This is a genomic window from Sporosarcina beigongshangi, from assembly GCF_033485195.1.
Taxonomy (GTDB): Bacteria; Bacillota; Bacilli; order Bacillales_A; family Planococcaceae; genus Sporosarcina; species Sporosarcina beigongshangi.
In genome coordinates, this window is record NZ_JAWLIR010000037.1 from 1 (window position 1) to 57,671 (window position 57,671).

Annotated in this window: 50 protein-coding genes (1 of these 50 running past the window's edge); 37 read left to right on the plus strand and 13 right to left on the minus strand. The window is 40.0% G+C overall.

Annotated elements, in window-relative coordinates; translation table 11 throughout:
* The 4 genes from R2B77_RS14700 to R2B77_RS14715 all read left to right on the plus strand — a co-directional run.
* Positions 1–732 (plus strand): DEAD/DEAH box helicase (locus R2B77_RS14700; protein WP_322555741.1); only part of this gene is annotated, 732 nt, incomplete at its 5' end.
* Positions 733–1,079: 347 nt separating this feature from the next.
* Positions 1,080–1,892 carry a squalene/phytoene synthase family protein gene (locus R2B77_RS14705; protein WP_203248932.1) on the plus strand — a complete coding sequence of 271 codons (813 nt, stop codon included), beginning with the start codon at positions 1,080–1,082 and terminating at the stop codon, positions 1,890–1,892.
* Between the two features lie 106 nt (positions 1,893–1,998).
* Positions 1,999–3,027, plus strand: coding sequence for a type 2 isopentenyl-diphosphate Delta-isomerase (fni, locus tag R2B77_RS14710; RefSeq protein ID WP_203248931.1), 1,029 nt, complete (start codon positions 1,999–2,001; stop codon positions 3,025–3,027).
* 597 nt (positions 3,028–3,624) lie between these two features.
* Positions 3,625–4,833: an RtcB family protein gene (locus R2B77_RS14715; protein ID WP_203248930.1), complete on the plus strand. Its 1,209-nt coding sequence runs from the start codon at positions 3,625–3,627 to the stop codon at positions 4,831–4,833.
* 84 nt (positions 4,834–4,917) lie between these two features.
* Here R2B77_RS14715 and R2B77_RS14720 read toward each other — a convergent pair whose 3' ends face one another.
* From R2B77_RS14720 to R2B77_RS14735, 4 genes are all read right to left on the minus strand, one after another.
* A complete protein-coding gene (locus R2B77_RS14720; protein WP_203248929.1) occupies positions 4,918–5,625 on the minus strand; it encodes an FAD-dependent oxidoreductase in 708 nt (235 codons plus the stop codon).
* A 110-nt stretch (positions 5,626–5,735) separates the two neighbouring features.
* Entirely contained in the window at positions 5,736–6,146 is a 411-nt protein-coding gene (locus R2B77_RS14725) for an SRPBCC family protein (protein ID WP_203248928.1), read from the minus strand.
* Positions 6,147–6,149: 3 nt separating this feature from the next.
* Entirely contained in the window at positions 6,150–6,473 is a 324-nt protein-coding gene (locus tag R2B77_RS14730; protein ID WP_203248927.1) for an ArsR/SmtB family transcription factor, read from the minus strand.
* 151 nt (positions 6,474–6,624) lie between these two features.
* The gene (locus R2B77_RS14735) at positions 6,625–7,515 is read right to left on the minus strand and encodes a TIGR01777 family oxidoreductase (protein ID WP_203248926.1); all 891 of its coding nucleotides are present in this window, start codon (positions 7,513–7,515) and stop codon (positions 6,625–6,627) included.
* 318 nt (positions 7,516–7,833) lie between these two features.
* Here R2B77_RS14735 and R2B77_RS14740 point away from each other — a divergent pair, with 318 nt between their 5' ends.
* The 4 genes from R2B77_RS14740 to R2B77_RS14755 all read left to right on the plus strand — a co-directional run bounded on the left by R2B77_RS14740 (position 7,834) and on the right by R2B77_RS14755 (position 11,794).
* Entirely contained in the window at positions 7,834–9,153 is a 1,320-nt protein-coding gene (locus R2B77_RS14740) for an ABC transporter substrate-binding protein (protein WP_203248925.1), read from the plus strand.
* Between the two features lie 115 nt (positions 9,154–9,268).
* The gene (locus R2B77_RS14745) at positions 9,269–10,147 is read left to right on the plus strand and encodes a carbohydrate ABC transporter permease (protein WP_203248924.1); all 879 of its coding nucleotides are present in this window, start codon (positions 9,269–9,271) and stop codon (positions 10,145–10,147) included.
* Positions 10,144–10,968 carry a carbohydrate ABC transporter permease gene (locus R2B77_RS14750; RefSeq protein ID WP_203248923.1) on the plus strand — a complete coding sequence of 275 codons (825 nt, stop codon included), beginning with the start codon at positions 10,144–10,146 and terminating at the stop codon, positions 10,966–10,968. Before R2B77_RS14745 ends, R2B77_RS14750 begins: the two co-directional genes overlap by 4 nt.
* Before the next feature lie 193 nt (positions 10,969–11,161).
* Entirely contained in the window at positions 11,162–11,794 is a 633-nt protein-coding gene (locus tag R2B77_RS14755) for an alpha/beta hydrolase (protein ID WP_203248922.1), read from the plus strand.
* A 110-nt stretch (positions 11,795–11,904) separates the two neighbouring features.
* On the opposite strand, the gene R2B77_RS14760 is transcribed toward R2B77_RS14755, so the two are convergent.
* Entirely contained in the window at positions 11,905–12,276 is a 372-nt protein-coding gene (locus R2B77_RS14760) for a VOC family protein (RefSeq protein WP_203248921.1), read from the minus strand.
* 578 nt (positions 12,277–12,854) lie between these two features.
* Here R2B77_RS14760 and R2B77_RS14765 point away from each other — a divergent pair.
* The 4 genes from R2B77_RS14765 to R2B77_RS14780 all read left to right on the plus strand — a co-directional run bounded on the left by R2B77_RS14765 (position 12,855) and on the right by R2B77_RS14780 (position 21,106).
* Positions 12,855–13,469, plus strand: coding sequence for an NUDIX hydrolase (locus tag R2B77_RS14765; protein WP_203248920.1), 615 nt, complete (start codon positions 12,855–12,857; stop codon positions 13,467–13,469).
* A 15-nt stretch (positions 13,470–13,484) separates the two neighbouring features.
* Positions 13,485–14,438 carry a mannose-6-phosphate isomerase, class I gene (manA, locus tag R2B77_RS14770; protein WP_203248919.1) on the plus strand — a complete coding sequence of 318 codons (954 nt, stop codon included), beginning with the start codon at positions 13,485–13,487 and terminating at the stop codon, positions 14,436–14,438.
* Positions 14,439–14,565: 127 nt separating this feature from the next.
* Positions 14,566–16,239, plus strand: coding sequence for a ribonuclease J (locus R2B77_RS14775; protein ID WP_212391862.1), 1,674 nt, complete (start codon positions 14,566–14,568; stop codon positions 16,237–16,239).
* Positions 16,240–16,576: 337 nt separating this feature from the next.
* Positions 16,577–21,106 (plus strand): endonuclease, encoded by a 4,530-nt coding sequence (locus tag R2B77_RS14780; protein ID WP_203248918.1) that lies wholly within the window; start codon positions 16,577–16,579, stop codon positions 21,104–21,106.
* Positions 21,107–22,211: 1,105 nt separating this feature from the next.
* Here the strand turns inward: R2B77_RS14780 and R2B77_RS14785 are convergent.
* Positions 22,212–23,432 carry an MFS transporter gene (locus tag R2B77_RS14785; RefSeq protein ID WP_203248917.1) on the minus strand — a complete coding sequence of 407 codons (1,221 nt, stop codon included), beginning with the start codon at positions 23,430–23,432 and terminating at the stop codon, positions 22,212–22,214.
* Positions 23,433–23,669: 237 nt separating this feature from the next.
* Between R2B77_RS14785 and R2B77_RS14790 the strand changes: the two genes are divergently transcribed.
* The 6 genes from R2B77_RS14790 (at position 23,670) to R2B77_RS14815 (ending at position 26,892) form a co-directional block, all read left to right on the plus strand.
* A complete protein-coding gene (locus R2B77_RS14790; RefSeq protein ID WP_203248916.1) occupies positions 23,670–24,761 on the plus strand; it encodes a metallophosphoesterase in 1,092 nt (363 codons plus the stop codon).
* A 261-nt stretch (positions 24,762–25,022) separates the two neighbouring features.
* On the plus strand, positions 25,023–25,346 hold the full coding sequence (locus R2B77_RS14795) for a nucleotidyltransferase family protein (protein WP_203248915.1): 324 nt from the start codon (positions 25,023–25,025) through the stop codon (positions 25,344–25,346).
* Entirely contained in the window at positions 25,322–25,714 is a 393-nt protein-coding gene (locus R2B77_RS14800; RefSeq protein WP_203248914.1) for an HI0074 family nucleotidyltransferase substrate-binding subunit, read from the plus strand. Before R2B77_RS14795 ends, R2B77_RS14800 begins: the two co-directional genes overlap by 25 nt.
* 72 nt (positions 25,715–25,786) lie before the next feature.
* Positions 25,787–26,482 (plus strand): pseudouridine synthase, encoded by a 696-nt coding sequence (locus R2B77_RS14805; RefSeq protein WP_203248913.1) that lies wholly within the window; start codon positions 25,787–25,789, stop codon positions 26,480–26,482.
* Positions 26,483–26,557: 75 nt separating this feature from the next.
* Positions 26,558–26,692, plus strand: a complete 135-nt coding sequence (gene sspL / locus R2B77_RS14810) for a small, acid-soluble spore protein L (RefSeq protein WP_203248912.1) — start codon at positions 26,558–26,560, stop codon at positions 26,690–26,692.
* Between the two features lie 62 nt (positions 26,693–26,754).
* Positions 26,755–26,892, plus strand: coding sequence for a YfhE family protein (locus R2B77_RS14815; RefSeq protein WP_203248911.1), 138 nt, complete (start codon positions 26,755–26,757; stop codon positions 26,890–26,892).
* A gap of 54 nt (positions 26,893–26,946) precedes the next feature.
* On the opposite strand, the gene R2B77_RS14820 is transcribed toward R2B77_RS14815, so the two are convergent.
* Positions 26,947–27,348 (minus strand): DUF4395 domain-containing protein, encoded by a 402-nt coding sequence (locus R2B77_RS14820; RefSeq protein WP_203248910.1) that lies wholly within the window; start codon positions 27,346–27,348, stop codon positions 26,947–26,949.
* A gap of 505 nt (positions 27,349–27,853) precedes the next feature.
* Positions 27,854–28,501: a hypothetical protein gene (locus tag R2B77_RS14825; RefSeq protein ID WP_203248909.1), complete on the minus strand. Its 648-nt coding sequence runs from the start codon at positions 28,499–28,501 to the stop codon at positions 27,854–27,856.
* Positions 28,502–28,702: 201 nt separating this feature from the next.
* On the opposite strand from R2B77_RS14825, the gene R2B77_RS14830 reads away from it, so the two are divergent.
* The gene (locus R2B77_RS14830) at positions 28,703–32,554 is read left to right on the plus strand and encodes a DEAD/DEAH box helicase (RefSeq protein WP_203248908.1); all 3,852 of its coding nucleotides are present in this window, start codon (positions 28,703–28,705) and stop codon (positions 32,552–32,554) included.
* A 37-nt stretch (positions 32,555–32,591) separates the two neighbouring features.
* Here R2B77_RS14830 and R2B77_RS14835 read toward each other — a convergent pair whose 3' ends face one another.
* Together R2B77_RS14835 and R2B77_RS14840 are read right to left on the minus strand one after the other, a co-directional pair.
* A complete protein-coding gene (locus R2B77_RS14835) occupies positions 32,592–33,281 on the minus strand; it encodes a YesL family protein (RefSeq protein ID WP_203248907.1) in 690 nt (229 codons plus the stop codon).
* A gap of 30 nt (positions 33,282–33,311) precedes the next feature.
* Entirely contained in the window at positions 33,312–34,196 is an 885-nt protein-coding gene (locus tag R2B77_RS14840) for an ROK family protein (RefSeq protein ID WP_203248906.1), read from the minus strand.
* A 286-nt stretch (positions 34,197–34,482) separates the two neighbouring features.
* On the opposite strand from R2B77_RS14840, the gene R2B77_RS14845 reads away from it, so the two are divergent.
* From R2B77_RS14845 to R2B77_RS14905, 13 genes are all read left to right on the plus strand, one after another.
* Entirely contained in the window at positions 34,483–35,790 is a 1,308-nt protein-coding gene (locus tag R2B77_RS14845) for an ABC transporter substrate-binding protein (RefSeq protein WP_203248905.1), read from the plus strand.
* Positions 35,791–35,900: 110 nt separating this feature from the next.
* A complete protein-coding gene (locus tag R2B77_RS14850; protein ID WP_203248904.1) occupies positions 35,901–36,761 on the plus strand; it encodes a carbohydrate ABC transporter permease in 861 nt (286 codons plus the stop codon).
* Positions 36,761–37,579: a carbohydrate ABC transporter permease gene (locus tag R2B77_RS14855; RefSeq protein ID WP_203248903.1), complete on the plus strand. Its 819-nt coding sequence runs from the start codon at positions 36,761–36,763 to the stop codon at positions 37,577–37,579. Before R2B77_RS14850 ends, R2B77_RS14855 begins: the two co-directional genes overlap by 1 nt.
* Before the next feature lie 21 nt (positions 37,580–37,600).
* Positions 37,601–38,620 (plus strand): LacI family DNA-binding transcriptional regulator, encoded by a 1,020-nt coding sequence (locus R2B77_RS14860; protein ID WP_203248902.1) that lies wholly within the window; start codon positions 37,601–37,603, stop codon positions 38,618–38,620.
* Between the two features lie 78 nt (positions 38,621–38,698).
* Positions 38,699–39,424: a ThuA domain-containing protein gene (locus tag R2B77_RS14865; protein ID WP_203248901.1), complete on the plus strand. Its 726-nt coding sequence runs from the start codon at positions 38,699–38,701 to the stop codon at positions 39,422–39,424.
* A 20-nt stretch (positions 39,425–39,444) separates the two neighbouring features.
* On the plus strand, positions 39,445–40,470 hold the full coding sequence (locus tag R2B77_RS14870) for a Gfo/Idh/MocA family protein (RefSeq protein WP_203248900.1): 1,026 nt from the start codon (positions 39,445–39,447) through the stop codon (positions 40,468–40,470).
* Between the two features lie 18 nt (positions 40,471–40,488).
* Positions 40,489–41,457, plus strand: coding sequence for a sugar phosphate isomerase/epimerase family protein (locus R2B77_RS14875; RefSeq protein WP_203248899.1), 969 nt, complete (start codon positions 40,489–40,491; stop codon positions 41,455–41,457).
* Positions 41,458–41,550: 93 nt separating this feature from the next.
* On the plus strand, positions 41,551–42,591 hold the full coding sequence (locus R2B77_RS14880; protein ID WP_203248898.1) for a Gfo/Idh/MocA family protein: 1,041 nt from the start codon (positions 41,551–41,553) through the stop codon (positions 42,589–42,591).
* Positions 42,592–43,062: 471 nt separating this feature from the next.
* Positions 43,063–44,052, plus strand: coding sequence for a LacI family DNA-binding transcriptional regulator (locus R2B77_RS14885; RefSeq protein ID WP_203248897.1), 990 nt, complete (start codon positions 43,063–43,065; stop codon positions 44,050–44,052).
* A 123-nt stretch (positions 44,053–44,175) separates the two neighbouring features.
* Entirely contained in the window at positions 44,176–45,129 is a 954-nt protein-coding gene (locus R2B77_RS14890) for a substrate-binding domain-containing protein (protein ID WP_203248896.1), read from the plus strand.
* A gap of 149 nt (positions 45,130–45,278) precedes the next feature.
* Entirely contained in the window at positions 45,279–46,793 is a 1,515-nt protein-coding gene (locus tag R2B77_RS14895) for a sugar ABC transporter ATP-binding protein (protein WP_203248895.1), read from the plus strand.
* Positions 46,786–47,766: an ABC transporter permease gene (locus R2B77_RS14900; RefSeq protein ID WP_203248894.1), complete on the plus strand. Its 981-nt coding sequence runs from the start codon at positions 46,786–46,788 to the stop codon at positions 47,764–47,766. The genes R2B77_RS14895 and R2B77_RS14900 overlap by 8 nt, the downstream gene beginning before the upstream one ends.
* A gap of 16 nt (positions 47,767–47,782) precedes the next feature.
* Positions 47,783–48,820, plus strand: a complete 1,038-nt coding sequence (locus tag R2B77_RS14905) for a Gfo/Idh/MocA family protein (RefSeq protein WP_203248893.1) — start codon at positions 47,783–47,785, stop codon at positions 48,818–48,820.
* A gap of 79 nt (positions 48,821–48,899) precedes the next feature.
* Here the strand turns inward: R2B77_RS14905 and R2B77_RS14910 are convergent, their stop codons facing one another.
* Positions 48,900–49,841 carry a Gfo/Idh/MocA family protein gene (locus R2B77_RS14910; RefSeq protein WP_203248892.1) on the minus strand — a complete coding sequence of 314 codons (942 nt, stop codon included), beginning with the start codon at positions 49,839–49,841 and terminating at the stop codon, positions 48,900–48,902.
* A 137-nt stretch (positions 49,842–49,978) separates the two neighbouring features.
* On the opposite strand from R2B77_RS14910, the gene R2B77_RS14915 reads away from it, so the two are divergent.
* The 5 genes from R2B77_RS14915 (at position 49,979) to R2B77_RS14935 (ending at position 55,942) form a co-directional block, all read left to right on the plus strand.
* Entirely contained in the window at positions 49,979–50,365 is a 387-nt protein-coding gene (locus tag R2B77_RS14915; protein ID WP_203248891.1) for a PTS sugar transporter subunit IIB, read from the plus strand.
* A gap of 25 nt (positions 50,366–50,390) precedes the next feature.
* On the plus strand, positions 50,391–51,677 hold the full coding sequence (celB, locus tag R2B77_RS14920) for a PTS cellobiose transporter subunit IIC (RefSeq protein WP_203248890.1): 1,287 nt from the start codon (positions 50,391–50,393) through the stop codon (positions 51,675–51,677).
* Positions 51,678–52,156: 479 nt separating this feature from the next.
* Positions 52,157–52,462: a PTS lactose/cellobiose transporter subunit IIA gene (locus R2B77_RS14925; protein ID WP_203248889.1), complete on the plus strand. Its 306-nt coding sequence runs from the start codon at positions 52,157–52,159 to the stop codon at positions 52,460–52,462.
* 13 nt (positions 52,463–52,475) lie between these two features.
* Positions 52,476–53,864, plus strand: coding sequence for a glycoside hydrolase family 1 protein (locus R2B77_RS14930; RefSeq protein WP_203248888.1), 1,389 nt, complete (start codon positions 52,476–52,478; stop codon positions 53,862–53,864).
* Between the two features lie 134 nt (positions 53,865–53,998).
* Positions 53,999–55,942, plus strand: a complete 1,944-nt coding sequence (locus R2B77_RS14935; RefSeq protein WP_203248887.1) for a BglG family transcription antiterminator — start codon at positions 53,999–54,001, stop codon at positions 55,940–55,942.
* Positions 55,943–55,990: 48 nt separating this feature from the next.
* Here the strand turns inward: R2B77_RS14935 and R2B77_RS14940 are convergent, their stop codons facing one another.
* Positions 55,991–57,031 (minus strand): aldose epimerase family protein, encoded by a 1,041-nt coding sequence (locus R2B77_RS14940; protein WP_203248886.1) that lies wholly within the window; start codon positions 57,029–57,031, stop codon positions 55,991–55,993.
* Positions 57,031–57,671: the 3' portion of a UDP-glucose--hexose-1-phosphate uridylyltransferase gene (gene galT, locus R2B77_RS14945; protein ID WP_203248885.1), read on the minus strand. The gene runs 850 nt beyond the window's last position; only the last 641 of its 1,491 coding nucleotides appear in the window; the start codon falls outside the window, past its right edge; its stop codon occupies positions 57,031–57,033. Before galT ends, R2B77_RS14940 begins: the two co-directional genes overlap by 1 nt.

Genomic DNA, 57,671 nt, shown 5'->3' on the forward strand with positions numbered 1-57,671 from the left:
GGCTTTTTGGGGGCTAATCATGTATTGGGATTAACAGCTACACCGAAACGAAAAGATGGGTTACACCCAATTATTACGATGCAATGTGGTCCAATTCGTTCAACAATCGATGCTAAATCGCAGGCGAAAATACGTCCGTTTGGTCATCGGTTAATCAAGAGAGAAACGGATTTTGTGACGAAGAAAACAGAGTTCCATGAAATTTATGAGGAAATGGCATTGGATGTAAAGAGGAATAGCCAAATTTTTGATGATGTTCTAAATGCATTGGAAGACGGACGTTCTCCGATTATTTTAACTGAGCGTCTGGAGCACTTGGAATTATTGAAACAGCTGTTTCATGGATTCGCCAAAAATATCATTGTGCTAGCTGGAAACATGACGAAAAAAGAGCGAAAAAAAGAGTTTGAACGGCTAAATTTGATTCCAGATAGTGAAGAGAGGCTCATCATTGCTACTGGAAAATACATTGGTGAAGGGTTTGACGATGCCCGACTAGATACATTATTTTTAACTATGCCAATTTCATGGAAGGGAACTTTGCAACAATATGTCGGTCGTTTGCACCGAAACCACGATCAAAAGCAGGAAGTCCAGGTGTATGATTATGTAGACGATAACGTACCTGTTTTGAAGGGGATGTATAGCAAGCGCGTATCAGGTTATAAATTGATGGGATATGTGACCACAGATGGGTTGGAGACTGTATCAGAGCAAATGAATCTGTTTTAAACTTGTCTAAAGGTGATAGGACCTAGCACAACCCTCTAATATGCCCTAGCCTTACACGATACTGCTGAAGAAGTACGACTATCCACCCGATTTGCAGAAGTTCGCAGTGTAGATAAGGTGGCGAAGCCGGCGGAATTGACGGCTGGTGGTATGGAAACATTTGAATAGCTTAAGGCCCTAGTGTTCAGAAATGGATGCTGGGGTTTTTATAATTGGCTAAGTACTAGAACACATTTGCTAAGGACGATTAATTATATTAGTCCCGAGCATCTTTTTCCGTGTATTTTTTTGAAAATTGAGTTACGATAATAAGCATAGCAGTTTTAAACAGGAGGTACAGAAGTAGAATGAGTAGATTTCCAAAAGATGCAATGCGTATGCTAAAAGAGACGAGTCGTACATTTTATATTCCGATTACTTTTTTGCAGAAGGAGTTACAGTATTCGGTTGCATCTGCATATTTAGTATTTCGAGCAATTGATGAAATTGAGGATCTTGAAGAGTTGGACAATGATGTGAAATACACGATTTTAATGCAAGTAAGCGAATTATTTAAACAGCCCTTTGATAATGAAGCGTATGTAAGAGTCCTTGGACAGGTTAAAGATCTAATGCCTGAAGTTACACTTCGTCTAGAAGAATGGCTGCAAGCTTGTCCGAAAGCTTCCTTACCAATTGTGATGAATGCAGCTAGTGAAATGTCATTTGGCATGGCTAAATGGGCAAAAGCAAACTGGGAAATCCATACACGTGAAGATTTGGATGACTATACATATTACGTTGCGGGACTTGTTGGGGTTATGCTTTCGGACCTTTGGGAGCATTATGGTGAAGCGAAAACCGACCGTGAACTTGCCATCGGCTATGGTCGTGGGCTTCAGGCGGTAAACATTTTGCGCAATGAAAAGGAAGATTTGGACGAGCGTGGTGTGAGCTTCGTGCCTGATGGATGGAGTCGTGCAGAGCTGTTCGAATATGCTGATGAAAACTTGGCAAAAGCAGATGAATATATGAAGTCACTCAATAAGAAAAGCATTCTATTATTCTGTCGTTTACCGCTTGCCCTTGCTCATAAAACGTTAAAAGCGTTGAAAGAAGGGCGCGAAAAAATGACACGTGCAGAGGTAGAACAAACGGTGGAAGAAGTACGACTCCATTAATTTTCGCCATGTGGAGCTAATGGGCTTTTTTATGTTGCAATCTGCCGTCTACAACATAGAGCAGAAAAATCTGTAAGAATTTTGATGATAAAGGCAGGTATAAGCATTGACCAATTCAATTGAGCAAAGAAAATCTGAACATATTCAAATTACGTTGAATGAAAAAGTAACAGGGGAGTCGATTTCTACAGGTTTGGAGTCGTTTACGTTCGTCCACAATGCGCTCCCGGAAATTGCTTTTGATGAAATCTCTATTGAAACAACATTCCTCGGTTTTGAAAGCAAAACGCCGTACCTCATCAGTTCGATGACGGGTGGGACGGCCCTTGCCGAGACCATTAACAGGAACCTGGCTTTAGCTGCAGAAGAAAGGGGCTGGGCGCTGGCGCTCGGGTCCACTCGGGCGCTGCTTGACAGCGATGGACATGCTGACTCTTTCTTGATGAGGAAATACGCACCGAGTGTTCCAATCATTGCAAACCTTGGTGCCGTTCAGTTCAATTACGGATACGGTATTGAAGAATGCAGGAAAATTATCGAGAAAACCGAGGCGGATATGCTTGTTCTTCATTTGAACAGCATTCAAGAAGTGATTCAGGAAAACGGAGATACGAATTTTAAAGGGTTACTCAAGAAAATTGAGCAATTGTGTAGCACGTTGAAGGTTCCGGTCGGAGTCAAGGAAGTCGGCTGGGGTATCGATGGCGAGACAGCTGAGAAGTTAACTGAGGCAGGTGTTGCGTTTATCGACGTCGCTGGAGCGGGAGGTACTTCTTGGAGCCAGGTAGAAAAGTTCCGCGCCAAAGACCCGATTCGGCGTATTGCCGCCGAAGCATTTAGCGATTGGGGAATTCCAACGGCAGAATCAATTAGATTGGTCCGTGGAAAGATTGGAAACCGTCCTCTGATAGCGAGCGGTGGGATGGGGACTGGGCTAGATGGTGCTAAAGCGATTGCGTTAGGTGCCGACCTGGTTGGGTTCGGACGATCTATTTTGAAAGAAGCGACCCAAAGTCCGGAAGATGTCCTTGAAGTGATGAAAATTAGGGAGATGGAGCTCCGAATGTCGATGTTCGGAATCGGTGCGCAGACGATTCAGGAATTGAAGGCTACCCCGCGTTTGAAGGAGCGCTAATCACGGTTTTTGAAAGGGGTAGCTTATGGCACCCTACTCTAGTGATAGTCGAATGAAATCAATGCATCTCATCTGACTATCAAGCTCCTCACTACATGCATGAAGCTACGCATAAAATTACCGACACTTACCCTCTATTTACAAACAACGAGCAGACAAATCTAACTACATTTGTCTGCTCTTGTTATCAATCGAACTATTTTTTAATTCAGAAACTTTTCACCTCCAATCCCTAATAGATATTGTACCATTCGAGAATGTTAAACTTTAAAAGGTTAGTTTGCTCCTTTTTATTTACAATAAGAGAAGTACTAGAAGCAGCTGATATTCAGCAAGTATTTCCTCTAGGTCAAATCATTTCTTATTCAAACTATGGTGCAAGTCTCGCCGCTTACATTGTTGAAGGAGTGAGTAGTAAAGAACCCATGTACGAGTGACATGAGCTATACGTTTCTTTGCTATTATATTCCTTGCAAAAGAATAAACATATTTTGTCAAAGGTAACAGGTGTATATAGTCTAAAACTGTTATATACTTGAATAATAGAAAATTTAAGCCAAAGATGCTGAGTGCTCAAATGATTGGAGGAATGAAGTCATGCAAACAGTGGTGTTTGGAGATCACGAGGAAAATACACTTCGGCAGTTTCAAAATTGTTTGGAAAGTGGAAATGTCATAGGTGGCGTGCTATGTGCTGATGGACATTACGGGTATAGTCAGCCAGTAGGCGGAGTCATTGTATACGATGGACAAATATCTCCATCGGGCGTCGGTTATGACATTGCTTGTGGAAATAAAGCTGTCAGAACGAATATTAAGTACGAAGAGATTAAAAATATTCTTCCAAGTGTGATGGATGAAATTGCAGGTAAGATCTCTTTTGGTATTGGTCGAAAGAATAAGAAACGGATAGATCATGAGTTGTTTGATGATCCGGACTGGAATGTTTTTAGTCAGATTGGTAAGCAGGAGCATGATATTCTAAAAAAGCTGGCAATCGATCAGTTAGGGACTGTTGGCTCCGGTAATCACTACGTCGACCTTCTTGTCGAAGAACAGACAGGTGATCTATGGATTGCCAACCATTTCGGCAGCAGGGGATTTGGCCACAAGACAGCGAGCGGCTTTTTAAATGTAGCTAATAATCGTGGATTTTCAGACCGTGCCCCTGGTGAATCGATGGAACAGGCGCCGACATTAATTGATTTGGATAGTGAGCTAGGCGATATGTATTATCGAGCGATGACATTGGCCGGAAAATATGCTTATGCAGGAAGGGATTATGTCATCGAACAAGTTCTTCATACGCTACGTGCTAAAGCACTGTTTGAAGTGCATAATCACCATAACTATGCATGGAAAGAGATGCACCAAGGGAAAGAAACGGTCGTTGTTCGGAAGGGAGCAACGCCATCTGCACCAGGACAGTTAGGTTTTATCGGCGGGAGTATGGGGGATATTTCGGTAATCGTGCAAGGGAAAGATTGTCAAGACAATGAACAGGCATTTTACAGTACAGTTCATGGTGCAGGCCGGATCATGAGTCGTACGCAGGCAGCCGGGAAGATGAATTGGAAAAAGCGTACTCGCTCTGGCGGGGCAATATCCCAGCAGCAGATGGATGATGCAGTGAAAGAATTTGGTGTCATACTGCGTGGGGGAGGGACGGACGAAAGTCCATTTGTGTACCGAAAACTACAAACTGTGCTGGATGCACATAAAGAAACGATTGATATTTTACACGTCCTGAAGCCAGTGGGTGTTTGTATGGCTGGTGCAAATGAGCTTGATCCTTACAAAGACTAAAAAAAGCCTAATCCCTCTGTAGTTTGAACGAGGACTTAGGCTTATGATTTCCGACAATCATGCCAGATTGCGGAATTTTTTTTGTTAATACCCAAAAAAGGCATCCTTTTTGATATTTTTTTTGGGAATATTATTATTTTGTAGGTGAGTAGAAACTGCATCCACCATTGACTTCGGTCCCGCAATATAATAGTTACCACTATTTTTGTATGAGCTTGAAAATTTGGCTATCTCCTGATGTAATTCATCCTTTGATTCAAGATAAGTTATATCTATTGAAGTACTGTCGGCCATTCCTTCAAGTTCATCTTTAAATGTAAATAAGTTATGGCTATCTAAATAAAGCAAATGGATTTTATTATCTCGTTCATTCTGTTCTGCCTCTAATTGTTTTATGATCGACCGAAATGGTGTAATCCCAATTCCGCCTGCAATCAGAAGTGAAGGGCTGTCGTCTTTAAGAAAAAAGCCGCCTACTGGCCCACTCATTTTCACGTGCATCCCTTGTTTTAATTCCAACATAGCTTTTTTAAAATCACTTGGTTGTTCATGAATACGCATGGTTAGTCTAATCATGTTCTCGGTGGGAGCAGATGCTATTGTGAATGGTCGTATAGGGTTTTTAATTTTCTTATGGGTAATCGTAAACAAACCATGTTGACCTGCTTTCCAGGTTAAGTCCTTCTCTTTTTCAAATAGAAAAGAATAGACATCTTCAGACTCTTTATTGCTTTCTAAAAATACCAATTCTCTCTTTTTGAATATGGCTAATGCATCTTGAATAAAGCTCATGATCCTATTCTCCTTCTATCGAAAAACAGATTACTAATTGGCAATAAAGACATTTAGTTATCTGTTTAACGTTGCCTAATTTACACTTTTAACCTCATTCGTAGATGAAGTTATTGTTCTAGCATTTCTTTAAGCTGCTTACCAAAATTCATCCAACTATATTTGGCTCCCTCAATAGCTCCTTTAGCTGCTTTCGTTTCCTCACTGAAGCCAGTTTGTTCAAAATACAAATGTGTAGCACCATCTGCACCTGTTTTCAATGTCCATGTAATCGTAGTGGTTTCCCCAGCACTTGCCCAAGTGTAAGATAATAGATGAGGCTCCTCTATTTCGAGTACTTCACCATTAACGATTCCATCCCACCATTCATTTGGCTCAGAACGGAATTGGAATTTTTCTCCGACTACTGGTTTAAAGTCATTTGTCCATATCCATTTTGCTAGCATATCTGAATCCGTTAATGCCTTCCACACTTGCTCAACTGAACTTTTAAATTGAAAATCTAATGTTACGTCTGCCATTGTCTATTCCTCCGATAATAATTTTTTTAAATGTGACACTTTTTCCATCCAAAAATTCTCGTAAAAGGATACCCAGTCTTTAATTTCTTGCAAGGGAGCCGCATTTATTCGATACCTTGTTTCCCTTCCAACCTTTCGGACGCTAACCAGACCAGCTTCTTTAAGGATAGCCAAGTGTTTAGAAACTGCAGTACGCCCCATTTCAAATTGGGGAGTTAATTCATATAAAGGTAATTCCCCTGCATCTGCCAACAAACGTAGCAATTTACGTCTTGTTGGGTCGGCGATGGCTGCATACACATCACGCTCTTGTTTTGTCTCGCTCATAACCTCCCTCCTCGCAAATAAGACACCATTTAGTGTCTTTATAATACGTCACTAAATGGTGTCCTGTCAATGTATATACTTCGAATAACCGACATAAGTTTATTCACTTGTCATCATTGTGAAGAGTAGAGCGCAATAATACTCTCTGCTCCTAGCTTTTTACTATATCTCGAAGCGCTTCCTCGATTGTGCTAAACGTAAACTTAAAACCGTGCTTTTCTAATCTTTCCGGAACAACCCAACGACTTTTTAAAATCAATTCTGTTTCGGTTCGCATGAAGACCGCGCCCATTTCAAGCATCCATTTTGGTGAGGGGAGGCCAATTCTGCGATCCATCGATTTTCGTAGCTGTGCCATGAATTCCCGATTCGAAATAGGCTGAGGAGCGGAGCAATTGAATACTCCATTCAACTGTTTATTTTCTTGAAGGAAAAGAATGATGCGAAATACATCTTCTACATGAATCCAGCTGAACATTTGCTTTCCTGATCCTTGTACACCACCAAGCCCGAATCGCACAAGGTTGCGGTAAGGCTCCATCACTCCGCCGTCCTCGCCGAGTACGATGGCCATTCTTAAGGCGACTGTCCTTGTCTGAGGCAGGTCGAAAGTAAATAAGGCTTCCTCCCATGCTTTCGCCACATCAACTGAGAAGCCTGTCCCAATCTCTCCACTCACTTCTGACATGGGACGATCTTCTGCATGCCGGTAAATCGTAGCTGTACTCGAATTAATCCATAAAGAGGGTGGATTTTTGCAGGCTACTAATGCCTGCCCAAGGATGTGAGTCGTCTCTGTTCTGGAATCAAGTATTTCTTTCTTATTTTTCTCGTTGTAGCGACAGTTGACGGACTTGCCGGCAAGATTGATGAGCATTTCTGCACCTTCCAAAGCATCTACAATACTTGTTCGATCCGTCCAAGAAAGATGCCGTGGCTGCCTTGAAATGATAATGGCCTCGTAGCCTAAATCCGTAAACTTCTCCTCAAAATACTGTCCGATAAAGCCCGTTCCACCAGCAATGACTATCTTCTTTTTCATATCATTCACTCGCTTTTCATAGGTTCTTACTTATAGGACGACAGTTAGCCTACTTATGATGCAGAGAATTCTATAATCTTTTAAAAATTGGAATAGCCTCGTTTGTTTTGAGTAACGTGCAAGTTTGAGTGACTGCTACCGTTCGTAGCAAGTGGACCGAAAAGGTGTGAGGAATTCTAATTGATGAATGATACACATAGTATCTAAAAAGGAATGTTGGACAGACGTCCTCTCGGAAACCAATCTTTAAAAAGTGGTCAAGCTAGAAAGGGGGTCTTAAGAAAAGGTCTACCTATAAAAATAGTGAGGAGGATTATGATGAAGAAAAAATGGAGTTGTTTTCAAAAGCTCGGTTTCTCGTTAGTGACATTGATAGGGCTAAGCACAGTTCTTGCGGCTTGTAGTGGTGACCAAAAAGAAGACGAAGTGACTGCTGGAGAAAAGTCACCTGAGAATGCGCCTCAAACGATTAGATTGGTTGCAGCCAATCATCCATGGACTGAGGCCATTATGCCACTACTACCTGATTTTGAAAAGGAAACGGGCATTACGGTGAAAGTAGACAGTTATTTCGAAGATCAGCTTTCCCAAAAGACTTCTGTTGAGTTTGCGGCAAACGCAAAGAGTATAGACGTCGTCCTGTTCCGACCGCTGCAAGACGGGAAGCAGTTTGAGAAAAACGGGTATTTTGCCTCTTTGAATGACTATGTTGCTCAAGAGGGGAATTCCACGGATGATTTTGTTCCGTCTGCTCTTGGCAGTGTGAAAAATGGGGATAATCTATATGGGCTTCCAGTTATAACTGAATCGACGGTTTTATATTACCGTAAAGACATCCTAGAAAAGGCAGGTCTTCAACCACCAAAGACGTTGGATGAATTGAAAGAACAGGCGGAAAAATTGAGTGATCCTCAAAACGGATTATATGGATTTGTCGCACGCGGGAAACGTTCTCCGGCGGTCACGCAGTTCTCAAGCTTCCTTTACAGCCATGGCGCTGATTTCATGAAGGATGGACAAGCGACTTTGAATACACCTGAAGCAATCCAAGCCTTTGAATATTACGGTGGGCTGTTAAAAGATTATGGTCCTCCAGGAACATTAAATATGAGCTGGCCAGAAGCGATGGCTGTCTTTACGCAAGGAAAAGCTGTTTTCTATACAGATGCATCTGCTCTTTATACGAATGCAACGGATCCTTCGAAGTCAGGAGTAGCCGATCAAGTTGGTTTTGCCCCATTCCCAGCCGGTCCCGCGGGAAATAAAGTGGCAGCCCCACCAGCTTGGGCTATCGCCATTGGTGCCAACTCTGAAAAGAAGGATGCGGCATGGCAGTTTGTGAATTGGGTTACAAGTAAAGACGTCGTGATGAATCTTCAAGCCGATGGAATCACAGGAGCTTTGACATCGGTTTGGGAAATGCCGGAAGGTGTTGCCCATTTTCCGGAAGACCTGACGGAAGCGATAGTTGAAAACAACAAGCACGGGGTGCCGTATGATCGTCCTGCCATCATTAATGTAGGAGAAGCACGCGATGCGATTGGTGATGTCATCAATGCAGCGATTGAAGGTAAAGATGTGAAAGCTGCTGCAGAGAAGTCCAATGCGACGTTCCAAGCCATTTTAGACAAAGAATAATTGCAACGTGGAAGATGATTTTCGATTGGCAAAGGATCTTTCCTTTCTTGCCAATTGAAAGTCATCCTCCTCTTTTTATCTACCACATAGACTTTCGAAGAAAGGGGGAAGTTGAATGTTGTACTGGATTGACAAGAACGTGAAATGGATCTACCCTTTGCCAGCGATTTTATTTGTTGGCTTGATGATGATTTTTCCGATAGGTTACACGTTTTGGCTAAGCTTCCATGAATGGAGCATGTCGAATATTACGCCTCCTTTATGGGTCGCACTCGGAAACTATACGTCACTTTTTAAAGACGAGCTGTTTCGTGAGTCGCTTTGGATTACGTTTTATTTTACCGTTGTTGCTGTCGGGGTGCAGACGGTGCTCGGGATTCTCCTAGCTCTATTGATGAACAAACATATTATCGGTAAAGGACTTGTCAAGACGCTTTTTCTACTCCCGATGATTGCCACCCCAGTGGCTGTTGGCTTAGTTTGGGTCTTGATTTATGAACCCAATGTTGGCGTTGCGAACATCTTTTTGCAGGCGCTCGGTTTGCCGGCACAGGAATGGCTTGCATCCCCTGACCTTGTGATTCCGTCCTTAATCTTGATTGATGTATGGGAATGGACGCCGATGATTGCCCTCATTGTCCTTGCAGGTCTAGTTTCCTTGCCTAAAGACCCTTATGAAGCGGCCATTGTGGATGGGGCCAGCAGCTTTCAGGTTTTTTGGAACATCACGCTACCACTTTTGAAGCCCGCCATTTACTCAGCTGTACTGCTTCGTTTAATTGATGCATTGAAAACCTTTGATATTATCTATGCGACGACGCAAGGAGGGCCAGGTACTTCATCCCAAACGCTGAATATTTACGGGTATGTGTTAGGGTTTCAATATTTCCAAATTGGGAAGGCATCCGCTTTATTGATGGTATTTTTTGCGATTGTTCTCTCTCTTAGTATTTTGGTGATCTCCTTACGTAAAAAGGCAGGTGCTTCATTATGAATAAACGGAAGAAAATCACGATGAAATTGATTTCCACGAATATAGCAATTTACGTCATTCTAATCCTCTTCATCTTGCCTTTTCTTTGGATGATTTTGGCTTCTTTTAAAACCCAACAACAGATTTTGGATACATCCAATCTCTTCGGTTTTACGCCAAACTTTGATAACTATATAAGCGTATTTACCAAATACGCGTTCATGGATTTCATCGTTAACTCGTTTCTGATAGCGGTGGCATCTACCTTTTTAGGTCTGTTACTTGGATTACCGGCCGCCTATGCCATTGCAAAATATAAACAAAATGGACTGGGTTTGTTGATTTTGATTGCTCGAATTGTTCCAGGAATTTCGTTCTTGATTCCTTGGTTTATCATTTTTTCAAGACTAGAACTCATCGATACATATACAGCGCTGACGCTTAGTCATACGCTCGTAACGATGCCATTCATTATTTGGGTAATGATCCCTTTCTTCGAAAGTATGCCAGGGGAACTGGAAGAATCAGCGAGAATCGATGGTTGTACGACTACGGGCGCCTTTCTTCGCGTGATTTTACCCATTTCTGGTCCTGGAATGATTACGTCCTCCATTCTGGCTTTTATTTTTTCGTGGAATAATTTTATGTTCTCGCTAATTCTTGCGGGAGAAAAAACCAAAACGCTACCCATTGCGGTATTTAACTTCCTTTCCTATTCCGAAATCAACTGGGGAGGTTTAATGGCTGCATCTGTCATCATCACATTACCTGTACTCGTCATTGCACTAATCATGCAGCGCTTCATTATCGCAGGTTTGACCGGTGGAGCAGTCAAAGGCTAACTCATGTAGCTGACGCTTCGCTTTTAATACTAAAACATTTGCAGATTCAATTTTAAAATTCTTGTTCATAGTAATACTTGCAGAAAGTAACTATACATTTCAATACTCCTATCTAATTGGAGTGTTAGTAGAGCCAGATATCTTCATTTCATGATAAAATGGACATACTTTAATGGGAGAGGATGTGTTTCTGGTGAAATCACCATTTACATTCACACATACAGCACCAACGGCGGGGTCTGGAAAACAACCAGCTATTTTCTTATTACATGGCATGGGGAGTAACGAAGAGGATTTGCCACAGCTTGTCCAAGATTTTAAAGATAGCCACCATATATTTAGTTTGCGTGGTCCTATTGTATCGAAACCGGGTTATTCTTATTTTACGATTGAAGAGGTAGGTAAACCAATTCGACCTGTATTTGATGAAGTGCTTACGTATATCCAATCCTTTATTCATGAGGCGATTGAGGAATTTGAGCTTGATGAGAAACGTGTTTACTTGCTTGGATTTAGTCAGGGAGCAATACTTGCGCAGTCTTTAGCGTTAACGATGGACAATATGATTCGTGGCGTTGTAGCGCTTAGTGGCTATATACCAGACTTTGTGAAGATCGATTATGCGAAGCAGCCAGTCGATCACTTGAACATCTTTATTTCGCACGGGGAGTATGATTATATTATTCCGCCGCATTGGGGAAGAGAAAGTAAGGAATACTTCGAATCGCTAGATGCGAATGTGACCTTTAAGTCGTACAATGACGGCCACGGTGTCACGCCAGAGAATCATCAAGATCTTATAGCATTTTTACGTCAGTTTGAATGAATCCTAAATAAAAGTAGGCTACCTGACACCATATTTTATGGGTGTTCGGTGGCCTAATTTTATTTTCAGGTAGGGGATCCATTGAAATGCTATGAAAAGAACGATACTTTTTATATATGTTGGTCTACAAGAATGGGATTACCATCTGGATCTTCAATTGTAAAACTCGCAGGCCCTTCGCCTGACTCATCCGCTTCAGTTAACATTTTCACACCTTTTTCCTTAAGATGTTTTTGTAGTTCTCGAATGTCGGTAAACGAATCGAGGTTTTTAGCATTTTCATCCCATCCTGGATTAAAGGTCAGAATGTTCTTATCAAACATGCCTTGGAATAGTCCAATTATGGAACTCTCATTCTTCATAATAAGCCAGTTCTGGTTAATATCGCCTCCGAAAATTTGGAATCCTAGGTCTTCATAAAATAATTTTGATTTGTGAATATCTTTTACACTAAGACTTATCGAAAACGCCCCTAGTTTCATACTTCCACCTCCCAACAATTTAAAAATAGTACTAAAATATAGTATAAATGGCTGTCTTGCAATACACAACGTCCGCGAAATTGGTAGGTATTATAAATCCTTAAAGCGATTTTATGTTTACATCTAAAAATAAGCATTGGCTCGAATCAATTTCATAATAGAACTATTTAACATAAAATCCGAACAATGTTGATTTCCGCTTCAGGTGGACACTTTCCGCGGGCACGGCTTCAGCCAATCGAACAGCGTCGGGTTCGATTTGCCGTATTTCTGCGTTCTTTGCGGAAATTAAGGCATCCTACTCTCAACGCTTCGCTTTTGTTCGCAAAAGCCGTTCTACGTAACGGCTTTCGCAGGAGTCGCCACCTTTCGCTTCAATCAACGATAGTAGCCCGTTACATTGATGAACAATGAATTGACAAATAATTTAAATTGTTCGACTCTTTATATGAAATAAGTAATTATGAAATTGATTCACTCGAGTGGTGATAGAAATAGTAATAATAATAATCCTTTCTTCATCTATCAGTTAAGTGATAGGATAATAGGAGTACAACCGTTAAAGTGAGGGGATTTCTGTGTTCCTAGATAAACTGAAGCAGTTAAAAGAAAATCAATTTCATTTTATTGGGGAGGAAACAGCCTTTCGTTCGGCTGTGATCATCCCATTAGTGCAAGTAGATGGAGAATGGCATGTCCTTTTCGAAGTTCGTTCATTCACGATGCGAAGACAGCCAGGGGATATTAGTTTTCCGGGCGGTCGAATCGACGTCGCAGACCCAACACCATTGGCGGCGGCATTGCGAGAAACGCATGAAGAGTTAGGTGTCGATCCAAAAACGGTTACAGTCATTAGACAATTAAGTCCGTATATTGCTTCGCCTGCATTTGTTGTGTACCCATTTGTAGCAACCATTGACTACAGTGAGATTATTCATTCTTACAACACTGAAGAAGTGGAAGAGGTATTTACTGTACCGATTCAATGGCTTTTGAATTATGAACCGTATATGCATGTCGTTGCTGTTCAAGCAACGCCCGCATCGAACTTTCCTTTCGATAAAATCGCAAATGGTGCCCAGTATCAATGGAGAAGCATTGGCATGGAAGAGTGGTTTTTTGACTATGAGCAGTATACCATCTGGGGGTTAACCGCTAGGATCTTAAAGCATTTTATTGACATTATAAAATAAATGGAGGAATTCAAGATGTATCAAGAACCCATTTTTTTAAAACCAGTATTTCAAGAACGTATTTGGGGTGGAGATAAACTGCAAACATTGTTTGGCTATGCCATTCCAAATGAATTAACGGGTGAGGCGTGGGTGATTTCAGCTCATAAAAATGGTCCATCTATGATCCTCAATGGTCCGTTACAGGGGCAAAACTTAGCGCAGGCATGGCAAGAACACCCATCATTATTTGGTAAAGAAATGACGGATGGTGACTTTCCCTTATTAGTGAAAATATTGGATGCAAATGATAATTTGTCTGTACAAGTTCACCCGAACGATGCGTATGCTAGAAAAGTAGAAAATGAACCGTATGGCAAGACGGAATGCTGGTATGTGTTAGATTGTGAGCCAGACAGTGAAATTATTTTTGGCCATCGTGCCGACACGCAAGAAGATTTTAAGAGTCGCGTAGATGCAGGGGAGTGGACTGATTTACTCAAAAGCGTTCCCGTGAAAAAAGGAGATTTCTTTTATGTTCCAAGTGGAACGATTCATGCGATTGGTAAGGGGATTGTTATTCTAGAAATCCAACAAAGCTCAGATATTACCTACCGCGTCTATGATTATGACCGGAAGGATGCTGAGGGACACGTGCGTGGGCTACATATTCAGCCTGCGATTGAAGTGACCAATTATCCACATATTTCTCAAGCACCCGAAAAAATTGAAGAGAGCATGGATGATTTAGTCATTACACGGCTAGTAAAAGAACAGTATTTTACTGTCTACGATTGGAAGTTGAAGGGTAAGGTAGTGACCCCATTGCAAGCGGATTATTTGTTAGTGAGTATCGTGAATGGTACGGGAGAAATCACTATTGACGGCCGTTCATTCCCACTAAAAAAAGGGGATAACTTTATTTTACCTGCGATGATTAAGAGCTATGAGCTTGAAGGAGATTTAGAAATAGTTGTAGCACATGAATAACAAACGATATTTGAAAAGGAATTAACACATATACGGAATGTGTTAATTCCTTTTCAAATTCAATTTCATAAAAAAATCCTTTACGGGCATACTTTGAGTATTATTTCAAAGTAGGGGGATTTTATAGTTGACTAAAACTGACAATACATTATCCGTTTTTGCATTAGGTGGTATTAATGAAATCGGCAAGAATATGTATGTTTTACAGTATGAGGACGATATTGTGGTGATCGACTGTGGATCTAAGTTTCCTGACGAAAGTCTGTTGGGAATCGATTTGATTATCCAGGATATTTCGTATTTACTACAAAATAAAGATAAAATTCGAGGATTAATCGTTACGCATGGACATGAGGATCATATTGGAGGTATTCCATACTTATTAAAACAAATAAATATACCGGTTTATGCGACGCGATTAACTTTAGGTTTAATTCAGCTTCGTCTAAAGGAGCATGGTCTTCTAAGGACAACCGAGCTAGTCCTAATAACTGCTGATTCTGATTTGGATTTTGGAATGGTGGGAGTAACATTTTTCAAAACAAATCATAGTATTCCTGATTGTCTAGGCATTGTATTTCATACACCTGAGGGAGTAGTTGTCCATACTGGTGATTTTAAATTCGATTTAACACCAGTGAATAATGATTATCCGGATATTCATAAAATGGCTGAAATCGGTCATAAGGGAGTATTACTGTTATTATCGGAGAGCACCAATGCGGAGCGTCCGGGTTTTAATCCGTCTGAACGCCTTGTTGGTGGACATATTGAAGAAGCCTTCCGACAAGCGAGTCGCAAAATATTCATTTCCACTTTCGCTTCGAACGTCCATCGTGTCCAGCAAATCGTAGATGCTGCACAAAAAACAAATCGTAAGTTGGCCTTACTTGGTCGCAGTATGGTGAATGTCGTCGTGGTTGCATCGGAACTCGGCTATTTGAAGATTCCAGAAGGGATGTTAATCGAGAAGAATGAAATTAAGGGGATGGACCCGGAGAAGGTTGCGATACTTTGCACGGGAAGTCAAGGAGAGCCAATGGCTGCTCTATCTCGATTGTCGAGTTCAAATTTTCGGGAGGTAGAAGTCCATCCTGAAGATACAGTCATATTCGCCTCCTCACCAATTCCAGGGAATGAAAAAAGTGTGGCACGCATCATCGATAATTTATTTTCCCTCGGAGCCAAAGTGATTTATGGATCAGGAGCAGTTACAGGTATGCATGTTTCAGGGCATGCCTGTCAGGAAGAACTGAAGCTTATGTTAACCCTCATGAAACCGAAATATTTCATTCCCATTCACGGTGAATTTAGAATGCTGTATCAGCATCGTCTATTAGCCGAATCTGTTGGTGTGCAAAGTGAAAATATTTTCATTATAAATAATGGGGATGTCGTTGATATTACGAGTCAAGCGGCTCGTCAAACAAGGAAAATCCAATCGGGGAATATTTTCGTAGACGGCATGGGTATTGGAGATGTTGGAAATATCATATTACGTGATCGAAAACTGCTATCTGAAGAGGGAATGCTAGTGATTGTCATTACGTTGAATAAAACGGATGGCCAGCTCATTTCTGATCCAGATGCAATAACTCGTGGTTTCGTGTACGGCAGTGATTCGGAAGCCTTGTTGCGTGAGGTTAATGAATTAGTTAGTACAACCATTAACAAGTTGCAAGGTGCCAGTAAAAACCAAAGAATTAATCTTAAACAGCATATAAAAAAGTCAGTTGAAACACTTCTGTATACGCGAACAAAAAGAAGACCGATGATTCTTCCGCTCATTATTGAAATATAAGAGCCTCTTTATATTTTTATCTACCTGTGCAAATTTAATAAAGGAAGAGCAAAATCAGTCATGTGCGCAGATGGCTGATTTTTTGTTTATGATGAATAATCACATCTGCTTTCTGACCTCCTGCAACTAATGACATCCTTCCCTTGCTTAACAAACATGCCAAAAGATTTACAAAATACTTACGAAATATTACAAAAAGTCTCATAGTCTTCATCTATTTGCAGTGATACGATTAATAGAGGATCCTGTTTTATAAAATCTATTGCTAGAAGGGGAGCGATTTTCTCTACTACTGCTGAACTAAAGCTATTTAAAATCAGGAAGGAGAATTCATCCAATGCGTAAAGTAAAATGGAAAAAGCCTTTCAACACCTTTTTGTCGATTAGTTTAGTAGCGAGTTTACTTGTACCATCTTTCCCAGCTGAGTCTAAGGCAGCGACAACCTCCCCGGGCTTACTGATTTCTGAATATGTGGAGGGAAGTAGCTTTAACAAAGCGCTTGAGCTGTATAATGCTTCGGGGGCAACACTAGATTTAAGCGGATATTCGTTGGAGCTCTATGCGAATGGGGCAACGACGGCTACATCTACATTAGCGTTATCGGGTACGTTGGCTAGTGAAGATACGTATGTTTTATACCACAGAGATGCAATCGCTGAACTGAAAAGTAAGGGGCAATTGGAAAACGCCAATGTCATTAATTTCAATGGCGATGATGCGATTGTTCTGAAGAAGTCAGGTGAAGTGGTTGATTCCTTTGGACAAGTCGGGGTGAGAAGTAACTGGGGGACAGATGTTACTTTAGTTCGGAAAGGCTCTGTTACCACGGGCGATTCGAATCCGAATAATGCTTTCAATCGCGATGCTGAGTGGATTGTTTATCCGAAAGATACGTTTGATTATTTAGGGTTTCACGATATGGAAGGTTCGCCTGTAGAGCCCGAGGTACCCGAAGAGCCGATGGATGTAATTTCAATCGCAGATGCGCGTTCGTTGAATCTAGGGGAAACCGTTACAATTAAAGGACTAGTCGCCGCGACCTTGAAAAATACGATTTCTGTGCAAGATGCTACTGGTGGTATTGCGGTGCGTCCTACTAGTTTGAATGCAACAATCGGCGATGAAGTGACGCTAACAGGTACGTTAGCCAATTATCGCGGATTGCTTCAATTGGATAGTGCTACGATTGTGGAGAAAGCCGAAAACGTAGGCACACCATCTGCTAAAGTGATAACGGGTGCTGGCGTAGCGGAGGAAAACGAATCCCAACTCGTCGTTGCACAAAGGATTGAATTGACTGACGTGCAAGCGGGCGCAGGCTGGGCAAATTACACAGCGACTGACGGCACAACAGAATTTATCGTCCGTGATGAAAACAATGAACTTGGATTAGCTGTCGGTACCACATACGAATCGATTGTAGGCATTGTGCAGCAATTTGATGAGGATTATCAACTCATTCCACGCTCATCGCAAGATATTGTAGTGGACAGTTCAATTGTACAGCCTGTTTCCGCGAATCCAGCAGGCGGAACGTTTGTAGGTAGCACGACAGTCACTTTGTCGACAACTACTGCGAACGCGGAAATTTTCTACACATTGGATGGAACTGATCCAATTGAAAACGGTATACCTTACAAAGCGTCGATTCAAATCATAGCAGATACAACACTTAAAGCAGTTGTGAAAACGAATGACGGACAAGTAAGTGATGTGAAAACTTTTGCTTATTTAATAACTGAAAGTCTTCAAATTCATGATATCCAAGGGGAAGGGCATGCCTCCCCATTTGACAATCAAACAATTGAAGGAATCGAAGGGGTCGTCACGTATTCATTTACGCTAAGCGGCTCGACGTATTATCATATCCAAACGCCTGATGCTTTGATCGATGACAATCCGAATACCTCGGAAGGGATTATCCTTTACAGTGGGCGAAATGCTTGGCCGATTCAAGTGGGGGATTTAGTTTCCGTCACGGGGAAAGTGAGCGAATATGCCATTGACGGCTTTGCGGACCGTCAACAGACAGACATGAAGGTGACGCAAATCAATGTCCGTGATGATCAAGGCGGAAAGGTTACCGTCCTTCAGAGAGGCGTGACATTACCTGAACCAATCCTCATCGATGAAAATAATGTGCCAACTGAACATATTGATAGTGATAAATTAAGTGAATTTAATCCGGAAGTCGATGCCATTGATTTTTGGGAGAGCTTAGAAGGTATGCGCGTCAAAGTGGGGAATGTGAAGGCTGTATCTCCACAAGAGCATGGTGATTTGATTACAGTACTTGAATCTGCGAGGACGAACACATTGCATGGTGGTCTATTGCTAGAACAAGATAACCAAAATGCGAATCGTGTGCAGTTCCGTTTAGAGCCGAACGCTCCAGCTCGAGATTTCGAGGTGGCAACAGGTGATACATTCAAGGGTCCGATTACAGGAGTAGTCGGTTATTCATTCCAGAACTATAAAATCTATGTGTCATTAGATGAAATGCAGAGGGCACATGTAAAAGGCAATGCAACACCCGAGAAAACAACGATTGTTAAAAAGGATGATAAGTTGACGATTGCTTCGTACAACTTGGAAAACTTCTCAAACAATACAAAGTCTTCGTCAGCTGACAAAGCACGTAAGTTAGCGAGAGCGTTTGCCCAAGATATGCAAAGTCCCGATATTGTAGGTGTGACGGAAGTCCAAGACAATAATGGTGAAGATGCTGGCGATTCCAAGGCAAATGAAAGCTATGATCGTTTGATTGCTGAAATTGTAAAAGCAGGCGGTGTGCACTATGAGTATGTAAATATCGACCCTGTGAACAATCAAGACGGCGGAGCGCCGAATGCGAATATCCGTGTCGGATTCCTGTATAATCCGCAACGCGTGACGTTAACGGAAGGGATCCCGCAAGGAGATGCAACAACGGCTGTTGGTTATGAAAATGGAAAGCTATCACATAATCCAGGACGTATCGATCCAAACAATTCGGCATTTAATAGTAGCCGTAAACCATTGGCAGCACAATTCGATTTCCAAGGCGAAAGTGTGATTGTTATTGCGAACCATTGGAATTCGAAATCAGGCGATACGCCATTATTCGGTTCGACACAACCACCTGTATATGGTAGTGAGGTCCAGCGTCATAAAATCGCGGCAATCGTCTATGATTTTATTGCAGATGTGAAAATGAAAAATCCAGAAGCGAATGTCGTCTCTGTAGGTGACTTCAACGACTTCCAGTTTTCCGACAGCTTGAAGATTCACGAGGGCGATCTCATGACGAATATGATCAACCACGTGGAAACTGCAGATCGTTACACATATTTGTACCAAGGGAATTCACAAGTGTTAGATCACATATTAGTGTCCAATCACTTAGTCGATCAAGCGGAAATCGACATTCTTCATATCAATGCGGACTTTACAGACATGGCTGGTCGTGCAAGCGACCATGATCCGGTCCTTGTCCAAATCGGATTTGAAGCACCTGTCGTTTGGGAACCGATCCCAGTGAAAAAAGTGTATGATTTAGTTAATTATCAAAAGAAGAAGTTGAACATTGCTGAACCGACTGTTGCTGTGAAGATGGATGCGAATTCTCACTTGACGGAAGGCGTTCTGTTGAAAGGCGATTATGCGGAACTAAGCGGTGAAGGCTTCAAGACGAATAAAGTAATCCTTCAGCCGAAGAAAAAAGGGTTAATCGTTGATATGAAAGGCACCGTCATGGGCGATGTCATTGTTGATGGTCCGCATGAGCTTCAAATTCGAGGCGCTGAAAATATTCAAAAAATCGAATTTATCAATGGTGCCAAATCGGATGCAATCGAGTTTTACAGTTCAAATGGGAAACGAATCGGTGTTCCTACGGTAAAGGAAAACAAAGCACCTGTCGTAACAAAAGCAATCTCGAATAAAACAGTGAAGGAAGGGGAGACCGTCTCAGTCCATTTGGCTGAGCACTTCTCTGATCCGGATGGAGATCAGCTGACGTACACCGCGACAAAGGGCACGATTCATCCAACTACCGGCGTTCTGACACTTACGCTTGAAGAAGGAAGCCACATTGTCGGTGTCACGGCAACCGACGGTAAAAAAACGGTCACAACAAGCTTCACTGTCAATGTAACAGCAGCAGAAATTCCTGCTGACGGCTATTACAAAAATGCAATCGGCAAAGAAGGGCAGCAGTTGAAAGCCGCTCTTCATGAAATTATTTCAGATCACAAGCAACTTTCCTATGCTGAAGTATGGGATGCGTTGAAGAAAACCGATGAAGATCCGAACAATCCAGACAATGTCATTTTGTTTTATTCCGGAGACTCGCGCTCTAAATCCCGTAATGGCGGCAACGTAGGCGACTGGAACCGCGAACACACGTGGGCAAAATCGCATGGTGACTTCGGCACAAGTAAAGGACCAGGCACCGATATCCATCACCTACGTCCGACAGATGTCCAAGTGAATAGCGCCAGAGGAAACTTGGATTTTGATAACGGAGGCAGTGCTGTCAAAGGATGTGACGGATGCTTCAAAACAGCGAACTCTTGGGAGCCGCCCGATCGAGTGAAAGGCGATGTCGCCAGAATCCTGTTTTACATGGCAATACGCTATGAGCAAGGCGACAGTGTAGATCTTGAATTAAATGAAAAGCTCAACAACGGTTCTGCACCCTATCACGGAAAGCTCTCCGTTCTTTTAGAATGGCATATGCAGGATCCCGTTGATGAATTCGAACGAAATCGAAATAATGCCATCCAGGAATGGCAAGGAAACCGTAATCCGTTCATTGACCACCCGGAATGGGTAGAACTAATTTGGGGATCGGTTGGAGCGAATGATTTGAGGATTGCATCTTAAACATTGGATTAGGCATCTATTGCCCTTCAAAATAAGAACTATGCTTAGATGGGATGACTAAATAAATATAGTGAAGGATGCCAGCGTCTATAACAATTCGAAAAGCAAAGAGACGCTGGTATACTTCATTCTCGTATCGAATATGTTTCAAACTTCATCCATAAACTAGAGGTAAAAGCTAATAGAAAGGATGAAGCATTGAAGCGAGTATTATTATACGGTGTAGCCATCTTAGTTGGACTCATTCTCGGTATACTAGTAACCTATTTCATGAGTTGAATAAATGCATGTCTGTTGATTAACTATTTACTTGCATAAATCACAGGTAAATAAAGGCTTAAAAATCACTTTTTTCACTAAATCGCTTCCGGTTCGCTCTCGGTTAACTATTCACGACATCATTACCAAGGAGGTTAATGTATCTAGAAATGACGAAGTCATTTCTAGATACATTATTTTCGGTCATCCTGTTGTGAATAGTTGCCTGTCGCGTACCTACACTGTTTAAGGGGAAAATGCAATTGTTTAGGAAGAAAAGAATAGATGACTTTCTATAGAGTCTGTAAGTGCCCGAAGATAAAATTTCGGGCACTCTTGCACGTTGTACAAGGTATTCTCACTTTACTTTTAGCAAGTTTTATCAGAAATTGACACTACCTAAAATAACAGTGGAAAAGACCATGGTAAAAGCTTTAGCCGCCAAAATTGTATCTTTGGCGGCCCTCTCCAGTTAAGAAACCCTCTGTTCCCTCGTCCTCAAAAGCATTAGCACTTTGTGTATCTGCGTTTTTGTAGAGTGACGGATGAACGACCACCATACGATTACCGAAGAAATGTATAGGGGTGCGACGTAGTCGCATCCCTATACATAAAATATCACGGCTATTGTATAGAAGTCGTTCAATCCAGAGCGAGACAAAAAGAAAAATTTACACAGAGTACCTAGTTTTTGATTAAGTTATTTTTTGGTTAATCAACAGATGTGGAATAAATGGTAAGTAAAAAGAGCAAAGTCGTAATTGACCTTGCTCTTTTTTTCATTTCATCATGAGTTTATTCAGTTAAGAAAATGGTCATCATTGTATATCGTACAGCCGGCTTAATCCTATAATTTAATCGACACTTTAGAATCCCTCGCGTATCGAATATATACAATAAAAAATAGGACGGCACTGAGGAAACGTAATCCGGAATTAATGGTCATCGCTATTTCAACACCCCACATTTCTAGCAACCAAATCCCAATTTGTGGTGCAATAAAAGCCATTACTGCAAGTAAGACATTATAGGTTGTAATGCAATACGTCCGTGTGGCTTCTGGCGATTGTTCGAGTAGTAAATTGAATAATATGAGCACAGTGCCTGATAAGAAAAAGCCTGAAGTCGTTTGGACAAGTGTTAAATAATACAAGTTTGTAGACAATATCGTCAAGAAGGGTGTCGTTGCCATACCAATAGCTGCCCACACGAAAACTTGGATATTGGATCTTTGTTCCGCCCATTTCTTCCATAGTGGGAAAGTCAAAATTTGCATGAGCATACTCCCTACGGAAAACATGCTGATCCAAAAAATCGTTGCGCCAACAATGCGGACATGGTAAATATTAAAAATACCCCATGCCATTTGCCACGTGAAATTGAAGAAAAGAGCAGCGATTAAAAAGGATACATAGCGAGAATGCTGAAAAATAGACCAATCCATCGCTTTCTTTTTTGCAATCGGCTCATCTACTTTCAATGGCGCTTCCTCATGCTTCATCAATAAAAAGACTTCTAGTAATCCGAAACAAAATGCAATGGCAAATAAAATTTGATAGGCAATGACATTGTCGGATGCATCCTTCATCAAAATCCCGATCAACAGCGTTGAAATAAGACCAACGATTGTGAGCATTCTATTGCGATCACTAAAAAAAGCGCCTCGCCTGGAGTCACTAACTAAGCCACCAATCAGCGTTTGCCAGCCGACATTTGCGACGGTATTGGGCATACTCATCAGGGCAATCACAACAAGAAAAGCCCAGGCTTGAAGCGATGCAGAAGGTAAATAAACAAGCGTAATAATTAATAAAAACATCAAACGCGCGAGCAATACCGACATTGCAACGAGCTTTTTTTGCGCGTGCGCTTTGTTCAATAAAATAGCAGCCGGAATTGTCATAAGCAATGCCATCAGTGGGGGAAGGGAGCTGATAAGCCCAACCTGGTAATTTGTTGCGCCTAAAATGGTAATGGCAAAAATCGGGAAGAAGTTATTCGAAAAGTTTAATGCAATGGTTGACGCCATTCCGTGATAAATACTGATTCTCTCATTATAAGTCCGCATATGATCTCCACACTCTTCATAATTTTATCTTATGTATTGAATTATAGTCTTGAATGGATAGAAAACAAGTACTTAGAGACACGAAATTTTTTGCGAGATACACATAGTTGCGAGTGTCTCGGATTACTGGATACTCTGTATATTCAATTTTGTTAGACTTATTATGTATTAATGGGATAAAATGAAAGTGCTAATAGTTAACCTAGAAATTTGCAATACTACCCAGGGGATGATCTTTTGATTGAAGTAAAATACTTAGATTTAGATAAAACAAAACGTTCGATTGTGATTTCAGATATTCATGCAAATTTACAGCTTTTTAAGAGATTACTAGACAAATTACAATATACACCTGAAGACTATCTATTCATTAATGGAGATTTGTGCGAAAAAGGATCTACGAGTTTAGAAGTAATTGACTATGTGCGTAGCATGTCCGAAAAATCGACTAATGTCTTTATTACAAAAGGAAATTGTGATGTTGTATTTAGGCATGTATACAGTGGAGATGAAGGAATTATTTCATATATGAACAGACGAAAGGATTCTGTTTTAAATGAGATGCTTTCGCGATATGCCAAATCTCTTGATGATTTCCCTGACTTAGAAGCGTTAGCACTTTTCTACAGACAACATTTTTCAGAGGTACTGGATTGGCTTGAGGCACTCCCGATTGCATTTGAAACTGATGATTTTATTATCATTCATGCAGGAATTGAAAATAGGAAAGACTGGAAGTTAACGGATGAACAATTTGCTTTATCTGTGCCAGCATTTTATGAAAAAGGGCATCAGGAAAATAAAGCAGTCATTGTAGGACATTGGCCAGTCGTTAATTATAGAGCTAAACAAATTAGTTCACATAATCCGTTAATTGATCTAGAAAAAAATGTGATTGCATTAGATGGGGGAAACCAAATAAAAGTAGAGGGTCAGCTTAATGCTTTAATTATTGAAAATGACACCTATTCATTTACATATGTTGACGAGTTAACGCATGAAATGATAGTGCAAAATGATCATGTGGATTCAACGAAAAGAGTTGGAACCGTTACCTATCCGAACTACCAAATGACAATCATAAAACAAGAAGAGTTCTTTACACTTTGCGAAAATAGTCAACTTGGTATTCAACAATGGATCAAAAACGAATATCTAGTTATTGAAGATAAGCAACCACACTGCAAGGATGACCTAAGTACAACCTTTTTATCGGTAAAAAAAGGGGAGAATGTGTTTATCGTCGATGACACATGCGAAGGCTATACGCTTATTAAGAGAGCTAACGGAGAGATAGGATGGATTCCAACACGTTGTTTGGGCTCTTGAATTGGAAATCATTTTATTCGAAATGAAAGGCGATGATGATCTTTTGTTAACATTGCGGCGGAAGAAGAAAAGGAAGAACGATAATGAACCCTATTCAATAGTAGATTTCTTTTTTGATATTGTATTTTGGATACCCGAATTATTATTTTTGCCATTTCGCTTATTGTTTTATGGTGCAAGGGGAATCGTACGTTGGATTGACGATTTTTGATGTTCCAATGAGGAACTATGCTATGATAAATGAAAAGGGAGAGGAAAAGAATGGCTACACATCTGGAGTTACGAGGACAAATTTTGAACGAATTGAAAAATATTATCAATCAAACTTTGTTCAATGAAGATGTGAAAGTATACTTGTTTGGTTCATGGGCTAGAAATGAAGAAAAGCAAAGCTCAGACATCGATATAGCTGTGGAATCTTATTATCAGCTTTCCCCTTCTAAGTGGTTGGAGTTACATGATTGGATTGAAGAATCCATTATTCCATACAATGTAGATATTGTTAATCTTGAAGACGCAAGTTCGGCTTTAATTCAAAATGTGAAAAGTGAGGGAGTCGTTTGGAAAGACTACAAGAACGAATAGTATCTGCCAAAAAAGTATTAGCTTCCTTTCAGAAACTTGTTATGATTGAACAACCGAACGATGTAGAACGAGATGCGCTAATTCAACGATTTGAATTCACATTTGAGGCATCTTGGAAAGCCGCCAAACAATATTTGTATGATATGGAGGGCATTGATATTGGCTCACCAAAAGGTGTCATTCGAAGCTGTCGGGAAATAACGCTATTTGATGATGAAGAAACGATTCTTGCATTACAAATGGTGAACGATAGAAACCTAACTGTACATACATATAATGAGGAAGTAGCGATTAAAATCCACATGAATATCAAAACGTATTTTCCATTATTATCGAATTGGATTTTACGAATAGAGAAAAGAATATAGTAAATCAAGCCACTACACCAAATGTAAAGGTATAGTGGTTTTATCATTTATGCAATAAATGGAGGAAAAGTTATGCGATTGAATCAATTTATTAGTGCATCGGGATTTTGTTCAAGGCGCAAGGTGGATAAGCTAATTAAAGAGGGAAAAGTAACGGTGAACGGCAACCAAATTTCACTTGGACATGTGATGAGTGAAGGAGATCGCGTTGAGGTGGATGGGCAGCTTATTAAAGCGAAAGTAAATGATGTTTATCTTATGCTCAATAAGCCACCTGGTGTAACTTGTACGGCGGCGAGTGGAATTGAAGGGAATATTATTGACTTTGTTAATTACCCAGAACGTATTTTTCCAGTCGGACGACTTGATAAGCAATCGGAAGGGTTAATTTTACTGACGAATGACGGCAGTATTGTCAATGAGCTGTTAAAGGAAGAAAATGAGCATGAAAAAGATTATATTGTGACGGTCGATAAAAAAATAACAGCTGAATTTATAGAGGATATGGCGAGTGGCGTTGACATTTACAATCCTAGAAAAAAGGGGAATGTTAAAACGAAGCCTTGCCGAGTTGTTCAACTAGATGATTATTGTTTTAAAATTACGTTATCGCAAGGACTAAATCGACAAATTCGTCGTATGTGTCGACGTTTTCAATATACGGTCACGCAGTTGCAGCGTGTGAGAATTAAAGATCTTTCACTTGGTACGTTAGCGCTTGGTGAGTGGCGGCCATTGACGCAAGAAGAAATAGCTAAGTTGAAATAAAAAATAGAAGAGTGTCTTTACTCGATTTGGACATACTACAATGTGAATTGAAATGTCTACATGGAGGTGAAACACATGACGAAAAATAATAATGCTAATAAAGGCAAGAAAGCGATTAGTGTAACACCGCAAGGATATACAGATACGGAATTTGTGGAGTCACCAAAAAGTAAATTAGAAAATGCAGCTAAAAAGAAAAATACTAAATAGGTTTTATCTGCAAAGCGATTGTAGGGCTGAATAGCAAAAAATGCTGAGAGGAGCGTGTATGTATGAGCGAGAAAAAACCTCCACATGTGCAATTAACTACTAAGAATAATGGATTGTCTTCAACGCAAGAAGTACTTTACCAAGAAGAATATAAAAAAGCAGATAAGGTCGCAAAAAACGAAAAGAACAGCACAAAATAGTGAAAAGAACCAAGTCCGAAACGTAGTGAATGGTTTCGGAGCTTGGTTCTTTTCTTATGCTCGGTGACTGCGCCACATCATATAGCGGTAACGAATTGTGCAGCCGATACAATAGCCCATTAAAGCGATGCCGGAAGCTGCGATAACCATGAAGCCAAAAATGAAGGCTATCGTTGGAAGGTTGAATGAAAAGAATAGTAACGATAAACCAATACAAATTGTGGCGATCCATTGGTTGAAAATTTGCTGTGCTTTATCTTCTTGGTGGTACGTATTTGCGGGGTTGCGCAAAAATCGTTTCCCCAGTAATATGATTGGATTTTGTTTTGTTACTAATGTGTAAACGCCTATTAAAAATGGTAGGAGTAGGATGCTTGGATGTATGAAGAGACCTAACAATACAGTCGTTAGGATAAAAGCCTGATTTAATTGGACAAGTGGCTTAGGAATCGTCAAATAAATTCTCCTTTCTCTTTAATATTTATTATACATAGTTGTTTACTAAGAATAAAGAAAAACTTTTTGATTTATTCCGAGTACATGAAAATATATTACTAAATGAATCAATTTCATAACTACTTATTTTGATAAAAAAAGACGAATGATTATATAATTTCTTTTTTAAAAGTTCGCCAATTTGACACTCTACTCTCGTTGATTGAAGCGCAAGTCGGCGACTCCTGCGAAAGCCGTTACGAAGAACGGCTTTTGCGAACAAAAGCGAAGCGTTGAGAGCAGGAGAGCAGATGCCTTAATTTCCGCAAAGAACGCAGAAATACGGCAAATCGAACCCTACGCTGTTCGATTGGCTCAAGCCATGCCCGCGGAAAGCGTCCGACTGAAGCGGAAATCAACCTTGTTCGTATTTTAGGATTGTTAGCAGCTCTATTTTGAAATGGACTCAAATAGTTACCGAATAAAATAAAAACCAGCCTAGTTGAAAAAGGCTGGTTTTTTATCCTCATTTGATTTCAGGAAACGTGATGACTAACGCTCCGTCTATATTGACAACTTCGATAAGCTCGTCATTAAAAAGGTAGGGTGTATCATTGCTATCCTGTGGCGTTATTTTTTCGTATATATTTCTTACAGATAATACGGGAAACGTCACGGGAATGTAGCGACCATTGCTCAGCGTTTTCATATTGCCCATTAAAAATATTTCCTTGCTAGAAGCTGCAAAACTTAAATGTCCGACTTCCTTCTTCAGCGACCCAGATAGCAATGCTACACTTTGCAATAAAGAGATCATACATAAAATGAAATCGTTAATAATTTCATTTGATAGTTTATCAAAACCATAGCTACTGAATAGCGCGTTAAAGCCATTTCGGATTTCTTTAAATGAAAACAGCTCCTCAATCTTTTTCCTGTTCTTTGACTTTTCTAAGTGAGTAATAATTTGCTTGCATTCCTCAAGATAGTCCTTGACGTAGCCTGTGTTATTTTCTCGTTGGAGTAGAAAATCACTTAGCTCTTCCATCACTTTATTGTCATGCACATCGTTTTTAACGGTCATTAAAAAACTAAACAGATCTTTTTCGTCAAAAGTTCTATCTGTAAACTTATTATAATAGTATGTCATTTGCTGCTGTTGTTTTTTATCCAAAATGTCCGCTCCTAGTTGAGTAGTTAATAATCCATTTGTAATCATACCATGCAAGGAATCCAAAATCACGGGACATTCCTCTCGAAATACACTATAATGAGAACATCAGCTTGTATAGACGAAACGATAATAATGCAGAGTCAGTCATCTCATATGTAAAGGGAGGCTGACTTCTGTTCGTTATAGAAAGAAGGCATTCCTGTGACTCGACAATTAACTAAACAACAAGTGTTGCGCTGCGGCCTCGGCATAACAGAGAACGCGCGTAAAGGAATGGCGCAAATTGTAACAGGGGAACATGCTTTTTTTGCGTTACAGGATGCTTTTGACATCTATATTGAAAAACGCCCAAATAATAAACAAGGCAATATGTCCTTTTCATTTTTCTTTGATAACGAAACGAATGAAGTGCTAGCGAAGCGCCTGCAGGGCAAGGTTGTTGTCATGGAATGTGTCTATCAGCATGATGGTTTTTTGGCTACTGGTTTTCATGTGAGAGGTCGGAAAGAGGTCGTCCGCACCAATCGTCGTTTGCCTACCCGGTTGAAGTTCCAACTTGGCCGTAATACGGGGGCTACGATGCCTGTCGACTTGTATACGAGTCTTCGGGAACTACCGATTGCAGAAGAACGCTCTGATTATGTGAAGAAAAGAATTTCTAGCTGGGAAGGCTATTTGCGCATACAAGAACGCAATGCAGATGTTGCAGATGTGACATCGGTTTTTTCGCGTGCCAGTTTTAGTGAGGATTTCAGTAAGCTTCGTCTACTATGCAATGACTTAAACGGCCCCGATTGGCAGGCCATTAAAGGCTTCAGCGCTAAGATGGCAGGGACTTCACAGGATATCGGAAGTGTGCTGAATGCCAATCGTTCAAAAAGTCTAGTCGAGATTGAACTGAATCGTCACTATAGAGAGTTGGCACGGCAACATAAGTGGCAGCCACAATCATTTAAGGAAGTAACATTTAGTAACTTTTTGGAATTAAGTCAAGTGAGACGACTGCGCAAAGGCTTTAAGGATTTGCAGGATGGACTGGCTGCCAACGCCAATTTGGAAAAGGTTTTATTTGAAGAGCGACCAACTGTCCGTATCGCAAAGCAACAGCAGCAGCTTGAATTTCATAATGAATTAAATAAATTTCAAAGGGAAGCTGTCACTGGGGCTATGACCTCGCATGATTTATATGTGATTCAGGGGCCTCCTGGAACAGGGAAAACAACCGTGATTTCTGAAATTTGTCATCAAAATGTCAAGGCTGGGCTCCGCACATTGGTCGCCTCACAAGCGAATTTAGCCGTCGATAATGCACTTGGTCGCTTATTGTCGCACCAAGACATTCGGATTTTACGCTATGGTAGAACTGAAAGTATAGAAGAAGAAGGCAAGAAGTTCATCGAAGAAAACGTGGCACTTAATTGGAAAAACCAGACCTTGGCTGCGGTCAATGAACAACTGCGTGCGCATAGCGAAAGGGAAGCGCAGCTGATAGAGGATATCGAACATGGCGAGGTCGAACAAGCGGAATTGCAAAAGCAATTAGTTGCGCTATCGGAAAAGATACGGGTGAAGCAGGTAGCTGAAGTTGAACAGCTTACACTTACTGATCAGATTAACGAGCAGGCAACAAGGACGGATGTTATTACAACAGAGCGTGAAGGCTTGTTACAACGTCAATCCACATTGCAAACCTTAAGTGACGAGGTAGCGACTGAAATCGGGCGGCTGGAGCTACATTTGCAATCACAACGCAGTGGGATGCAATCTACTGAACAAATCGACAAGTTACAACAACGACTAGTGAAGCTACGTGGTGACATCGACTATCGGCAAACGGTGCAAAAAATTGATGAAACCGAGCAGTCACTTGCGGTGGCTCAACAAGAGCTTGCGGTGAAGCGCCAAAAAATAGACGATCTCCAGCATTTGGTCAATGAACTCGAAGGGGTCATGGAGCTAGATCTGTTAGAAAAACGGTTAGCTGAGGCAGGGGGGAGCTTGCCATCCGGAACCAAGCCAAAAATAACTGATTTAAATCGATTGCTTGGCGATATCGCTGCGAGTCAATCGATTGATGGCTATGCAGAATGGACGGAACTGGCAGCAAGGCTAGCTACTGCCATTCAGATGCTGGAAGAATTATTGAGAGAACATGGATTTTTGAAGCATTCAGGTGAGAAAACAGTTCGTCGTTCGTACACAACAGTAGCAGAAATCAATGGGTTGGTTGATAATATCGCGCGCTTCCTTGTCGCATCGACGACAAAGCAGAGCCTAGCAATTAAAAGCTATTCAGCTGAAAAGTATGAAAACCTTGAAAAAATTGCGATTGCTCTACATATGTTGCGTCACCAAAAAAGCTTCACCGCAATGCAATTGGCAGGCTTTGAAAAGCAAAATGGGCTACTTAGTCAATCGAAAACGTTATTTACTGCTATTCGTCAGGAAGTAATTTATTCTTTGCAGCAAACGGTTGAAACAACTGAACAAAATTCAGTGGTCATACGACAGCAATGTGACACTCTTCAACTAGAGCTAACGAATCTGCGGCAAACGAGCTTGAAACTGTTGGAGCAGCTTGGTACTGTCGATGAAACAACCATGTTGAGTGACATGACTGCACAATTGGCTGACATAGAACAAGTATATGCTGCTTACCAACAAACGAAGGCATCATTAGAAACCATCGAATCTGAGCTAAAGCAGCAACTGACTGTGGCGCGGTTAACTACCGAAGAACAGGCAAGCAATGCTTCGGCGTTACAAGCATTAGCAGAAGAGCAACTCAGCTTAGGTGAAAAAATAGTGGCATTGCAACAGCGACTGGCCGTGTTAGCAGACATCTTGATGGAGCAGCCAGAGGTTGAGCAGCGCCAAGTCGTTGCTATCCTAGAAGCATTACAGGAAGAATTAAAGGATTTGACAAAAGAACAACGCCGTCTGCCAATTACGCAAACGCTGCAACGACAATGGCTATCCTTGCTGACAGAAGCAAATGACTATGATTTAGATGAAATCCGAAAACTGTATGTCAAACACGCCAATGTCATTGGTACAACCTGCGTGGCATCAGCTAGACGTGACTTCATGGAAGAATACCCAACCTTCGATGTCGTCATTATTGACGAAGTGTCAAAAGCAACACCTCCTGAATTGTTATTGCCGATGTTAAAAGGCAAAAAGATTATTTTAGTGGGGGACCATCATCAGCTTCCGCCACTTGTTGGTCAAGAAACGCTTGAGGAATTTCTCGAGGAAATCGATGTTCAGGAAGATAAGAAGGAATTTGAAAAATTGCTGAATGAATCGTTATTCGAGCGTCTTTTTAGAACATTGCCGAAGCAAAATAAGACGATGCTTGGCATCCAGTATCGCATGCATGAGAGCATTATGCAGACGATTACACCTTTTTATGAAGAAGGGGATTACCGTTTGCAATGTGGACTGACAGATTCTGATACGGTACGTGATCATATGATTGATTCTCCTTATATTAAACGGAAAGACCATCTTCTTTGGTTTGATATGCCCAATAAACCGGCGTATTTTGAGGAGAAGGTGAAGGGCGGAACAAGTCGGTTTAACGAGGCGGAGTTGACGATGGTCAAAAATCTGCTCGTCGATTTGGAACAAGCTACCGCTAAAGTTAAAAATGAAGGCAAGATGAAGCCAGAAGACAAAAAAAGTGTCGGCGTCATTAGTTTTTACGGGGAACAGGTGAAGCGTATTGATCGCTTAATCCAGCAGGAGTTAGTGCCACAGCATTTGCATTGCCGAACAGGATCCGTAGATAAGTTTCAAGGAATGGAAATGGATATCATTATTTTAAGCTTCGTACGAAATCATGGAGAAAAGGGCGGCGACATCGGGTTTGCACGTGATTACAGAAGACTAAATGTGGCGTTATCGCGAGCGCGTGAACTGCTCATTATTATTGGAAGCTCTGAAATGTTTACCGTGCGAACGAAGCACCCAGGTTCGCGGGAGATGTATGGACGTTTGTTAGAGGATATTCAGAAGAACAATGGCTTTAAACCGTATAAAGAAATATAAAGAGCGCTGGCATCTACAAAATTGTAGATGCTAGCGCTTATTCTGATTTTGTATGTGTTAAGAAATTCCGATAAAATGCGGAAAATGATAGAAAAGCAATGAGTGAGCCGGTGGCAAAAGGGAGTAAAAATGTAAGCACATTAAAGCTGATATAAAGTATGATGCCACTACTTAAAGCGACTGCAAAAAATAATAGTGGGCTTCCGAGAGTTAGTAAAAATGTGTTTTTTAATGCAGGTAGCCATTTCATGTGATAATGAACAGTTACAGAGAAAAGATTGACTGAGAAAACGAACAGTAGCATGCCTAACACAATAAAAACAATCACCATCATTTTATTTTTATTAAAGAAATAATAGAGATCGCCTGCCCAAACGAGCCAAATCATTGTGAGGAACAATCCGTTTCCTACACTTCTTTTATAGTTTTCTTTGTAAAAACGTAAAAAAGGTCGGAAAAGCTTTCCGCTATCCTCTGTTTTCATAATCCAACTCCTAACTACAGCAAACATAGCGGTAGTTGCAGGGAAGAATAGCACAGGCATCAATAGTGCTATCGGAATAAGAAAGAACAATACTTCTTCTAGCTTTTCAACGAAGATTAGATTTAATAATAAAAAGGCGATGGGTAAGTTGAATAGTATCCAGAATAGATTGGTAAGAGAAAACTTCATAATCCATTCACTGATAGCAAACAAACCACCCATTAACCCTGAATGATTGGTCATAGCTGCGCCTCCTCTATGCTGCAAATGTACTTATTTATACAAATGCAACGATGCTGCTCCAAGTAATCCTGCCTTATTTCCAAGGCTGGCACTAATAATTTGGACGCCAGAAAAACTACTAATTGCTAATTGTTGCACTTTTGCAGAAACAGCTGCCACTAGTTTTTCCTGTTCCATCACTCCACCACCAATAATAATTGCTGGTGGATTAAAGATGTGAATTAGCGATACAAGTCCATTGGCTACTTCAAGCACCCAATCGTTTAGCACTTTCTCTAGCTGCTGATCGCCTTGTTCAAGTCCTTCAAAAATCATTCGACCGTTGCTGTATTTACTATCCAGCTCCGAGGCTTTCCTTACTAAAGCTGTTGTGGAGCCATACATTTCGTAGCAGCCAATACATCCGCAATTGCATTTCTCGCCACCAGGATGGAGCATCAAATGTCCAAATTCACCGGCAATACCGTTCATCCCTTTGTAAACGGTCGAATCAATGACGATTGCTCCTCCAATGCCTGTTCCGTAGGTTAAACATAGAAAGTCTTTAAAGGCTTGACCTGCCCCAAAATAATTTTCCCCTAAAGCTGCTGCATTGACGTCATTTTCTACTTTTACGGGAACACCAAAGCGTCCTTCAAAAATAGCTTTCATATTCATGCCTGTATATCCAGGGAAGTTTTCATTCGCATAAATGATTGTCCCTTCGTCACTGTTGACTTGACTGGCTGTGCTAATCCCAATGGCATCAAAGCCTGTGTAGGTCTCTGCAATTGTCTGCATTAGATTCTCGACTAAGTATTGTCCGCCTTTTATAGCGCCAGATTCAATTTCCTTAAATGCAGAAGCCTGTCCTGCTTTGTCTACTAGACACATTTTAATATTTGTACCACCAATATCAATCGCTAATACGTTCATAGCTATCACCTTATTCTTCATTATTTTAACAAGTTAGCAAATTAACTGTAGCATAAGATTTTCATTCTATCTAGACCCATTTGGATATATAAATGGATTTGTAGAGAAGGTGAAATAGGGGTGGATAAAATATTTGTATTGCATAATTCTAAATTTCATGTTAGTCTGAAAATGCAATTCAATGCAACCGGTTTCACAAATTATATATAGTATGAAAGTGCTATATGAAAATCACTTCTTGTGAAATCATGCAACCGTATTCATTTTAGGGAAAAGGGGAGATTGTATGAAGAACAAAAAGTATTCGATCAGCTTGTTGTCTGTAATATTCCTTTCTATCTTCGCGTTAGTTGGCTGTACACCAGCGGAAGATGGAGAAACAGAAAAAACGGAAGCTACTGGTGATCAGGTAACAATAGACATTTTCCAATTTAAAGTAGAAATTAAAGATCAATTTGAAAGTTTAGTTAAAGTCTATGAAAAAGAAAATCCCAATGTAAAAATTAATGTTAAAACCGTTGGTGGTGGAAATGATTACGGTGCAAGTTTAAAAACATCATTTTCTTCTGGTGAAGAGCCAGACATTTTTAACGTAGGTGGACCATCAGCTGTTGAAGAATACAAAGAGTACTTAGCAGATGTCTCTGACACGGCAGCGGTTGCTGCATCTTTAGATGGAACATTAACTGCTGTACAAGATGGTGATAAAGTTCTTGGATTACCATTTAACCAGGAAGGTTACGGTTTAATTTTCAATAAATCGATTTTAGACAAAGCTGGCATTAACCCAGATGAAATTATTACATTTGCTGATTTGCAAGAAGCGGTTGAATTACTAGATAGTAAAAAAGCAGACCTAGGCATTGATGCAGTATTCGCATTACCAGCGAAAGAACTATGGGTTCTAGGTGATCACATATCGAATATGTTTATTGCACCGGAATTTAATAACGATATTTCAGAAGCTTATAAAGCGGAAACGATTGCATTTGAAAAAGGTGATGAGCTGAAAAGATACCTTGATTTGCAAAACAAATATTCTGTTCAGCCAATTTTAAGCCTAGACTACTCTCAACAAGTTGAACAATTATTTTCATTAGAAAGAGTAGCAATGATCCAACAAGGAAACTGGGTCTATAACTCAGTTTACGATATGGATTCAGAGCTAGCGGAAAATGGTATCGGTATTCTTCCGGTTCCAGTTGAGGGCTTTGAAGGTAAGATTCCGGCAGGTGTACCGATGTTCTGGGCTGTAAATGGCAAGAGTGATCCAGCAAAAGTACAGGCAAGTAAAGATTTCTTGGATTGGATGTATACATCTGAAACAGGAAAGACTGCTGTACTTGAAGATTTCAAATTTATTCCAGCTTATAAAGGCTACGATGCAACTAAAATTTCCGATCCACTTTCACAAAAAATCTATGAGTATGCTGAAGCAGGAAACACAATTGAAGGATGGGTCTATCAAGCAAGCCCAACTGGATGGAATCAGGAAACACTTGGCGCAAATATTCAAAAGTATTTAAGTGGTGGGATGGATTGGGACGAAGTCATGACTCAATCAAGAACGAAATGGGAAGAAGAACGGAAATAAAATTAAGATACTAGGCTGTCTTAGTGTATATAATAAAAGATAGCACAATGCAGCTAACAGAAACTATGAAAAGTTTTTGTTAGCTGTACTACATATTGGGGGTGCCAGCTATGCGTAACCGAGATTTATCATTTTGGTTATTTTTGATGCCAGTCATTTTAAGTTTAGGTATTGTCATCATTGTGCCGTTTGTTTATGGTTTTATTTATTCCTTTACGAACTGGAACGGGATGGCGGCAACTGAATTTCTAGGCTTTAAAAACTACATCACCTTATTGAAAGATGCTGAATTTAGAGCATCCATTTGGTTTACGACGAAATTTGCCGTAACTTCCGTCATACTTCTTAATTTTTTAGGCTTAGGTCTCGCTTTACTTGTTACTCGAAAAATGAAAACAAGTAGTTTGATGCGAACGGTTTTCTTCATGCCGAATTTAATTGGCGGTCTTATTTTAGGGTTTATTTGGCAGTTTGTATTCATCAGCGTTTTTGGAAGTTTAGGAGATTTACTTGGTATTGAAGCGCTAACAGGATGGTTATCTACGACTGCAACTGGCTTTTGGGGCCTTGTCATTTTGACATCTTGGCAAATGGCAGGGTACATTATGATTATCTACATTGCTTATCTGGAGAACATTCCAAAGGATTTATTAGAAGCTGCCGAAATTGACGGCGCATCTAGTTTTCAGCGCTTTCGAAATATCACCTTTCCGCTTGTCGCACCAGCATTTACAGTAAGTATGTTTTTAACATTGTCCAATTCGTTTCAAATTTACGACCAAAACTTGTCGTTGACAAATGGTGGGCCCTATAATTCTACGCAAATGGTTGCGATGAGTATTGTTAAAACGGCTTTTACTGAAAATAAAATGGCTTATGCTCAAACACAAGCGGTTATTTTCTTCATTATTATAGCGGCTGTTGCAATTACACAAGTTTATTATAATAAAAAGCGGGAGGTAGACTTGTAATGAAGCGAAGTAAACGTAATTTGTATCTCATCGAGCTTTTAGGTCTGGTGCTTGCTTTATTATGGTTATCTCCTTTTTACTTAATGATAGTCAATGCATTCAAAACGAAAAGAGAAATCTTTACGGATGTACTTGGATTACCAAAAGAATACACGATGGATAACTTTGTGAAGGCTTTTGCCGACTTAGATTTTATGAGGTCACTTTTCAACTCGCTACTTATTACTGTTCTAGGTGTCAGTGTCATTATTATCTTTTCCTCAATGGCAGGCTATGCACTGGCGCGTAATAAGAGTAGATTGAGTGGCATTATCTTTTTAGTATTTGTTGCCGCAATGCTCATTCCATTCCAATCAGTGATGATTCCACTCGTTTCACTTTTTGGTAAGGTGGATATGCTGAATCGTACAGGTCTTATTTTTATGTATTTAGGATTTGGATCAAGTCTATCCATTTTCTTGTACCATGGTGCCATGACAGGTATATCGAGCTCGTTGGATGAGGCTGCAATTATTGATGGTGCGAATAAATTCCAAGTATTTTGGAAAATTATCTTTCCATTATTAAAGCCTATTTCAGTGACAGTTGGTATACTGAATGTTATCTGGATCTGGAATGATTATTTACTCCCATCACTTATATTGGCAGATTCAAGTGCGACTATCCCATTGAAAATGTATTTGTTCTTTGGTCAATATACAAAACAATGGCATTTAGCATTAGCTGGATTGACAATAGCAATCATTCCAGTCATTATCGGTTATTTCTTCGCACAAAAACAAATTATTGAAGGCGTATCAGAAGGTGCTGTTAAATAAATTAGACGAAGGATGTAGGTTATGTCAGTTACGATTAAAGATGTTGCAGCAAGGGCGGGGGTAGCCCCATCTACTGTTTCACGTGTCCTCTCAGATAGCCCACATATTAGTGACAAAACAAAACAAAAAGTGCGTAAAGTGATGGACGAAATGGGCTATCACCTTAATTACAATGCACAAATGCTTGCGACGCAATCCACCAAAACGATTGGGATTATTATGAAGAACTCGACATCAGAGACGATGCATAATTCCTTTTTCCCAGAAGTTATTAGAGGAATTAGTGCGTTGTGCAGTAAATACGATTTCAGTATCAGTTTAACGACAGGGGAATCTGAGGAAGAAATTTTTAATGATACAGTCAAAATGGTCCGCGGAAAACGAGTGGATGGGATGATTGTTTTATATTCCAAAAAAGATGACAAAGTAGTCCCTTATTTAATCGAATCGGGTATTCCTTTCGTTGTCATTGGTAAACCGCTAATCGAGTCTAGTAAAATTATGTTTGTCGATAATGATAATATTCAAGCAGCAAAAGAAGCAACAGACTTTTTGTTGAATTTGGGTCATGAGAAAATTGCGTTTATTGGAGAAGATGAGCAGTTTGAAGTAAGTGAAGCGAGACTCAACGGTTTTAGCCAGGCACTTAAAGGGAAGAACCTTACTGTTCCAAAGAGTTATATTAAAAATATATCATTCAATCCTGACCATGGAAGGCGAATCATTGGCGAACTATTAGATTTGCCTGAACCGCCGACTGCATTAGTCGTTTCAGATGACTTAAATGCATTAATTGTACTAACGGCTTTGAGTGAAAGAGGTATTAAAGTGCCTAATGATATGAGCATGATTATCTTTAATGATTCTGTCATCGCTAAGGTATCCAATCCACCTTTAACGACAGTAGATACTCAAATTTTTCAGTTAGGTTATGAGTCAGCGAATTGTTTAATTGAACTGGTGAAAGAGCCAACCATGTTCAAGAAAAGCGTTATTATTCCAACTGTTATTGTGGAAAGAAATTCGTGTTTACCCCTGTGACTAGGGGAAATGCGAAATTTTATTCAAAAATGCAACCGATTGCTTAAATTCGTGCAACCCAAGTAGGAGGAACTCAATTTGAATATTGTCGTTTGGAATGAAAATCGCCATGAGCAAAAAAATCCAGTTGTCGCTGAAATTTATCCGGAAGGGATTCACGGAGCGATTGCGGACTTTTTACGCCAAGATAATAATCAGGTAACAACAGCAACGCTAGATGAGCCAGAACACGGTTTAACGGAAGAAGTGCTAAAAACCACGGATGTACTCGTTTGGTGGGGACATCTTGCGCATGATGAAGTGGATGATGAAATCGTAGCGAGAGTGAGGAAGCGCGTGCTGGAAGGCATGGGACTCATTGTCTTACATTCTGCACACTTCTCCAAAATTTTCAAAACGTTAATGGGGACAACATGTGACCTAAAATGGCGTGAGGCGGATGAGAAAGAGCGTCTATGGGTCGTCGAACCGAGTCATCCGATTACAGCGGGAATTGGCGAGTATATCGAACTCGAAAAAGAAGAAATGTACGGGGAACATTTTGATATTCCAGCACCCGACGAATTAGTGTTTGTCAGCTGGTTTGAAGGTGGAGAAATCTTTAGAAGTGGAGCCACATTTAAGCGTGGTAAAGGAAAGATTTTCTACTTCCGTCCAGGACATGAAACGTATCCGACCTATCATAATGAGGATGTGCAAACGGTCATTCGCAATGCAGTGAAATGGTCTGCAAATTCGAATACGCCAACACCTATGTACGGCAAAGCAAAGCCGTTAGAAAAAATAGCAAATTACAACGAATAACACTATTAGGAGTGGGGAAAATGACAACTTTACGTGTTGCAGTCATTGGCTGCGGAAGCATTGCGCAATTTAGGCATTTAGGCGAATATGAAAATCATTCAGCCGTAGAAATAGTTGCGGTTTGTGACATTGTTGAAGAACGAGCACAAGAGGTAGCTCAGCAATACGGTGCGACAGCGTATACAGATTATAAAAAACTACTTGAAATTGAACAAATCGATGCGGTTAGTGTGTGCTTACCGAACTATTTACACGCACCCGTATCCATTGCAGCCTTAGAAGCAGGCTGTCATGTCTTATGTGAAAAGCCAATGGCGACATCCAAAGAAGAAGCAGAAGCGATGATTCAAGCGGCAAAAAATAATGATAAAAAGCTGATGATTGCGCATAATCAACGATTTGTTCCGTCACATGCGAAGGCGAGAGCGTTAATTGCCAGCGGAGAAATCGGGAAGATTTATAGCTTTAGAACTGCTTTTGGTCATGGAGGACCTGAGCAATGGAGTAGAGACGGTGTAAATAGCTGGTTCTTTAAAAAGGAGCAGGCTTTCATAGGTGCGATGGGTGATCTTGGTGTACATAAGGCTGATTTGCTCCGCTATTTGCTTGGTGAAGAGTTTGTTGAGGTTGCCGGTTTTATCGAAACGAGCGCGAAAGAAAATGCGGATGTCGATGACAATGCAGTTTGCATTTTAAAGTCTGCAAGTGGTGTGATTGGTACACTAGCAGCAAGCTGGGCTTACACAGCAAAGGAGGATAATTCAACGATTATTTACGGTGAACATGCTATATTACGTTTAGAGGATGATCCAGACTATTCACTAATCGTCCAATATAAAAATGGGGAAGTCGTAAATTACGCCTTAGGTGCAATCCAGTCGAATGCAGAAGGGGGACAAACGACGACGCATGTTATTGAGCATTTTGTAGAGTCAATTGTTCAAAACAAAGAGCCGCTGATTAATGGAGAAGAAGGCATGAAATCGCTAGAGGTTATTCTAGCTGCATTGGCATCAATGGAGACAAAGCAGTTCGCTAAAATATAACGGATGGGGGCATCATTTATGAAACTAGGTGTGTTCGCAGTTTTATTTGCAGAAAAGTCATTTGAAGAAATGCTGGATCATGTGAAAAATGCAGGTGTGGAAGCAATTGAGATTGGAACGGGTGGCTATCCAGGAGATGCGCATTGTAATGTTGATGAGTTATTAGCTAGTGAAGACAAGCGTAAGGACTATTTGGATAAAGTGCAGTCTCGCGGGCTGACCATTAGCGCATTCAGCTGTCATGGAAATCCTGTGTCGCCTGACAAACAAGTAGCACAGGAAGCGCATGATATATTCGTTAAGACGGTTAAATTAGCACAACTACTAGGCGTTCCAGTCGTCAACACATTTTCAGGAACACCAGGTGCTCATGAGGATTCCAAGCAACCAAATTGGCCAACCTCACCGTGGCCAACCGAGTACTCGGATATTTATAATTGGCAATGGGAAGAAAAGCTGATTCCTTATTGGAAAGAACAAGGGAAGTTTGCGGAAGAGCATGGCGTCAAAATTGGCATTGAGCTACATGGTGGTTTTTCTGTGCACACACCATATACGCTGTTGAAATTAAGACAGGCAACTTCACCTGCCATCGGAGCCAATTTAGACCCGAGTCACCTATGGTGGCAGGGGATTGACCCAGTCGCCGCAATTAAAATTTTAGGCAAAGAGAATGCCATCCACCATTTCCATGCGAAAGATACGTTTATTGATCAGGATAATGTCAACATGCATGGTTTAACAGATATGCAGCCTTATGGGGATGTACAAACACGTGCTTGGACATTTAGATCAGTTGGCTGTGGGCATAGTATCCAGGAATGGTCGGATATGATGAGTGCTCTCCGAACGTATGGCTATGATTATGTGGTCAGCATTGAGCATGAGGATCCATTGATGTCGATTGATGAAGGATTTTCACGCGCCGTAACGAATTTGAAATCGGTGTTGATCAAGGATCAGTCTGCGGATATGTGGTGGGTGTAAAGGTTTGAGAAAAATTGTGCAGTATGAGCGAGAAATTCATACTGCACAATTTTTTTAAGTAAGTTTAATCTACTAACGAAAAGAGTGTTCTGTATGACAGTATTAAGAGTAGGAATCATTGGTGCTGGTGGAATTGCTAGTAGTGTACATATCCCAAGCTATTTAAATAGTGGGCATGAGGTAGAAATTGTTGCGATTGCTGATGTGGCGATTGAACGGGCACAGGAAGTAGCAAAGGAATTTGCGATTCCACATGTCTTTGATTCGTATGAAAAAATGTTCGCAACAGTCAAGTTAGATGCCGTTAGTGTTTGCGTGCCAAATAAATTTCATGCGGAAGCGACAATTGCGGCACTTAAGGCAGGCTGTCATGTGCTGTGTGAAAAACCGCCAGCGATGACTGTGGAAGAAGCTGAACAAATGGTCAAGGCAGCGAAAAATGCAGGTAAAATTTTAACGTACGGCTTCCATTATCGCTATCGGCCTGAAGTGAAGATTGCAAAATCATTTATCGATGCCGGAGAAATGGGCGATATTTACTCTGCGCGTGTCCACGCAATTCGCAGAAGAGGAATTCCAGGCTGGGGAGTATTTACGAATAAGGAGTTACAAGGCGGAGGTCCATTAATCGATATTGGCGTACATATGCTTGATACTGCCCTCTATCTCATGGGGTATCCAGAGCCTGACCTTGTGTTAGGAAAAACGCATCAGCAAATTGGCCATAAAAAAGGTGTTGGGCTACTCGGTGAGTGGGATCATGAAAATTATACAGTCGAGGACATGGCTGTGGGGATGGTGACGTTCAAAAATGGAGCCACATTAACATTGGAGGCCGCTTTTGCCGCAAATGTTGAAAAGGATGATACGATGCAAGTATCTTTGATGGGCAATAAAGGCGGCGCAGACATTTTTCCTTTGAAAATTTATCAGGAGAAATACAATGCACTTATTGATAGTACACCCGCTTATTTACCAGAAACAAATGGACATCAACTTGAAATTAACCAATTTGTAGCGTGTTGTTTGGAAGGGACGACCCCATTAAGCACACCGGAGCAAGGACTGATCATTCAAAAAATCGTCAACGCCATTTACGAGTCGGCAGAAACAGGGAAGGCCATACAGTTTTGATTCATTATTAAAGATTTTCGAACTAAAAAAGTTATGCAGTATGAAGATTGAACTCATACTGCATAACTTTTTTATGAGTCAATTTCATAATTGCTTCTTCTACAAGTAAAGACGAACGATTTTAAACTTTCAAGATTTTATTATTCGTCAATATGACGGATTACTCTCGTTGATTGTAGTGTAAGGTGGCGACTCCAGCGGGAACAGCGCGAGCTGAAGACCCCGCAGGAGTGAAACGACGAGGAGGCTGAAGCCGTGCCCGCGGAAAGCGTCCACCTGAAGCGGAAATCAACATTGTTCGTATTATCCTCTTAATTTTTCTATTATGAAATTTACTTTAATAGTAATTCTTTAATTACTATCGACTATAGTGAGGCTTGCAACTTATTTCGGAACACTTGACAGATTATTTCTAATATACTATCATTCAAAATGTAATCGATTACATTTGGAGAAAGTAGGACAATCAAGATGGCGAACATTCAGCAAGTTGCAAAAGAAGCAGGAGTATCTGTAGCGACCGTCTCAAGGGTTTTAAATGGACAAAATTCTGTGACGGCTAAAACGAGGACGAAGGTAGAAATTGCAATCGAAAAATTAAATTATGAACCGAGTATGCTGGGGCGGAACTTAAGAAATTCGGAAAGTCGATTACTATTAATTCTAATCCCACAGATTTCAAATCCATTTTATTTCGAAATTATTAAAGGTATAGAGAGTACAGCAATTCAACATAATCATAATATTCTTTTATGTGAAACGGATTCTAGTTCTGCAAGGGAAGATATTTATTTTAATCTGGTTCGAAAGAAGATGGCTGATGGCATTATTTCGATGGATCCAGCTGTCAATATAGAGACTCTGACCAAATTAGCTGAGCAGCATGCGATTATCCAATGTAGTGAATACTCGGAAGATAGCGGTATTCCTTACGTAACAATAGATAATGAAGGGGCTGCATATCAAGCAGTCAATCACTTGATTCAACTTGGACATGAAAAAATCGCGTTAATTAATTCTGATGAAACATATTTATATGCGAGACAACGTAAAATGGGATATAAAAAAGCGTTAAAACAACATGGTATTCAAGTAAAAGAAGACTATATCTATCATAATCAAGGGATAGGATTTGACTACGGTCAGCAAACGATGAAGAAAATATTAGCAATGGAAGATCGACCGACTGCCATTTTTGCTGTATCCGATTTACTAGCCATTGGGGCATTAAAAGAAATAAATGCGATGGGGTTGAATGTCCCAAATGATATTGCCATCATCGGATTCGACAAAATTGATTTTTCAAATATGACACATCCTACGTTAACAACAATTGCCCAACCGATGTATCAGATGGGAGCAACCGCCGCTAACATGTTAATAAAAATGATAAAAGGAGAACGAGTAGAAAGTGTGATTTTAGATCATGAATTGGTGATTCGTGGATCTACATCAGGATAGAAGTTACTAAGATTAGCGCTCTGGTATTAAACAAGAATAGTTAATGCTAGAGCGCTAACCTTAAATTGTAAATGATATCGATTACATTTTGGGAGAGCCTATAAAATAAGAGGAGGGATTTTGTTGAAAAAATTAATCTTTTTATGTGTAGCCTTACTAACAGCAGTAGTTTTATCAGCTTGTAGTGACAGTGGGGATAGTGGAGAAGGAAATCTTAAAATCGGGATTTCTTTGCCATCTGCGACGCATGGCTGGATGGGTGCACTTATCGATAGTGCCGAAAAGCAGGCGAAAGAGCTGAAAGAAAGTGACGGAATTGACTACGTCATGACGAATGCAGCAGATCCAAATAAACAAGCCAATGATATTGACGATCTTATTGCCCAAAAAGTAGATGTCATTGTGATGCTTCCGATTGAATCGGCGGCACTAACTCCAATTGGTCAAAAAATAAAGGATGCTGGTATTCCATTAGTTATTATTGACAGGGAATTAGAAAATGATGCTGCTACCGTCGTTGTAAAGGGTGATAATGAAGGAATTGGCGTTAATGCAGGTAAATACTTCCTTGAACAATTAAACGGTAAAGGAAAAGTTGTTGAAATTACGGGTCCTCCAAGCTCTGTAACGGAACAACGTGGTAAAGGATTTAAAGAAGCTATGGCAGGGGAGCCAGGTATTGAAATCGTTGCTTCGCAAAGTGGAGATTTTTCAACTGAAAAATCATTAGCGGTAATGCAAAATATATTGCAAGCCCAACCAGAAATAGATGCTGTTTTCACCCAGGATGATGGAATGGCACTAGGTGTACTTCAAGCGATAAAAGAAGCTGGTCGTGAGGATATCCAATTCATAACAGGTGCAGCTGGAGCTAAGGAAGTTTTCACCAATATGAAAGAGGATGGTTTAATAAAGGCTACATTTTTATACTCTCCAACAATGGTCATGGACGGGATTAAGATTGCTGGGCAAATAGCGAAGGGTGAAGATCCAGGAGAAACAATGGTCATCATTGACGCTACACAAGTAACGAAAGATAATGTCGATGACTATTACGATCCAGAATCTAAATTTTAACGAAATATTCGACTCGAAATAAAGAATTTATTCAACCCACTTTGGCGCAAGGGGTGCCTAGCTTCACCGTTAGTCTATAGCTAGGGCAACCCCTTGTAAGGCGCCAACACTAGTTGTTCCTATTATTTATAGATGGGAGGGAGCATCATATGTCGAATTCTTCTTTATTAACAATGAACCATATTGAAAAGTCCTTTCAGGATGTTCAAGTATTAAAGGGTGTATCTTTACAAGTGGAACAAGGTGAAATTCACGCTTTACTTGGCGAAAACGGTGCAGGAAAATCGACGTTGATGAATATATTAGGTGGCGTTCATCAGCCGGATAATGGAGTAATTGAGATTAACGGTGACAAAGTAAAAATGATAAATCCTAGAATGTCTCAACAATTGGGCATCAGTTTCATTCACCAAGAATTAAATGTCGTTGCAGATTTGAAAGTCTATGAAAATATGTTTTTGGGCTCGGAGCTTTGTTCTCCACTCGGCTTTCTAAAGGTAGAGGAAATGTGTAAGCAGACACGCGAGATTATTGCCAAGCTTGGAGTTCATATTAACCCTAAAGAATACGTAAGAAACTTAGATACCTCATACAAGCAATTAATTGAAATTTCCAAAGCTTTGCTGCACAAGTCCAAGCTGATTATTATGGATGAGCCGACGTCAGCGCTCGCTGATCATGAGATTGAACGCTTATTTTCGTTGATGAAAAGTCTGAAGGATTCAGGAGTTTCAATTATTTATATTTCCCATAAACTGAAGGAAATTCAGCAAATCTGTGATCGTTATACAGTATTACGTGATGGGGAAGTAGTTGGAAGCGGCTATATAAAAGGTGAAAGTCTCGATACGATTACAAAATTAATGGTCGGAAAATCAGTTTCAGAAGACCGGTTTACACAAGCGCATACATTAGGCCCCATACTAGTTGAAGTAAACAATCTTTCGAGTGGCAGGTTGTTTAAAAATATTAACTTTCAAGTACGAAAAGGTGAGATTGTTGGTTTTACAGGTCTGGCTGGTGACGGAAGAACCGAGCTATTTGAAAGTATATTTGGGTATCGGAAAAAATATACAGGTGAGATCAAAATAAATAATCAGCGCGTAAAAATCAATCATCCGAGTAAAGCAGTAGAAGCAGGTTTAGGATTTGTCCCAAAAGATAGAAAAGAAAATGCAATTATTAAAGACCTTAGCGTCTTGCACAATATGAGTCTATCTTCTATGGGGCACTTTGAGAAGTCTGGTTTTATCCAAGAGAAACGAGAACAACAAAAATTCCAGTCGTACAAACAACAATTGAATATTAAAGTACACAATCCTAAAATCACGATTGATAAATTAAGTGGGGGTAATCAACAAAAAGTTATTATTGCAAAATGGCTCGAGGTGAATGCAGAAATCCTGATTTTTGATAACCCGACTCAAGGGATTGACATTGGTGCTAAACGAGAAATTTATCAGCATATTGTCAGTTTGGCTGAACAAGGAAAAGGCATCATCATCCTTTCTTCTGAAGTTCCAGAAATCTTGAAAATTTGTCATCATGTGCACGTGATGTACCAAGGTGAAATTACAGCTCGATTCAAAGGGGAAGAAACTTCAGAGGACCAAATTATGAGTTATGCTACTGGCTCAAAGAGGGAGTTCGATACCATTGGCTAATGTCGAATTAAAAGAACATGATCAACTATCCGAAAAGTCCAATCTACGCAGCCGACTGTCTTGGTTATGGTCAGAGTATAGCGTAATTATAGCTTTTCTAATTATTTTTATAGCTGCGTCTATTATAAGTCCTCGATTTCTCGATATTAATAACCAATTTAATATACTAATGCAAGTTTCAATCATTGGGATTATCGCATTAGGTATGACGGTCGTCATGATTTCAGGCGGGATTGATTTATCGGTTGGTTCCGTTCTTGCGCTAACAGGTGTTATGACTGTACTCGCATTAAATGCCTCGGGTAGCATTTTAATCGCCATTTTAGTTGCATTCGCAGTAGGGATTTTTGCAGGCTTTCTAAATGGTTTAATGGTCGCTAAAGGTAAAATTGCTTCGTTTATTGCTACATTAGGCATGATGGCGGCAGCACGTTCAATTGCCTTATACATAGCAAATGGAGGTAGTATTTCAGGGGAGGTATCCAACTTCACCCTTATTGCTAACAGTAAGCTTTGGATTATTCAATATCCAATCATTTTTTTCTTAATCATGACTGCACTCGTTTATATTTTAATGCACAAAACACGCTTCGGACGTTATGCATATGCCCTTGGGAGTAATGAAAAAGCAACTCTTTTATCAGCAATTAGAGTGGATCGTGTAAAAATTGGAGTCTATAGTTTGGCGGGGCTGTTAGTAAGTGTAGCCGCAATTATCGAAACATCACGTTTAAACTCTATTTCCTCCTCTAGTTCTGGGATGTCCTATGAATTGGATGCAATAGCTGCTGTTATTATTGGGGGGACAAGAATGACAGGTGGCCGAGGGAAGATTATTGGTACATTTTTTGGTGTGCTCATTTTAGGTATTTTAAATAATATGATGAACTTAATGGATGTTTCTCCGCATCTTCAAGGCTTTGTAAAAGGGTTGATTATTATTGTTGCGGTCGTATTCCAAAAGAGAGAGTAAGAGGGGAGCGATTCAATTGAAGATAAAAGCTGGGATTATTGGATGTGGCTCAATCGCTAAACTGCGTCACGCGCCGGAATATGAAGCAAATCCTTATGTAAGTGAGATTGTTTTTTATGATAGAAATAGAGAGCGAGCACAAGTGCTTGCCGATCTATTTGGGGGAAGTGTAGCAGATACAGTAGAGGACCTACTGAATGATCCGACAATCCAAGTAATTAGTGATTGCTCATCAAACGAATCCCATTATATTTTTTCTTCGCAAGCATTACTAAGTGGCAAGCATGTATTATGTGAAAAACCGATTGCTTTAACAGTTGAGCATGCTGAGCAAATAATCGAAGCTCAACGTTTATCAGGAAAAAAGCTGATGGTAGATCATAATCAGCGTTTAACTCGCGCACACCAAATGGCAAAGGAAATAATAGAGAAAAACCAATTAGGTGATGTGCTCACCTTTAGAACTACATTCGGACATTCAGGACCGGAGAAATGGGGGGTCAATAAAACAAACTCCACTTGGTTCTTTAAAAAAGATCGTTCGGGTTTTGGTGTGGCAGGTGATTTAGGCATCCACAAAATTGATTTACTGCAATACTTATTAGACGATGAAATTGAACAAGTAAGTGCTATGGAAGGAGCACTCGATAAAGTAGATATAGACGGAAATCCAATAGAAGTATGTGACAATATGGTCTGTCTATTAAAAACGAAACGAGGACGAATCGGCACAGCAACCTTTTCTTGGACATATTATGGTGAAGAAGATAATAGCACGACGATTTACTGCAGAAATGGCATACTAAAGATTTATAATAATCCTACCTATCAAATTGAAGTGATTACGAATAGTGGTGAAAGGATTAACTACCAACTTGAAACAATCCAGACGAATGATAACCAAATGAATAGTGGCGTCATCGATGCATTCATCGACAGTGTTCGATTGAATCAAGAGCCAATTGTTACTGGACTAGATGCATTAGCCTCGTTAAAAGTAGTCTTGAGCATTATCGAAGCGGCGGAGACAGGAAATAGTGTAAGGATTGAATGACAGTTGCACAATCTAAATAGTCGTCGTGTATGAGTTTAACAATCATACACAACGACTTTTTTATTGTTATCCAAGATGATTATTGAGCCAGTAATTTTGCCACACTGCGAGAAATCGCATGTGTATTAATCGTAGATTCAATCTGCTTATTTTTCACACAAGCAATAAATTCCTCTACTTCATAATACATGGAATCATATTCATGTTGAACGGAAATATCCTCAGTTTGTCCGTCGCGATATTTGATGACAATCTGACTCGGATCACTGATTTTATCAATCTCAACCACACCATTTTCTCCTTGAATTTCACTTGGATAATAGGAATCTGTAATTTTAGAGTACATCAGAACGGCTTCAAATTGATCATAGCCCAAAATTATACTTCCTTGGCCAATCGCACCAGTAGATAATAAATAATCATTTTTCTGCACAGAATTCGGCTCACCGACTAAATGCATCAACGGTGCAATTGTGTAGACGCCTAAATCTGTTCTCGCACCATTGCCAAGCTCGGGTTTGAAGGCATTTTCGATAATTCCATCCTTGTATTTATCATAACGTGAAGAATATTGGTTGTAATGAAATACAAATCGACGGAGTGGGCCAATCTTATGCAAATGCTTTTTTAAATTGAGAAACGTCGGTGTAACAGTTGACTTCATTGCTTCCATATATGTTGTTTGGTACTCGTTCGCAGCTTGAATGACTTCGTCCATTTCATCTACGGATGTTACCGCAGGCTTTTCACAAAGGACGTGAATGCCATTTTTCATAGCAAGAATACTTTGCTCCGCGTGGAAAAGATTTGGTGATGCAATATAAACAGCGTCGATTTCCCCACTTTGAAACATTTTTTCCATATCAGTATAGACATTTTTGACTCCGTATTTATCTGCAAAACGTTTGCCGGTTTCCTCGGCTCTTGAATAAATTGCACCAATGCTAAATTCAGGATGCGCGTTAGCTGCCTCAATCAATCGATCTGTAATCCAATTCGTTCCGATGATACCAAATCTCATCGTGCAATCCCCCTTATCTTAGTAAATAAATACTGCTTTAGAATTATGAATCGTTATTATTGTGTCATAGTAGCCCTTCATTGGCAACTTTAAAATTTGAATACTTACTCTTTTCCTCCACGTAATGGAAAAACAGTATGTGTAGTTGTAAGCGTTCACAATCTATAATCAAAGTATGTTCAACTAATCATACAAAAGAAAGAGAGGTGCTACAGATGAAAAATATATTGCTAGCTTGTTCAGCAGGCATGTCAACAAGCTTACTCGTAAAGAAAATGGAGGAGGTTGCGAAGGACAAAGGAATTGAAGTGAATATTTGGGCAGTCTCACAGGACAAGGCGATGAAGGAAATAGAAAAGGCAGATGTTTTATTAATTGGTCCGCAAATGCGTTTTTTGAAAAACAAGTTTTCGAAAGTGACGGAAGAAGTAGGAATACCGTTAGAAGTCATTGATACGCTAGCGTACGGCAGACTAGATGGAGAAGCAGTGTTGAATAGAGCGCTAGAATTGATTGGTAACTAATCTAATAGACAAAGGGGAGAATAGAATGGAAAATAATAAATTTATGAGTTTTTTAGAAAGATTCTTATTACCAATAGCTGATAAACTAAATAATAACCGCTATTTAACTTCATTACGTGATGGATTTATGATAGCGCTGCCGTTGATTATTTTTGGATCGATATTTGTTGTCATTGCAAATCTTCCATTTCTTGATAAAGTGATAAGTGCAGAGGCACTAACGGCTTATCAAAATGCATTGGGGCCAGCCTCAGCAGCAACACTAAGTTTGATGGGACTATTTGTTATTGTCGGTATTGGTTATAAATTAACCGAACACTACAAAGGAGAAGCGATTTATGGTGGTGTGATTGCATTAGCCTCTGTACTTATTATGACACCACAAGTTTTAGACGGTGTTTCAGGTGTTATTCCGACTGCAAGTCTAGGAGCGCAGGGGATGTTTTTGGGGATATTTACAGCCTTTATTTCAGCAGAACTGTACCGCTTTTTTGTTAAAAAAGAATGGACAATTAAAATGCCACCGGGTGTTCCTGGTGCCGTAGCAAAATCATTTAGTGCATTAATTCCAGTTACGTTAACATTATCAGCATTTTTAATAATCCGAATCCTTTTCAGTTATACTACATTTGAAACAGTACAGAACTTTATCTACACTGTTATTCAAGGGCCGTTAACCGTCCTAGGAAGTGGATTACCTGCTACGATTATTGCAGTACTGCTCATCCAAGTATTCTGGTTCTTTGGTTTGCATGGCCAAATTATTGTGAACTCTGTATTCGATCCAATTTGGTATACATTGAATGAACAAAACTTAGCTGCATTCCAGGCTGGAACAGAATTACCGAATATTATTACAAAACAATTCATTGATTCATTCCTAGTTGGAATGGGTGGATCAGGTATGACATTAGCTGTCATTATTCTAATCTTCATAATTGGTAGAAGTAGACAATTGAAGGAATTAGCTAAATTAGGAACACCTTCAGGTATCTTTAATGTAAACGAACCAATTATCTTTGGGCTACCTATCATTTTGAATCCTTTAGTTGTGATTCCATGGCTAGTAGCACCCGTTGTTGTAACATTAACTACGTATTTTGCCATGGCAACAGGCTTAGTTCCACCACCAGCAGGAATTATCGTACCTTGGACAACACCACCTATTTTAAATGGGTTCCTTGCAACAGGAAATGCATGGCAAGGTGGAGTACTACAAGCCTTTAATCTATTTATTGTCATGGTTATTTGGTGGCCGTTCTTACGCATTATGGACAAAAAATACTATGAAAATGAACAAGCTAGTAAATAATTACAATATATGTTGAACTGGAGAATTGTACAAACGATTGGCGCTTTGGGGGCCTACCCCAAAGCGCCTTCACTAGAGATGGCATTGCATCATTAGCTCGACATATATGAGTTAATTTCATAATTGCTTATTCTATGAGTAAAGTCGAACGATTAAAAGTGTTTATCTTTTTTATTGTAGCGAAAGGCGTCACAGAGGACGGCTTTTGCGAACAAAAGCGAAGCGTTGAGAGTAGGATGCCTTAATTTCTGCAAAAGAACGCAGAAATTAAGGCAAATCGAACCCTACGCTGTTCGATTGGCTCAAGCCATGCCCGCGGAAAGCGTCCGACTGAAGCGGAAATCAACCTTGTTCGTATTTTAGGATTGATTGCTTTATTATGAAATTGATTCATATGAGATGAAATTGCATCATTAGCTCGACATATAAAGTAAGGTATAGTCAATATTTTGAAAATTGTTGTGAAGAAGGAGTAACCTATGGATAAAATAACAGAAATTGCATTTCAAATCATATTAAATGCTGGGAATGGAAAATCTAGTTCGATGGAAGCTATACAGGCAGCGAAGGAAAAGAACTTTGCAGAAGCCGACCGCCTCATTGAAGAAGCGGGAGAAGAGTTGGGGAAAGCCCATAGCTATCAAACTAAATTACTGCAAAAAGAGGCAAGTGGTGAAGAAAATCCTATAACAGTGATGCTAATCCATTCACAAGACCATTTAATGACAGCAATGACTGTTCGAGATTTAGCAATTGAAATTGTTGAAATTTATCGCAATAAATAATGGAGGTCATAGAATGTCTATGCAATATAAATTTCCGACAGATTTTTGGTGGGGAAGTGCAACGTCTGCAACACAAATAGAAGGCGCTGCAAATGAAGGTGGAAAGGGTCAAAACATCTGGGATCATTGGTATAAAACCGAACCGAATCGTTTTTTCGATAATGTTGGTCCTGACTCTACTTCTGATTTTTATCATTTGTATAAAGAAGATATTCGTTTGATGAAAGAAATTGGTCATAATACATTTCGCATGTCTATTTCATGGTCTCGCTTTATTCCAGGGGGACGTGGAAAAGTAAATCCTGAAGCTATTGAATTTTATAATCAAGTCATTGATGAATTGATTGCCAATGGCATTGAGCCATTTGTAACTCTCTATCATTTTGATATGCCACTGGAACTACAAGAAATTGGTGGCTGGGAAAATAGAGCAGTAGTAGATGCCTATACGGAATATGCTGAAAAGTGTTTTCACTTATTTGGTGATCGCGTAAAGAAATGGTTTACGTTTAATGAGCCGATTGTTCCAGTAGAGGGAGGGTATTTGTACGATTTTCATTACCCAAATGTAGTAGATGCTAGACGTGCAGTCCAAGTAGCATACAATACAATGATTGCGCATGCACAAGCTGTGAAAGCTTATCGTACTTTCGCATTTGAAGATGGTCAAATTGGAATTGTTTTAAATTTAACGCCTTCTTACCCGAGAAGTGAGAGTCCAGCTGATTTACAAGCATCCTATGCGGCTGATTTATTTTTCAATCGAAGCTTTTTAGATCCATCGGTATTAGGGGAATATCCAACTGGACTAATTGATATATTAAGAGAGCACAATCAATTACCAATGACCCAACAAGGTGATAAGGAATTATTAAAAGCGGGGATTGTCGATCTTCTTGGTGTAAACTATTATCAACCACGTAGAGTAAAAGCGAAGGCACATCTACCAAATACAGAAGGTCCATTTATGCCAGATTGGTTCTTCGACAATTATGAAATGCCTGGTAGGAAAATGAATAAGTATCGTGGCTGGGAAATATACGAAAAAGGTATTTATGACATTATGATAAACTTGAAAGAAAACTACGGAAATGTCCAGTCATTTATTGCTGAAAATGGAATGGGTGTTGAAGACGAGTCACGGTTTATAGTCGACGGGGAAGTCCAAGATGATTACCGAATTGAATTTATTAGTGGGCATTTGAAATGGTTACACAAAGCAATTGAAGAACAGTGTAATGTACAAGGATTCCATATGTGGTCATTTATGGACAATTGGTCATGGATGAATGCCTATAAAAATCGTTATGGCTTTTTCTCGGTTGATATCGAAACAAAGAAAAGAACGCCAAAAAAGAGTGCTCATTGGATTAAAACAGTATCTCAAAATAATGGTTTCTAATAATGGATGACTTTCATTAAGTTTCCCAAGCTTCGTAACACTGCGGTATGGTGAATAATATGAGCTTTGGAAGGGTTTTGACTTACTTGTAGGTCAAAGCCCTTTTAGCTTCATGAGTAAGGAGAGTTGACTTTATGTTGACCTTAAGAATAGAAACGATCCTCCGAGAATTAGTAGCTGTGTCGACACCAATTACTGGTAGCTATTTAGCGACGCTAAACCGGGTTACGTCACGTACAATAAGAGAAGATATAAAGACCCTTGACTTATCACTTGTCAGTAATGGGGCTTATATTGATTCGATAATGGGGCAAGGGTATAAATTAAGAATTACAGATGAGCAGTTATTTCGTAACTATTTAAAAAGGGTTTCAGGTGATGAGTCGACAGTTGAAAAAGGTATTCCTAAATTACCGGAGGAACGAGTCACTTATTTAATAAAACGATTCCTTTTAAGCGAAAGATACATCAAGTTAGATGATTTAGCGGATGAAATGTACGTTAGCAAATCAACCATTCAAAATGACCTAGTCCAGGTTAAAAACAAGTTGTCATTGTATGATATTCGATTAGAGGCACGCCCTAATTACGGATTAAAAGTAAATGCCGACGAGTTAAAACTTCGTTTTTGTATGGCTGAATATATATTTGAACGTAGAGAAGGGAAAGCGAAGCAATTATTCGGATCTCACTTTTCGTTGTTATCGCAAAGTGAACTGGATTCTTTATTAGAAATTATTGTTAGTCAAATCAATTTTCATCGAATTACTGTGTCAGATATAGCGATTAATAATTTAGTTATTCATATGGCTATTGCTTATAAAAGAATAAAAGATGGATATCACATTAACCTATACAAGACAGATCTTGATGAAATAGTTGAGCAAAAGGAATACCAAGTGGCTAGCGAAATCGTTCGGAAAGTTGAGGAACAGTTTCAAGTTGAGTTTCCTCAAGAAGAGACGGCTTATATCGCACTACACTTACTCGGAACGAAAATTTTACTACAAATGAATGCTACTAATAAGATTATTAAAGAAGTGGTAGAGGAAGATATTTCAAAGATAGTCGGGAAAATGTTGGATAAGATTGAGTCCAAACTAAATCTTGGCGTTTGTGAGGACAAGGAATTGATCATAGCGTTAAGCCTACATTTGAAGCCCGCAGTTAACCGCTATAAATACGGTATGAATGTCAGAAATCCGATGCTAGAGGATATTAAAAAGAATTATCCACTTGCTTTCGAAGCAGGAGTTATTGCGGGAGCAATGATCAATGAGCATTTAGGTATAGAGGTTGATGAGAATGAAATAGGCTATCTTGCACTCCATCTAGGGGCTGCTATTGAACGCAGGAAATCGAAGATAGGTCCAAAAAAATGTTTAATTGTTTGTGCTTCCGGATTAGGGACTGCACAATTAATTTATTACAAATTAAAAAATCAGTTTGGAGAAGGGCTAGAGCTCGTAGGCACTACTGAATATTATAAGCTGCGTCAATATAATTTACTGGATATTGATTTTATTGTAAGCTCTATTCCTATTCAAGAACAGCTTCCAGTTCCTGTTATTGTCGTTAACGCTATTTTAGGGGATTCAGATATAAGGAAAATAGAAGAGTTTATCGTGCATACAAATCATAAATTTAACGCTTTTTTCCAAGAAGAGCTTATGTTTTTAACAAAAAGTTTTGAATCACAAGAAGAAACTTTAGAATTTTTGTATACGACGTTACTTGAAAAAGGACTAGTTGATCAGACTTTTCTCGATGCAATATACGAACGAGAGAAAGTTGCACCAACATCGTTCGGAAATTTAGTCGCTATCCCACATCCGATAACGCCCAATTCGGATAAAACATTTCTAGCAGTTTGTACACTAGCCAAACCTATTATGTGGAATGATAAGCCAGTGCAATTTATTTGTTTACTCAGTGTGAAAAAGAATAGTCAAGAAGATTTACAAGGAATGTACGATTTGCTAGGAGAGATTATTCACGATAGTTCAATTGTCGAGAAGTTAATTAAAGTAAAGACATACGAAGCATTTATGAAAGTGCTATCAAAAGAAAAAGCGTAAAATAGGAAGGTTCTATTTTGCGCTTTTGTTATGTTCAAATTGAGTAATCTATTCTTTCACTACACCGAATGAGAACACTGTTTGCTTGTGATAAGGGACATCTGCTTCTAGTCGTACTGTTGGAAAGCCCTCATGATGCAGGGAAGCAGGGGAGGCCTGTGTTTCAAAGCAAATCCCGTCATACCGTTTGGATAAGCCATTTGCTAACTCAAGCCCTTCAGACAAGTTATTAGCTGTGTACATCACTACACCGGGTTGGTTGGTCGTAATCGTCATTACGCGTCCACTGACTTCATCCTGTACCTGAATAGCTTCCTGTTGCTTAGGATTCAAAATAAAATAATGATCATAACCGTGACCTGCTAGGATATTTTGTGTATGTGTGGAGTTAATCCCATCAACAATTGGACGCCCAGTCCGGAAATCAAATGGTGTATGCGTAACATCTAGCTTGTTACCGGTTGGAATTAACTCGTTATCGAGTTCAATAAATTCATCACTAGCGATTGTTACAAGATGGTCGTGTATCGTCCGTTTCATATTTCCCGATAAATTAAAATAAGAGTGATTGGTCAATGTCAGGACGGTTGCTTGATCCGACGTTGCTGAATAATCGACAATAAGCTCATTGTTATTGGTCAAAGTATAGGTAACGGCATTCTCCACTGTCCCTGGATAGCCACCTTCCCCATCCACGCTCGTATGGGTGAAGGACACTCCAACCGTATCCTCAGTTTGAAAGGGGGTAGCTGCCCAAATGACTTGATGTAATCCACCAGCACCACCGTGTAAATGATGGGCTCCCTCATTCGCTTCTAAATGGTATGTTTGCCCTTCGATGGCAAAGGAGGCTTCTTGAATCCTTCCAGCTACTCGACCGATAATCGCGCCAAGAAAATTAGGGTTCTGGGCATAGTGGGCCAAGTTTTTGAAACCAAGTACAACATTTTCGATAATATTGTGGCGATCTGGAACGTTGATAGTCGTAATAATGCCTCCATAGTTTAACAAACTGACGCTCATGTTTTGTTGATTGGTCAGTGTGAATTTTTTCCAATTACTTATGGTGCTTTGTATATCTATATGCATTAAAAATCCGCCTTTTTATTAATACTATTGATAAAACGCTCACAGGCATGACGATTCTTGAAGACTCCGGCATCCCCAAGAACTTTAGCAAATTTAGCTCCAAGCTCTTTTTTTAAAAGAGTGTCAATTTGCTCGACATCCATCAATAGTCCATATTTTTCTTTTAGCTGGTCCGCCCATTGTTGATGGTATGGGGCAACAGTATTTGGTTGGGCCTGTAAATAAGCTTTAATCTCTACTAATTCGGCCTTTAAACGAGCTGGTAGAACAGCAAGACCCATCACTTCTATCAACCCAATATTTTCTTTTTTAATATGATGAACATCGGCATGTGGATGGAAAATACCGAGTGGATGCTCATCTGTTGTTCGATTATTACGTAACACTAAATCGAGTTCAAACTGTTCGTCGCGCATGCGAGCAATCGGTGTGATGGTATTATGTGGTGTATCTTCACTGAAAGCGCTAATCCCCGCCTGCTCATCATTATAATTTTTCCACGTTGAGAGGATATGGTCTGCCGCCTCAATCAATGACTTGGTATTATCCCCTTGCAGTCGAACGGTCGTTAATGGCCACTCCAGAATAGCGGCCGAAATGTCCGTGAAATGGTCTAGCTCAAACGAGAACGCTGTTGCTG

What these genes read in the sequence shown, in the direction of transcription:
- R2B77_RS14705 (WP_203248932.1), top strand. Translation starts at nt 1,080, where the DNA reads ATGAGTAGATTTCCAAAAGATGCAATGCGTATGCTAAAAGAGACGAGT.
- R2B77_RS14715 (WP_203248930.1), top strand. Translation starts at nt 3,625, where the DNA reads ATGCAAACAGTGGTGTTTGGAGATCACGAGGAAAATACACTTCGGCAG.
- R2B77_RS14720 (WP_203248929.1), bottom strand. Translation starts at nt 5,625, where the DNA reads ATGAGCTTTATTCAAGATGCATTAGCCATATTCAAAAAGAGAGAATTG.
- R2B77_RS14725 (WP_203248928.1), bottom strand. Translation starts at nt 6,146, where the DNA reads ATGGCAGACGTAACATTAGATTTTCAATTTAAAAGTTCAGTTGAGCAA.
- R2B77_RS14730 (WP_203248927.1), bottom strand. Translation starts at nt 6,473, where the DNA reads ATGAGCGAGACAAAACAAGAGCGTGATGTGTATGCAGCCATCGCCGAC.
- R2B77_RS14735 (WP_203248926.1), bottom strand. Translation starts at nt 7,515, where the DNA reads ATGAAAAAGAAGATAGTCATTGCTGGTGGAACGGGCTTTATCGGACAG.
- R2B77_RS14740 (WP_203248925.1), top strand. Translation starts at nt 7,834, where the DNA reads ATGAAGAAAAAATGGAGTTGTTTTCAAAAGCTCGGTTTCTCGTTAGTG.
- R2B77_RS14745 (WP_203248924.1), top strand. Translation starts at nt 9,269, where the DNA reads ATGTTGTACTGGATTGACAAGAACGTGAAATGGATCTACCCTTTGCCA.
- R2B77_RS14750 (WP_203248923.1), top strand. Translation starts at nt 10,144, where the DNA reads ATGAATAAACGGAAGAAAATCACGATGAAATTGATTTCCACGAATATA.
- R2B77_RS14760 (WP_203248921.1), bottom strand. Translation starts at nt 12,276, where the DNA reads ATGAAACTAGGGGCGTTTTCGATAAGTCTTAGTGTAAAAGATATTCAC.
- manA (WP_203248919.1), top strand. Translation starts at nt 13,485, where the DNA reads ATGTATCAAGAACCCATTTTTTTAAAACCAGTATTTCAAGAACGTATT.
- R2B77_RS14780 (WP_203248918.1), top strand. Translation starts at nt 16,577, where the DNA reads ATGCGTAAAGTAAAATGGAAAAAGCCTTTCAACACCTTTTTGTCGATT.
- R2B77_RS14785 (WP_203248917.1), bottom strand. Translation starts at nt 23,432, where the DNA reads ATGCGGACTTATAATGAGAGAATCAGTATTTATCACGGAATGGCGTCA.
- R2B77_RS14795 (WP_203248915.1), top strand. Translation starts at nt 25,023, where the DNA reads ATGGCTACACATCTGGAGTTACGAGGACAAATTTTGAACGAATTGAAA.
- R2B77_RS14805 (WP_203248913.1), top strand. Translation starts at nt 25,787, where the DNA reads ATGCGATTGAATCAATTTATTAGTGCATCGGGATTTTGTTCAAGGCGC.
- sspL (WP_203248912.1), top strand. Translation starts at nt 26,558, where the DNA reads ATGACGAAAAATAATAATGCTAATAAAGGCAAGAAAGCGATTAGTGTA.
- R2B77_RS14815 (WP_203248911.1), top strand. Translation starts at nt 26,755, where the DNA reads ATGAGCGAGAAAAAACCTCCACATGTGCAATTAACTACTAAGAATAAT.
- R2B77_RS14835 (WP_203248907.1), bottom strand. Translation starts at nt 33,281, where the DNA reads ATGACCAATCATTCAGGGTTAATGGGTGGTTTGTTTGCTATCAGTGAA.
- R2B77_RS14840 (WP_203248906.1), bottom strand. Translation starts at nt 34,196, where the DNA reads ATGAACGTATTAGCGATTGATATTGGTGGTACAAATATTAAAATGTGT.
- R2B77_RS14845 (WP_203248905.1), top strand. Translation starts at nt 34,483, where the DNA reads ATGAAGAACAAAAAGTATTCGATCAGCTTGTTGTCTGTAATATTCCTT.
- R2B77_RS14850 (WP_203248904.1), top strand. Translation starts at nt 35,901, where the DNA reads ATGCGTAACCGAGATTTATCATTTTGGTTATTTTTGATGCCAGTCATT.
- R2B77_RS14855 (WP_203248903.1), top strand. Translation starts at nt 36,761, where the DNA reads ATGAAGCGAAGTAAACGTAATTTGTATCTCATCGAGCTTTTAGGTCTG.
- R2B77_RS14860 (WP_203248902.1), top strand. Translation starts at nt 37,601, where the DNA reads ATGTCAGTTACGATTAAAGATGTTGCAGCAAGGGCGGGGGTAGCCCCA.
- R2B77_RS14870 (WP_203248900.1), top strand. Translation starts at nt 39,445, where the DNA reads ATGACAACTTTACGTGTTGCAGTCATTGGCTGCGGAAGCATTGCGCAA.
- R2B77_RS14875 (WP_203248899.1), top strand. Translation starts at nt 40,489, where the DNA reads ATGAAACTAGGTGTGTTCGCAGTTTTATTTGCAGAAAAGTCATTTGAA.
- R2B77_RS14880 (WP_203248898.1), top strand. Translation starts at nt 41,551, where the DNA reads ATGACAGTATTAAGAGTAGGAATCATTGGTGCTGGTGGAATTGCTAGT.
- R2B77_RS14885 (WP_203248897.1), top strand. Translation starts at nt 43,063, where the DNA reads ATGGCGAACATTCAGCAAGTTGCAAAAGAAGCAGGAGTATCTGTAGCG.
- R2B77_RS14895 (WP_203248895.1), top strand. Translation starts at nt 45,279, where the DNA reads ATGTCGAATTCTTCTTTATTAACAATGAACCATATTGAAAAGTCCTTT.
- R2B77_RS14910 (WP_203248892.1), bottom strand. Translation starts at nt 49,841, where the DNA reads ATGAGATTTGGTATCATCGGAACGAATTGGATTACAGATCGATTGATT.
- R2B77_RS14915 (WP_203248891.1), top strand. Translation starts at nt 49,979, where the DNA reads ATGTGTAGTTGTAAGCGTTCACAATCTATAATCAAAGTATGTTCAACT.
- celB (WP_203248890.1), top strand. Translation starts at nt 50,391, where the DNA reads ATGGAAAATAATAAATTTATGAGTTTTTTAGAAAGATTCTTATTACCA.
- R2B77_RS14925 (WP_203248889.1), top strand. Translation starts at nt 52,157, where the DNA reads ATGGATAAAATAACAGAAATTGCATTTCAAATCATATTAAATGCTGGG.
- R2B77_RS14930 (WP_203248888.1), top strand. Translation starts at nt 52,476, where the DNA reads ATGTCTATGCAATATAAATTTCCGACAGATTTTTGGTGGGGAAGTGCA.
- R2B77_RS14935 (WP_203248887.1), top strand. Translation starts at nt 53,999, where the DNA reads ATGTTGACCTTAAGAATAGAAACGATCCTCCGAGAATTAGTAGCTGTG.
- R2B77_RS14940 (WP_203248886.1), bottom strand. Translation starts at nt 57,031, where the DNA reads ATGCATATAGATATACAAAGCACCATAAGTAATTGGAAAAAATTCACA.